25 protein-coding genes, 1 tRNA gene and 3 pseudogenes are annotated in these 40,816 nt (G+C 62.6%); 17 read left to right on the forward strand and 12 right to left on the reverse strand.

The features are described 5' to 3' along the window. The 3 genes and pseudogenes from VGH68_RS17170 to VGH68_RS17180 form a co-directional block, all read left to right on the forward strand. Positions 1 to 808 (forward strand): alpha/beta hydrolase family protein (locus tag VGH68_RS17170; protein WP_331604857.1); only part of this gene is annotated, 808 nt, incomplete at its 5' end. Positions 809 to 1,098: 290 nt separating this feature from the next. Beyond that, positions 1,099 to 2,055: a D-alanine--D-alanine ligase gene (locus VGH68_RS17175; protein ID WP_331604883.1), complete on the forward strand. Its 957-nt coding sequence runs from the start codon at positions 1,099 to 1,101 to the stop codon at positions 2,053 to 2,055. A 122-nt stretch (positions 2,056 to 2,177) separates the two neighbouring features. After that, positions 2,178 to 2,482, forward strand: a pseudogene (locus tag VGH68_RS17180) (IS3 family transposase); the annotation flags it as partial. 111 nt (positions 2,483 to 2,593) lie between these two features. Here VGH68_RS17180 and VGH68_RS17185 read toward each other — a convergent pair. The 4 genes from VGH68_RS17185 to VGH68_RS17200 all read right to left on the reverse strand — a co-directional run bounded on the left by VGH68_RS17185 (position 2,594) and on the right by VGH68_RS17200 (position 10,696). Beyond that, positions 2,594 to 2,670, reverse strand: a tRNA-Asp gene (locus VGH68_RS17185). Positions 2,671 to 3,122: 452 nt separating this feature from the next. Next, a complete protein-coding gene (locus VGH68_RS17190) occupies positions 3,123 to 5,828 on the reverse strand; it encodes a YadA-like family protein (RefSeq protein ID WP_331604858.1) in 2,706 nt (901 codons plus the stop codon). Positions 5,829 to 7,061: 1,233 nt separating this feature from the next. Then, the gene (locus VGH68_RS17195) at positions 7,062 to 8,306 is read right to left on the reverse strand and encodes an HlyD family type I secretion periplasmic adaptor subunit (RefSeq protein ID WP_331604859.1); all 1,245 of its coding nucleotides are present in this window, start codon (positions 8,304 to 8,306) and stop codon (positions 7,062 to 7,064) included. Next, positions 8,303 to 10,696: a type I secretion system permease/ATPase gene (locus tag VGH68_RS17200; RefSeq protein ID WP_331604860.1), complete on the reverse strand. Its 2,394-nt coding sequence runs from the start codon at positions 10,694 to 10,696 to the stop codon at positions 8,303 to 8,305. Before VGH68_RS17200 ends, VGH68_RS17195 begins: the two co-directional genes overlap by 4 nt. A 524-nt stretch (positions 10,697 to 11,220) precedes the next feature. On the opposite strand from VGH68_RS17200, the gene VGH68_RS17205 reads away from it, so the two are divergent. Continuing rightward, positions 11,221 to 11,925 carry a response regulator gene (locus VGH68_RS17205; protein WP_331604861.1) on the forward strand — a complete coding sequence of 235 codons (705 nt, stop codon included), beginning with the start codon at positions 11,221 to 11,223 and terminating at the stop codon, positions 11,923 to 11,925. Between the two features lie 213 nt (positions 11,926 to 12,138). Here VGH68_RS17205 and VGH68_RS17210 read toward each other — a convergent pair whose 3' ends face one another. Both VGH68_RS17210 and VGH68_RS17215 read right to left on the reverse strand, forming a co-directional pair. After that, complete coding sequence (locus tag VGH68_RS17210) at positions 12,139 to 15,462, reverse strand: ATP-binding protein (protein ID WP_331604862.1); 3,324 nt, start codon at positions 15,460 to 15,462, stop codon at positions 12,139 to 12,141. A 178-nt stretch (positions 15,463 to 15,640) separates the two neighbouring features. Then, positions 15,641 to 16,075, reverse strand: coding sequence for a PaaI family thioesterase (locus VGH68_RS17215; RefSeq protein ID WP_331604863.1), 435 nt, complete (start codon positions 16,073 to 16,075; stop codon positions 15,641 to 15,643). Between the two features lie 282 nt (positions 16,076 to 16,357). On the opposite strand from VGH68_RS17215, the gene VGH68_RS17220 reads away from it, so the two are divergent. Beyond that, complete coding sequence (locus VGH68_RS17220; RefSeq protein WP_331604864.1) at positions 16,358 to 17,980, forward strand: methyl-accepting chemotaxis protein; 1,623 nt, start codon at positions 16,358 to 16,360, stop codon at positions 17,978 to 17,980. 133 nt (positions 17,981 to 18,113) lie between these two features. Here the strand turns inward: VGH68_RS17220 and VGH68_RS17225 are convergent, their stop codons facing one another. After that, positions 18,114 to 18,317: a cold-shock protein gene (locus VGH68_RS17225; protein WP_062128144.1), complete on the reverse strand. Its 204-nt coding sequence runs from the start codon at positions 18,315 to 18,317 to the stop codon at positions 18,114 to 18,116. A 299-nt stretch (positions 18,318 to 18,616) separates the two neighbouring features. Continuing rightward, positions 18,617 to 19,750 carry an AGE family epimerase/isomerase gene (locus tag VGH68_RS17230; RefSeq protein WP_331604865.1) on the reverse strand — a complete coding sequence of 378 codons (1,134 nt, stop codon included), beginning with the start codon at positions 19,748 to 19,750 and terminating at the stop codon, positions 18,617 to 18,619. 217 nt (positions 19,751 to 19,967) lie between these two features. Between VGH68_RS17230 and VGH68_RS17235 the strand changes: the two genes are divergently transcribed. The 6 genes from VGH68_RS17235 to VGH68_RS17260 all read left to right on the forward strand — a co-directional run bounded on the left by VGH68_RS17235 (position 19,968) and on the right by VGH68_RS17260 (position 25,317). Further along, positions 19,968 to 20,657, forward strand: coding sequence for an MgtC/SapB family protein (locus VGH68_RS17235; RefSeq protein WP_331604866.1), 690 nt, complete (start codon positions 19,968 to 19,970; stop codon positions 20,655 to 20,657). Positions 20,658 to 20,799: 142 nt separating this feature from the next. Further along, positions 20,800 to 22,197 (forward strand): hypothetical protein, encoded by a 1,398-nt coding sequence (locus VGH68_RS17240; RefSeq protein WP_331604867.1) that lies wholly within the window; start codon positions 20,800 to 20,802, stop codon positions 22,195 to 22,197. A 343-nt stretch (positions 22,198 to 22,540) separates the two neighbouring features. After that, positions 22,541 to 22,699, forward strand: coding sequence for a hypothetical protein (locus tag VGH68_RS17245; protein WP_331604868.1), 159 nt, complete (start codon positions 22,541 to 22,543; stop codon positions 22,697 to 22,699). A gap of 490 nt (positions 22,700 to 23,189) precedes the next feature. After that, positions 23,190 to 23,492, forward strand: a complete 303-nt coding sequence (locus VGH68_RS17250) for a hypothetical protein (protein WP_331604869.1) — start codon at positions 23,190 to 23,192, stop codon at positions 23,490 to 23,492. A 157-nt stretch (positions 23,493 to 23,649) separates the two neighbouring features. Next, complete coding sequence (locus tag VGH68_RS17255) at positions 23,650 to 24,594, forward strand: 3-hydroxyacyl-CoA dehydrogenase family protein (RefSeq protein ID WP_331604870.1); 945 nt, start codon at positions 23,650 to 23,652, stop codon at positions 24,592 to 24,594. Positions 24,595 to 24,705: 111 nt separating this feature from the next. Further along, positions 24,706 to 25,317, forward strand: a complete 612-nt coding sequence (locus VGH68_RS17260) for a flavin reductase family protein (protein WP_331604871.1) — start codon at positions 24,706 to 24,708, stop codon at positions 25,315 to 25,317. Between the two features lie 75 nt (positions 25,318 to 25,392). On the opposite strand, the gene VGH68_RS17265 is transcribed toward VGH68_RS17260, so the two are convergent. Both VGH68_RS17265 and VGH68_RS17270 read right to left on the reverse strand, forming a co-directional pair. Continuing rightward, entirely contained in the window at positions 25,393 to 28,056 is a 2,664-nt protein-coding gene (locus VGH68_RS17265) for a heavy metal translocating P-type ATPase (RefSeq protein WP_331604873.1), read from the reverse strand. 137 nt (positions 28,057 to 28,193) lie between these two features. Further along, entirely contained in the window at positions 28,194 to 28,868 is a 675-nt protein-coding gene (locus tag VGH68_RS17270) for an FMN-binding negative transcriptional regulator (protein ID WP_331604875.1), read from the reverse strand. A 331-nt stretch (positions 28,869 to 29,199) separates the two neighbouring features. On the opposite strand from VGH68_RS17270, the gene VGH68_RS17275 reads away from it, so the two are divergent. Both VGH68_RS17275 and VGH68_RS17280 read left to right on the forward strand, forming a co-directional pair. Continuing rightward, complete coding sequence (locus VGH68_RS17275) at positions 29,200 to 30,609, forward strand: DUF1254 domain-containing protein (RefSeq protein ID WP_331604876.1); 1,410 nt, start codon at positions 29,200 to 29,202, stop codon at positions 30,607 to 30,609. Between the two features lie 320 nt (positions 30,610 to 30,929). Then, the gene (locus VGH68_RS17280) at positions 30,930 to 34,742 is read left to right on the forward strand and encodes a DUF748 domain-containing protein (protein WP_331604877.1); all 3,813 of its coding nucleotides are present in this window, start codon (positions 30,930 to 30,932) and stop codon (positions 34,740 to 34,742) included. 18 nt (positions 34,743 to 34,760) lie between these two features. Here VGH68_RS17280 and VGH68_RS17285 read toward each other — a convergent pair. Together VGH68_RS17285 and VGH68_RS30125 are read right to left on the reverse strand one after the other, a co-directional pair. Next, a pseudogene (locus VGH68_RS17285) lies at positions 34,761 to 35,933 on the reverse strand (PLP-dependent aminotransferase family protein); the annotation flags it as partial. Between the two features lie 71 nt (positions 35,934 to 36,004). Next, positions 36,005 to 36,302: pseudogene (locus VGH68_RS30125) on the reverse strand (GntR family transcriptional regulator); the annotation flags it as partial. 119 nt (positions 36,303 to 36,421) lie between these two features. On the opposite strand from VGH68_RS30125, the gene VGH68_RS17290 reads away from it, so the two are divergent. The 4 genes from VGH68_RS17290 to VGH68_RS17305 all read left to right on the forward strand — a co-directional run. Further along, on the forward strand, positions 36,422 to 37,519 hold the full coding sequence (locus VGH68_RS17290) for an ABC transporter ATP-binding protein (RefSeq protein ID WP_331604879.1): 1,098 nt from the start codon (positions 36,422 to 36,424) through the stop codon (positions 37,517 to 37,519). A gap of 154 nt (positions 37,520 to 37,673) precedes the next feature. Beyond that, complete coding sequence (locus tag VGH68_RS17295; RefSeq protein WP_331604880.1) at positions 37,674 to 38,723, forward strand: ABC transporter substrate-binding protein; 1,050 nt, start codon at positions 37,674 to 37,676, stop codon at positions 38,721 to 38,723. 103 nt (positions 38,724 to 38,826) lie between these two features. After that, a complete protein-coding gene (locus VGH68_RS17300) occupies positions 38,827 to 40,104 on the forward strand; it encodes an ABC transporter permease (protein WP_331604881.1) in 1,278 nt (425 codons plus the stop codon). Positions 40,105 to 40,142: 38 nt separating this feature from the next. Next, positions 40,143 to 40,816 (forward strand): ABC transporter permease (locus tag VGH68_RS17305; RefSeq protein WP_331604882.1); only part of this gene is annotated, 674 nt, incomplete at its 3' end.

Consider the following 40,816-nt stretch of genomic DNA (forward strand, 5'->3'; position numbering starts at 1 on the left):
GGTCGAAGTCAACGGAAACGGAGAGTGCATCCGTTACTATGCGCACGGACTTTCCGGTGGTGAAAACCCCACCGCGCTTGTTTATCTCAGCGGCGATGTGATGCTGAGAACGACGAGGGGAGTCAGGTACATCACGCAATCCTACCGGTCCGCTTCGCCTATGCAGATCGAGAAGGAGATGGCTGACTGGTCTGCCGACGCCGGCCTCCCTGCGCTGTATCTTGCCCGGCCAGGTATCTATGGCTCCTCTGGCGACCATAACATGCGGCGCACTCACCGCGAGATTGAACTGATGGAGCGCGCACTGGACATGCTCAAGGAGCGTTACGACATCAGGTCATTCATCCTCACCGGCCATTCCGCTGGAGGCCAGATCGCCGCCGCGCTCCTTAACAGGCGACAGGACATCGCGGCATCGGTGCTTTCTTCCGGACTTGTTTCCGTGAAACAGGTTACGGCGTACTGGGAATTCAGGCGTGAGATTCCCGGCCGACTGCTTTATGACGCCCAGACCTATTACGATCCTATCGACGAAATCGGGCGTATTCGCCGGGATCCACTGCCCGAAATCTATCTGATTTCAGATCCGGAAGATCGTATTGTTCCTTTTTACAGTCAGCTTTATTACGTCCGCCGGCTGCGCGGCGCCGGCCTCCGGCCTCATCACATCTACGCCTACGCTGCCGGGCCGCAACGTCACCTGCTTGCCGGACACGCTAAAAGAGCAGCGGCGTTGCTGGCCCGGCAAAAGTCCGCGGAGGATATCCGCATGGCGCTTGCGAAACTTGATGCGCAGCAGGGTCGATAAATCGCTGAAGGAGGTTGAATGCGGACCCCTATTGGACACTCGATGGCTTTTTTCGTAATCTCATTCTGTGGTGGGTGGTTTGTTGTTCGCTGCGTTTCGGGCTTCCGCAGGCCGGCTTCCGGCTGAACGTCACCGCCTCAATTCTCGCCCCGACTTGCCGTACGGCAGTGCGGAACGGTGTCAATTTACGGGCGCTCGTGGTAGTGGTGCGCGCCCAAGCGCGGCGGTTCCAATGCTCGTCGATTTGCCGTCGACGGCTGGGCACCTCGCGCAGAAGCAGGGAGTTCAAAATGCGTGGTATCGATCCAAAGCGATTCGGCAAGGTGGCGGTGCTGTGTGGCGGCGTTTCCGCCGAGCGCGAGGTGTCGATTAACTCCGGCCGTCTCGTGTTGAAGGCTTTGCGCGATGGAGGTGTCGACGCACACCTTTTTGATCCGTCTGTGCGGCCGCTGTCAGCTCTGAAGGACGAGGGCTTTACGCGCGCGTTCAACGCCCTGCACGGCGGCTATGGCGAGAACGGGCAAATTCAGGGCGCACTCGATTTCTACGGCATTCGTTATACGGGTAGCGGCGTGCTCGGTTCGGCACTCGGGCTCGATAAGTTTCGCGCAAAACTCGTATGGCAGCAGTTGGGCATTCCAACGCCACCGTTCGAGGCTGTAATGCGCGGCGATGATTACGATGCGCGCGCACTGGCGATCGTCACGCAACTCGGCCTGCCGCTTTTTGTCAAGCCGGCGAGCGAAGGCTCGAGCGTGGCGGTAATCAAAGTGAAGGCGGCTCAGGAGCTGTCAGCGGCGATGGCCGAAGCGGCAAGATTCGACACAATAGTCCTGGTCGAGAAAAGCATCGAAGGCGGCGGCGAATACACGGCATGCATTGCGGGTGATCTCGATTTGCCCGTGATACTCATCGTACCGGCAGGCGAGTTCTATGACTATGACGCCAAGTACATCTCCGACACGACGCAATATGTGATTCCGTGCGGACTGGCATTGTCAGAGGAGATGCGACTGAAAGCGCTCGCGCGCCGCGCGTTCGAAGTGCTTGGCTGCACCGACTGGGGTCGCGCCGACTTCATGCTGGACGGTGACGGCAATCCGTACTTCCTCGAAGTAAATACCGCGCCCGGAATGACCGATCACTCGCTACCGCCGAAGGCCGCCCGCGCGGTTGGCATCAGCTATGAGCAACTCGTCTTGAAGGTATTGTCATTCACGTTAAAAGACGACAGAGTCGACAGCTGAAGCAACATTCATCAGCGCGTCGTCGCAGCCCGTGACCATGGTACCTGTGCCGTCGTCTGCGTGGCTGAGCGCATGGTCGCTTGCACTGCCAACGCATGCGTGATGGCCCGGAATGTTGAACCGCCCAATACGTCGCTATTCGCTACAGCGAGCGGCTGGTTGAAGCGGACATCGAGCCTCTGCCGCCACGTTCTAGATGACCGTTCGACAATGCACTCACTGAAACGATCAATGGCCTGTATAAGGCGTCACTGATCCATCGGCGGCTGTTTGGAAACACCTGCATGTGTTGAATTGGCTACGCTGGAATGGGGGCGTGGTTCAATCAGCATCGACTGATGTAACTGAAGCTGCGGCGAGCCACTATCTGCAACCCAGCAATGCTGCTGTCGCGCCGGCATCAATTCAAACCAACGAGTCTCCATAGTGCCCACAGCGGTTCAGCACGGAATTACAGCCAATTTCAACGCGCCAAGGGACGGCTGTGCGGCAAAGCGCTTAAAGAAAAAGGCGAACATCGGTTCGCCTTTGATAATGTTGGCGGAGTGGACGGGACTCGAACCCGCGACCCCCGGCGTGACAGGCCGGTATTCTAACCAACTGAACTACCACTCCTTAATCGGTGAAGTCAGTTTAGCGTATCTCAACGCGTTTTGCGAGCCAGATTTATCTTCAGCCGCAGGGCTATGTGATTCGTCAAACAGCAACTGACCTTTTCTATAGCAGCGTCGCCGGGCAAGAAGCGATGAGCGCCCCTCTGTAGTGCTCTTACCTCGCTGCCGGTGGAGCTTTCGTTTGCGAAGCGGATTCTCCTCGGGTGCGTGTTTGCCTTGCAAACAAATTACCGACAAGCTGGTACTTCCTATCCGCGCTGAATCTAGAACTCCATTCCCCGCGACTATTATGTTTTGCGCATACCGTTGCAAAAGATTTGAGCTGCTTGGAACTCGCTAACGGAGAAGCTCATTGCCAGTTGTCTTTCTGTCCCAGCTTGACTACTTGTTAGATTGAGCTCCAGCGAAGGCGCATCAAGCGACGGGAAAGGGGGCACCCCCTCCCGCAACCGCTTACCACTGATACGAGGCGCCAATCCCGGCAGTCGTGCCGCCGGCGGACATGCCAACACCCGCTTTCAGCTTGATGTTTTCTTTGATACGAGCCGTACCGCCCAGTGCAACCGCTTGATAACCGTTGTAAGTCGCCGCCGCGATACCGAACGACAGTTTCTTGCCCTGATCGACTTCCGGAATCATCGTCAGCGCGGTGGCTGCGGCGATGCCCGAGTAGGCGTTCCTGGCGAGATTGTTGACCGCCTGATTGGTGGCATTGATACTCTGGTCGGTGTAGTTGTTGGCCTGCTGAATGCCTTGTGCCACAGAGCTGTTCATCTGACCGACATTGACTGCGTCCGTGTCGGCCGTACCCGCTGCAACATGGGTGATCTGACGCTGCTGGCCCGCCGAGCCCACCGAAACCGAGTTGTCGCGGTCCGTCACGGAACCCTGACCCAACGCGACCGAGTTCGAATTGCCAGCCTGTGAGTCCGTCCCAATCGCCGTCGAGTTGGTGCCGGTTGCTACCGCGCCGGCTCCGACCGCGGTGCTGCCCGCGCCGGTACCTGGCATCGCCGCATCGACCACTGCACCGTTGCCGCTGCCCGACGACGAACCATCCGGGATATTGCCCGGCTGGATGTTCGATACCTGCCCACCAAGGTCCTTCACTTGCCCGCCGAGATCGGTCACCTGATCCTGCAACGCCGACAGTTGACCGAAATTCACTGCGTCGTACTGGCTCTTGCCATTCGCTACATTGGTCAGGACGACCGGCCCCGCGCTCTGGCTTCCGCCGAGCGTCACTGAACCGAAGTTCACCGAACCGTCGGCATGACGGTCGTACTGCACCGCGCCTGAAAGTTGCGTCCCGACATCGTCCACCTGTGTCTGCAGCTTCGTGATGTCCGTGGTGTTTCGCGTGACACGGTCATCGAGGTTGGTGACGGCATCGCCTACACTGTGTACGGTCGCGCCGTCCACGCTGTAGGTCGGCGCGCTGATCGTGCCGTCCGTGTTCACGGTCGAACCGCCGCCCAGACCTTGAGCGATGCTGGATGCCGTGCCGTACAGCTGACCGCCGTTGATCGCGTCCACGCTCGAGGCGTTTACCGCGCCCGCCGCGACGCCCGTCACCGTGCGATTTCCTGCCGTGCCCGCCACGTTCATCACCGTGCCGTCCGTCTCGTTGGCCACGGTGATGTCGCGGGTGGTCGCGTCCTGCTGCACCAGACCTACCGTGCCATCGGCCAACTGGTTCTGCACGCTGTTGATATGCGCGGTGTTCTGCGCGATGTCACTCGTGTTCTGCGCCGTCCGACCGTCGATGTTGATGACGGCGTCGCCCATGCTATGGACCGTCGTGCCGCCCACTTTGTAGCTCGGCGCAGTGACCGTGCCGTCCGCGTTCACCGTCGAACCCCCACCCAGTGCCTGAGCCATGCTCGACGCCGTGCCATACAGCTGGCCGCCGTTGACCGCGTCCGTGCTGCTCGCGCTCACCGTGCCTGCAGCCACGTTGACCAGCTTCATGTCCTGCACGTTTGCATTACCGCCCTGTGTCGCATCGAACTGCACCGCATTTCCCGCGGCCGCTGCTGCTGCTTCGGCGGCGTTCTGCGCATTCAGCACGTTCTGGTTGGTCGCGTACAGTTGCGAGCCATTGACGGCGGCAGTGCTCGTCGCTGAGAGATTGCCTGCTGCCACGTTATGCAATGCCACGGGCGCGCCTGCTCCCGCACCGCCCAGCGTCACGCTGTCGTGTGCCGACGAATCGTAAGAGACCGTATCGGCCATTTGGCCCTGCAGGCCTGCGATGCCTGCTGCGTATTGCGCGATGTCGCTCGTGTTTTGCGTCGTGCGACCGTCGATGTTGGCAACTGCATCACCGACGTTGTTGACCGTCGTGCCACCTACGCTGTAGCTCGGTGCAGTGATGGCACCGTTGATCGAGCTATAGCTCGATCCACCCCCCAATGCCGCCGCCGCGCTCGCCCCAATGGCATTCGACTTCGCGCTTTCGGACTGCAACTGGCTGACATTTACCGCATCCGTCGCGGCGGAACCGGCCGCCACATTCGTGAGGCGCCGCTCGTTGCCTGCGGAGCCCACCGACACCTCGCCTGCCGGCGCCGTGCCGGACAAGGTCGACGATGCCGGATTGTAAGCCGCTGCACTCAGGTCGGCCGTCGTTGTCGAGTTGGCACCCAAAGCGACCGAATTGTTCGCCGTTGCACTCGCCGACTCGCCCAGTGCCATGGAGGAGGTGCCGCTTGCCGTGGAATTGGCACCAATGGCAGTCGAATTGGCTCCGGATGCCAGGGAAGATGCTCCAACGGCAGTCGAATGGCTGCCGGATGTCTCAGCAGCATCGCCAATCGCCGTACTCCATCCGCCGTTCGCGACTGCGATGGTTCCGACTGCGACGTTAGCGTTGGTACCATCCTCCCCCGCAGTCGTCGTCAGGCCATTAGAGGTACTTTGAGTTGCAGTGCCCAATGGGACGTTCGTCACACCTGTGCTCACGACCACGTTATTCGCGAATGCGGTTCCGGATGAGCCAAGACATGCGACACCGACTACGGCCGCCAAGGCATGTGCGACTGCCGTCCCCATCGCCCGGGAGGATTTATTTGGCTTTCCGCGTGCAGTCGCAATCTCTGACACGGCCACCCACGAACCACTTGCTTCATTCCAGACGCTGATATACGACTTGTTCATGATATCGTTCCTTTTAATGTTTAAAAAAGCAGCTATAGGGATGGTTTTCTAATGACTGGGGCAACAATTTTAAAAAGACTCGTGACATTAATAACGCCGGCCAGATTCTGATGAGTTAATGCGGCGGTTTCTGATAAATCTTTGTACTAGGTTCAGTTTAATTTTTTGAGATAGTAAGAAAATAGGACGAGTTCTAATTAAGGTCGGCTGAAATTGAGGCGCCCACACTCCCCGTTATTCACAGAGCCAGCGCGACGACATAGATCCTAGGAGGGAATAGGACAAATTCGAATTGAGGTCGTCTGCTATTAGGACGCTGGGGGTCCTAAGATAGCGGCTCTCCCCGTTATTGCGGAAAGCGCGGGCCCATCGGAAATTGCGACAGGACGACGGGCGAAAGGAACTCCTGAGCAAGATTCGTCGATGTGCGACAGGCCACAAAGAAATCTCCGGATCTTTGTCCTCAGAGATCGTTGTGTGCTGCGTCCTGCGTTAGGCAACGCGGCTGATGTTCGCCATGCAGCAAAATCAGCATGTCAGAACCGGGAGTTCATTAGAGCGCTAAAGAAGACCGGTTATCGTGGATAACCGCATCAGCAGGATAGCGGTCGGCATTAGCACTATGTATCCGACTATGTCTTGGCGTCGATGGAAACGGAAAAAGGCGGTTACGCGCGGCACCTTGTTCGACACTGGTAGTGTTAGCAATACCGGGTTTCATCGCGGCGAAGAGAGTAGTGGTCAAATAGCCCGACACGCTTCTCAAGGGGATATTCTCCTATTGAGGTGAGGGATGAGTAGACCTCTGAAGCGCTGGTGCGTGGATACGTCGCTACGACGCAAGAGGGCGAAATGGCGTCCCATTCACAGCGAAAACCGATCGAGTTACGGCGGTCGTAGGATGGCGCAGGCTCCGCAGCAGGGCTACCCGATCGGACGTCACAGCGCCCGGTCGCTGACGCGCGAGGCGCAATCGGTGGCGGCACGGCGTCGGACACATCGATACCGTAAAGCCCAAGGTGAGGCACTCGTCGTGCCCACTCTGCTCGAGCGCAGGTTTGTAGCCGGAGGCGCCATCAACCGTGTGCGTCAGGCGATGTCAGAGGCGTGGCCACCACAGTGTGACGGTGCGGACGATCAGGCCCGCCGGCGAAGTACATGACTTTATGCGTTGGGCATTGCGACTATCGCGCTATAGATCCGAATCCTGAGGCCAGCCCCTTCGACTGACGACTAACGCTCCCGAAATGCTTCACGAGCCTTGAAAATCGGCTTCAGTAGATAGTCAAGAATGGTTTTTTCACCGGTCCGAATGTCGGCCGTCGCAACCATGCCGGGCAGAATCGGCAAGCTTTTTCCGCCAGCATGCAACTCACTTGAGTCCGTCAGCACAAGCACGCGGTAATAGGTCGCATCAGCCCTGCCGGCTGCGGCTTTCTGGTCGTCCTTGAGGGTGTCGGGGCTAATGTGCTCGACCGTTCCCTTCAGGCCGCCATAAATGCCGTAGTCGTAGGCGGTGATCTTCACTGTAGCCGGTTGACCTGGGTGCAGGAAGGCGACGTCTGAAGGCTTGATGCGTGCCTCGACGAGCAGTTGATCTTCCAGCGGGACGATTTCCATGATGTGCTCGCCTGGCTGAATGACCCCCCCAATCGTATTGACGCGCACGTTCTTCACCGTACCGTACACTGGTGCGACCACCGTCGTACGCTGCAGGACATCCGCGCGACCCACCACGGTTTCGCTGGTCTGCGCCAACTCGAGTTCGAGCTTCGTTAGTTCCGAGTTGGCATCAGCCTGAAACTTGTTGCGCCGCTCGACGATCTGCGAGCGCAGATCGTTTGCTTGGCGGCGCATGCGCAGCAACTCGACCTCAGACACCAGACCCTTGGCCGCCAGCGGCTCGGCCAGGCCGATTTCCTTGCTTGAAAGCGAAAAGCTCTTTTCCAGCGCAGCCACGCTATCGTCGAGAGCCCGCCGGCGCGCATTGTAGGCGAGCGTCTCCTGCTTTACGACCGCAGGCACGGCTTTCACCTCGTCCGGGAACGTCAGCGGTTGCCCATATGCTTCGGCGCGCAGACGCGCGATTGTCGCCTTCAGTCCAACTAATTTGGACCACGATTCCCGATAGCTCGTCTCGGCACGCGTCGGATCTATTTTCGCTAGCACCTGACCCTTCTTGACGATATCGCCCTCGCGCACATCCAGTTGTTCGAGAATCCCTCCCTCGAGACTCTGGATGACCTGTTCGCGGCTCTTCGAAATGATGGTCCCCTCGCCGTGCGTAATCTCTTCCACGCGCGCAAAGTGCGCCCACGTCAGAGCACCTGTCAGGACCGCGAGAATGAGGTACAGCACGATCATCGAGCCAGGGGTCGACTGCGTGAGCAGCGATTCCCGAATGTCGCTCATGAAAGCGGCATCGCCTGCGGTGAGCGTGGACTTTTCCGCGCCGCGTCTGAAGATATTGAATCTCATTGCATTTGCTCCTTGTTCGGCGAACCTGCCGGCGTGTTGCCAGTTTGCGCAGCGGCTGCAGGAACGACCTTTTTGCCGGCCACAATCCTGATACCGGTAGGGGCGGCTTTAGCCGCCGCGGGCGTATCGGCCGGGCGGGAAGCGGTTGCGGCCACGACTTCCGGCGCGGCGCGCTGATGACCATGCGTCTGCGATCCATCCGCGGTAGCCGCGCCGCTCGTGCCCGACAGCGCCGCGAGGATCCTATCCTTCGGACCGTCGGCCACGACCTTGCCTTCCTCGACCACCACAATCCGGTCAACCAACGCCAGCAACGAAGGTCGATGGGTCACGACAACAATCGCCTGCCCAGCGGTTGCACGCGCGAGGTGCTCCAGGAAGACCGCCTCGGTCTGGCTATCCATTGCGCTGGTCGGCTCATCGAGCAACAGCAGTTGCGGCCTTGCAAGTAGGCTGCGGGCCAACGACACGAGTTGACGCTGACCGCCGGAGATACCCAAGCCACCTTCCCCGATCGGCAGGTTGATACCCTTGGGATGACGGCTTGCGACGTGGTCAAGCCCGGTCAGACGCATCACACGCAGAAACTCGTCAGCGCTCGCTTCGGGTCGACCGATCATCACGTTTTCGCGCAGGCTGCCGTGAAAAAGACGCGCGTCCTGGCCCACGTAACCTACCGCCTTGCGCCAATCAGCCAGATCGATCTGCTCGACATCCAGACCGTCCGTAAACATCTGGCCTCCGACCGGCGCGTAAAGGCGCGCCATGATGCGCAGCAGGGTTGATTTACCGCTACCGATGCGGCCCAGAATGGCAACTCGCTCGCCCGCCTCGATGCTCAGATTGACGTCCTTCAAAACCGGCGGATTGGGTTGCATCGCCGGTGCGGGGTAGGAGAAGCAAACGTCTTTCAGCGTGACTTGCCCCGAGAGCGTCGGCTTGGGCAGATAAGTGCGTGATGAATCGCGATCGACGGGCATCGCCATCAGGCTGTTCAACGAATGCAGCGCGGCCTTCGCTTGCTGGAAGCGCAACGCGAGTCCCATCACTTGGCCCAGCGGCGCGGTAATCCGGCCGGCCAGCATCACGGTACCGACCAGCGCGCCCTGCGTCAGTTCGCCCGCGTCAATCAGATATACGCCCAACACGATGAGCACCACGGTCTGTAACTGCTGCAACAGGGTGATGAAACTCGTCGCCTTGCTGGAAATCTGGCGCGATCTCATCGACGACGATGCGGCCATCGCGCTGCAGGTCTCCCAGCGCTTCTGCATATGGCCTTCGCCACCCACCGCCTTGAGCGTTTCCAGACCCTCGACCGACTCGATCAGCACGCCCTGCTTGAGCGACGCTTCCTTGAGATTCTCTTTCATGAGGCGGGCAAGCGGCCATTGCACGAACAGACTCGCCCCGATGATCAACGGGATCATCAGCAAGGGCACCCAGCCGAGCGAGCCGCCGACCGCGAACAGCACCCCGACGAAGACAAATACGAACGGCAGGTCGGAGATCGCCGAGAGCGTCGCCGAAGTCGCGAAGTCCCGCACCGACTCGAACTCGCGCAACTGGTTGGCGAATGACCCCGCCGACGCCGGCTTATGCTCCATGCGGATGGAGAGCGCTCGGCGAAACAGGAGCGTCCCCATCACTAGGTCGGCCTTCTTGCCAGCGACATCCAGCAAATGGCTGCGAACATGGCGCGAGATCGCTTCAAATAGCATCGCAACGCCGACCCCGATCGCGAGCGACCAGAGGGTGACATACGCCTGGTTCGGTACCACGCGGTCGTACACGTTCATCGTGAAAAAGACGCTGGCGAGACTGAGCACATTGATCAGCAATGCGCCGAGCGCCGCGCTTGCGTAATAGCGCCGATAGCGCCACAGCGTGCCGACCAGCCAGTGCCCGGCCGGCTCGACGCTGTCCTCTCCGCGCAACTCAATTTTGGCCGTCGGCTTGACCAGAATGGCGTATCCCGCATAGAACTCATCCATTTCCTCCTGGGTGTACTCCACAGGCTCGGGGCCGAGTTCAGGCAGCATCACCTGATACACAACGCGGCTTTTAGCCTCCTTGTCCGGATTTGCACGCCGCCCCAGCAGCACGCAGCCACCCATTCGGCGATGCAACAAAATGACCGGCAGCACGTGCCCCGGCAGCAGTTGCAGCCGGCGCTCCACCAAGCCCGCCGTGAGGCCCGCATTGGACAGTGCATCAAGCGCGAGTGATGGCGAAAGCATGCCACTCTTTGGCAACCCGGCGGTCAGCGCCTCGGCCGTTTTGCCGCACCCGTAGCGCTCGCAGATCCACATCACCGAACCTAGGAGGCCATCCTCGTTGGTAAAGGACTGCGCCGCAACCTGGACGTCAGGGAGAATGTCTTGACTCATGATAGGAACCGGTTAGCTTGATCGTTGTGGCGTCACCGATACACCGAAATCGAACTAGGAGAACGAGCAATGTTCGTCGTTCAACGTGGCCATATTCGGCTGTTTCGCGTGACTTGATGAACGAAAGATAAATTTTCGTACCGGTTCCAATTGTCAAAAAATCAGTCTCGGGGCGAAATCAGACAATCGCACCGACCTACCGGGATCAGTACGAATTTCAATTTCGCGAGCCTTTCATCCTGTCGGTTCCCGGGCTCGACGATGTGGCCAAATGGGCACGGTCGGCATCAACAGTTGTCCGCTTGCTATTCACCTGTTACTTTCGTACAAGTACTAATATGTGCCGTAGGTTCTGCTATTTTTAGTAATGCGTTCTCGCGTGATGTAAAGAAGCGGCACCGATGGAGTCGGCGTCCGCGGACAGGCTGATCAACCTCCGGAAACGGGGCCTCTCATCGTCGAAATGCTTATGCGGCAAGTCGTAATGCATGCCATCGTTGCCCTCAGATAAAGGACGCCCCTAAATGGACAACTTCACCATCCAAGTCATACTTGCGGATGATCACCCCGCGGTCGTCGCTGGTCTGCTTCATATGCTTCAGGAACATCGCACCATCAGGGTCGTCAGCACATGTGCGAACTCGACGGAACTTGTCGCAGCGCTCGGGACGCAGCCATGCGACGTGCTGGTGTCAGACTACGCGATGCCGGGTGGCAACTATGGTGACGGTATTACACTGTTTTCGTTCTTGCGGCGCCGATATCCGACTATGCGCATTGTCGTGCTGACAATGATCGACAATCCAGGCATCATTCGCTCGCTGCTCAAGCTCGACATCCAGTGCATTCTCAGTAAGGCCGACGCGGTGGGCCATCTGGTCGCCGCCATTCACGGTGCATACGCGCGTGGCCGTTATTTTTCGCCGAGCATTTCGAAGATTGTGTGGCAAATCGACGTTGAAACGCCGATGTCCAGTACCCGAGCACTCACTACACGCGAATCGGAAGTGATCCGACTCTTCGTATCGGGATACTCCGTCAACGAGATCGCAGCGCAGCTCAAGCGCAGCAAACAGACCATCAGCTCTCAGAAAGCCAATGCGATGCGCAAGCTCGGGGTGGACAGCGACACCGATCTGATCAAGTACTCGATTGGCGCGGCGCTTGCCGTCGTACCGGAAGACGGCGGTCGCGATACATCAGATGCAGTGCCTCCGGGCGAACGCTAGCGCCGGCACCGATTGCTTCGATTGCGGTGTCAGGTTGATCGACAGGCCACGGTAAAACGAGGCAATCGAGACAACGGAATGGCATCATCGCGGTCGCTGCTTGCACTGCTGTCGTCACGGCGTCCGCGGTTCACCGGTAGAGGCGCCGCTGTCGCGATACGCGCCGCAAGCACCGGTGTCTCTGATGCGTCGGCTCAAAGCCAATGCACTGCCTTATTGCAACAGAAGCCGCAAATGATCGGCGAGTGTATCGATCGTGACCTGCGCCGCCCGCACACCGTCCTTCGATATCGCGATTCGCGCTTGACCGCACTGATCGGCAAGTGCCTCGTAGCCGAACACGGCCAGCGCCCCGCGCAACGAATGCAATTCCGCGAGTATCCGTTCCGCATCACCGGCATCGTACGCTTCATGCAGCTCGGCCAGCGACGCCTCGCACGATTTCAGGAACGTCGCTTGTACTTCGTCCGGCATGGACCGCCCACCCAGCAGACCGTCGTGCTTTTTTTCGTCTTCTTCGGCTTGCACTGGCATACCCGGCACACCGGTCACCTCCGACAACGTCACCGACAACTGATCCAATTGCATCGGCTTGAAGACCACCCGCGATATCCCCGCTGCCTCGCAGCGCCTTCGCTCTTCCAGCGTCGCGCTCGCCGTCGCCGCCACGATCGGCATCGCCGGCCAGCGCGCCCGAGCCTCGCGCGCGAGTGCATAGCCGTCCATTACCGGCATCGCCAGGTCCGTCACCAGCACGTCGAAGCGCTCCCGCGATAAACACGCCAGCGCTGCCTGTCCGTCTTTCGCCACCTGCGCGTCGCATCCGAGGAGTTTCAGTTGTTCTTCGAAGAGCTGCCGGTTCACCGCGTTGTCTTCGGCCACCAGCACCTTCAGCCGGCGCGATAGCACCCGCTGCGTCGCTTTGTTCACTTCCAGCGGCTCGCCTTGCAACGTGTAACGCAGCGCAGCCGCCAAGCCCTTCAGACCGCAACTCGACACCCGCACCACCTGCCCCGTCGCGACCGGATGCGCCGGGCCGTCCGTACTGCAGTCGACCACCCAGATCGACTCGTCCGCGACGTCGTGCTCATTGTCCGCATGCCACGTCTCGCGTTCGCCGCAGATGATCACTGTGTCCGCTTCTTGCAGCGCCGCCGCGTCGAGTTGCGCCGGGTGGCGGTACCTCCGCACCGACAGCCCCCATGCCTCCAGCGCTGGGACCGCATAGGCATGCCATGCGTCCGCATGCGCGACGAACAGCACCTGTTCACCAAGGAAGTGCGGCCGGTCCGGCTCCGGCGCGTCTTCACAGTTCGCCAGTGGCAACTGCACGGTAAAGATGCTCCCTGTCCCGAGCTGGCTGCGCACGTCGATGGTTCCGCCCATCGCACTCATGAGCCGCGCGCACAACGCGAGCCCCAGCCCCGTGCCACCGAAGCGGCGGCTGATCGTTGCGTCCGCCTGGCTGAATGCCCGAAAAAGTATGGCCTGCTGCTCCGGCGACATCCCGATCCCGCTGTCTTCCACCTCGATTAGCAGCCGGCCGTCCTGATCGTTCTTGCGCTCCTGCACCGACAGCCGCAACGTCACCTCGCCCTGCTCGGTGAACTTGATCGCATTCGACAGCAGGTTGTTCATCACCTGGCCGACGCGCGTCGCATCGCCTACCATTGGCTGGGTTGCGGTAGTGCCAAACTGGCCCGACAGCCTCACACCTTTCGCGTGAGCCACTGGTCCGAACATCGCCAGGGCGCGCGACGCCACCTCCTGCACGTCGAACACGATCTGCTCCAGCGTCATTTCTCCGGCTTCGATCTTCGAGAAATCCAGCACGTCGCTGACGATCGCAAGCAAGCCATCGGACGAACTGCGAATGGTCTTCAGCCGGTCGCGCTCCAACGCGTCGAGCGGCGAGTGCGACAGCAATTCCAGATTCCCCAGAATCGCATTCAGTGGCGTACGGATCTCATGGCTCGTCGCCGCAAGGAATGCCGATTTCGCCGCGTTGGCCGAGTCGGCTGCTTGCTTCGCCTCTCGTAGTTGCCGCTGCAGATTCTTCTCCGCTGTGACATCCGTGAACGCCGTCACCAGCACGTCCTGCCCCTCGTAGCGGGCCGGCACGATGCTTACCGACAGGTCCATCGTCCCGCCTTCGCGCGTGGGCAACGTCAGTTCCTCACGAGTTACATTTTTTGTCTTTGTTAGTTCACGTCGCTGCCTATGGCGGCGAATCAGTTCCGCCGACAGCGTTGGCGTCGGCACGACCATCTGCGTCGTAGTGTCAACCATCGTCGGACTGCTCAACAGCACTTGCCCGCTCTCCAGCGCAATCAGTTCGAGTCCGACTGGCGCGGTCTCGACCAGCATACGGCTCAGGTGCTCGCTTTCGAAGACCCGTTGCGATCGCGCCAGAACCGGCTGCAAAACGCGTCGATTGAACAGCAGGATCAGTGTCCATACCACCAGAATGATCGCGCCCGTCATCGCCGCCGACACGCCGACTGGACCACTGACGTCCTGCGCGATCGCGCGCCACGATTCGACAAAAACGAGCGTTGCACCGGACCTACCGATTGGCCAGCCATACAGCAGACGGCCATCTCGAAAGATTGCCCCTGTCGCCCTGGTGATGCCCTCTGTACCAAGAGAGCGCGCGACCGCTAATGTCTTCGGATCCATCCGCTCCGCTGGCGTCGATGCAATCACCCGTCCCTCACGCGCGATAAACAAAAGCGACGCATCGAAGCCAGTGTTTCCCAAAGCAGCCTTGATGGCGGCCACGGGCAACTCGGCAACGATGACGCCAAACGGCTCTTGCTTGTCATCGAACACGGTCGCTGCAACCCGGATCGCGGGGCTGCCACTCAACGGGCTGTCGTACGTGGGTAGCCAGCGGAGCAAACTGAGCCCGGTATGCGGATCGCGTAATGGAACGTCCCGAGGGTTAAGAAGATTGCCACTCGATTGAGTCAGCGCGGCCACAAGCGCTGCATGATCGGAAAGCAGCGCTGCCATCCGCGCGTCGCCGGGCCACGGCGCCGCGACAACGCCCACCAGCGCGAAGTCGGGACTGTAGAACGCTAAACTCGAAATACCGCCGTTGCGCTCTGCGGAGCCCGTTAGTGCACGACTCATCTGTTGGGCAAGCCGGATATACCGGCTAACCTCGACAGCCGGCGGGACTTTCGAATATGCGCCGACCAACATCACGGGAACATGATCCGGTGCCTGCTGTAGGCGAAGCGTCTGACCGTCGTTGGTGAATTGATCGACCAGCGCCGGCTCGGCTCGTTCACCTGCCCTCCAGGCGATTTCGACGAGCCGTATGTTGCTTTGGAAAATCGCAACCTTCCGCGTGTACAGGTCCAAAACCTGGTTTGCATTGAGCGAGACTTCCTGATGCAGGAGTCCGATGTACGCGCGCACGATGGACACCGCGTTGATGACGAACGCGACCAGCACTACCACCGTTATCGCAACGCCGCCACCGAACATCAACAGACGTTGATAGCGGCTAAAGCGGGCCAGCACTTTCACTTGCGCGGCTCGGGTCATTAGATTTCACGCGTTGATGCGTTGGCGGGGTACCCCGTAGGTCGGCTTACGCAATAGATAATAATATTTTCTTTGACCTATCACGACGAAGGAACGACCAAGGGATTACCCGTTCTTGCCGCTGTTGTCGGAGCTCGTGTGCGGCGATAATGGACAAGTATCAATTCCCCCCCGCCTCGTCTCCATTCTCGCCAATCCGACTGACCGTGCCTTGCGCAACTGCCACGAGCTTTTCGCGATTCCCATCCATCACATACACGCTGCACTGACAGGTCGCCTGATGCCGTCCGGCATACACCACGCTCGCGCGCGCGATCAGCGTGCCGTTCACCGCCGGACGCAGATAGTTGATCTTGTATTCGCCGGTCACGACTCTCGGTCCGAGCGACAGCGCACCCGCAAACGTCAACGCGTTGTCGGCGAGATAGCTGATCACGCCGCCATGCACGAAGCCATGCTGTTGCCTGAGTTCATCGCGAATCGGCAGACAGAGCGTGAGCTCGTTGCTGCCGGTGTGCATCAACTCCGCGCCTAGCAGCATGCTGAACGGCTGGGCGTGCAGTGCGCCGCGTGCCCGGTCGAGAAGATCAGTCATTGTGATTCCTTCGTGCAACGCCCTGTCGCGTGTGAGTACGTCCGCGGCCGACGGCGTGCGCCGCGCGGTCCTACCCACTGTAGGAAGCGGGGCTGCGCTGCGCAAGGTGATTCGGCACCGCGCGTCCCACGTGGTTGCGCGAAAAGGATGCAAACGCGGCGATCGGCAATGAAACCAGCACGTAGGCCGTTTTTTGATGGCATTGACCTCAAGCCGTACGCCGACCTGCCGTTAACCCTGGGGTATCGCTTCCGTCATTCCTTTGCGTTTCAGGTGTTCACGATGTTCAGCAAGATCAAGGTCGCATCCGGCCTGCTATGTGTTCTGGCCGCGTTCTGCGTTTTTCAACTCATCACGGTGGGCCTCGGCTTCTGGTCGCTGACGCGCACGCACGACGATGTCGACGATCTGTCGCGTATCGCGCTCAAGCAGGTCGACGCGGTCAACCAGACGACGCAGCGCCTGATGGACGCGCGCATCAACCTGTCGCGCGCCGGCACGCGGATGGTGCGCGGCGGCGCGGAGCCCGCGGATATCGTGCAGCACGCGCGCGAACAGCTCTCCGCCGCCGATCAATCGTTCGCGGCCTTCCTCAGCGCGGACAAAACGAGCGAGGAAAATAGCGCGCGCGCCGCCGCACTCGCCGAGCGCTACAAGAAGCTGCACGGGGCACTGACCGAGCTTGCGCAGTTTCTCGACTCGAACAATATCCAGGCGTTCCTCGACCAGCCGACCCAGTCGTTCCAAGATGCCTATCTGACCGAATCGAACAACTTCGCGCAATTCGCCAACACCGCGAGCCGCGCGTCGCTCGATTCGATCGATGCACGCATGGCGGCGTTTCGCATCGTCAGCGTGGTGATCCTGCTCATGCTGGTGGCGGGCACGATCGCGGTGTACGCGGGCCTGCGCCATGGCGTGGTCGCGCCGCTCGACGAGGCGGGGCGCCACTTTGAGCGCATCGCGCAAGGGCGCCTCGATCAGCCGATCGCTCCGCGCGGGACCAACGAAATCGGCCGCCTGTTCTCCGGACTCTCGACGATGCAGGCGAGTATCGCGCGCACCGTGCAAGCGGTGCGCGAATCGGCGGACTCCATCCATATCGGCGCCGACGAGATCGCGACCGGCAACGCCGATCTGTCGGCGCGCACCGAAAACCAGGCGGCGTCGCTCGAAGAAACCGCCTCGAGCATGGAAGAACTGACGGCGACCGTGCGTCAGAACGCCGATCACGCGCGCGAAGCGAACCAACTGGCCGGGACCGCGCTCGACGCAACGTCGCGCGGCAGCGACGTCGTCAACCAGGTGGTCGACAAGATGCGCGGCATCGCGCAAAGCTCGGACAAGATCGCGGAGATCATCTCGGTGATCGACGGCATCGCTTTCCAGACCAACATCCTCGCGCTGAACGCTGCGGTCGAGGCGGCGCGCGCGGGGGAGCAGGGCCGCGGCTTCGCGGTCGTCGCGGGGGAGGTGCGCGGGCTCGCGCAGCGCAGCGCGCAGTCGGCGAAAGAGATCAAGACGTTGATCAGCGAGTCGGTTGCGGAGATTCAGGGCGGCTCGACGCTCGTCGAGCGTGCCGGCGAAGCGATGAGCCACGTGTCCACGGCGATTTCGCGCGTCACGCAGATGATGGCGGAAATCAGCGCGTCGTCGCTCGAGCAGAGCACTGGCATCGAGCAGGTGAATCAGGCGGTGGTCCAGATGGACGAGATGACGCAACAGAACGCGGCGCTCGTCGAACAGGCCGCGGCGGCCGCCGCTTCGCTGCATCAGCAGACGGAGCAATTGAAGCGGGCCGTTTCCGTTTTCGAAATTTCTGAAACTGTGTTGCGCACGCAACAGCCCGGCGCAATGCCGACGCCAAATGCGCAATTCGGATTAGCTGGAGCGCATGCGGTTTAAAGCGGCAACGCTTAAAAAGAAGGCACTGAAAAAGAAAATGGCTCGCGAAAAGCGAGCCATTTTGCATTCGACGCAGGGGCCTTAAAAGGCGCCTATCGTGAAGTCCAAGTCTGGGGCAAAGTGCCCGGAGTACTTAGACCGGCTGGATGTTCGCAGCCTGCTTGCCCTTCGGGCCTTGCTTCACTTCGAACGACACTTTCTGGTTTTCCTGCAAGGACTTAAAGCCCGATGCCTGGATTTCCGAGAAGTGTGCGAACAGGTCTTCGCCGCCGTCGTCCGGCGTGATGAAACCAAAACCCTTTGCATCGTTAAACCACTTAACAGTACCTGTTGCCATTTTTGATCCAATAAATGTTGTGTGTTGCATTCGCGTTCGCTATTTCTCGACATGAGAACGAGCGCGAGGGGAGAGTTGTATCACGTCTTTATGACGGATGCCAATCAACCTGCATCCGGGAATTCCCCCGGGTCGAGCTTTTTTATCGACCGGACCGGCTCGGCGAGACTTTTCGGGGGCCAGGGTAAACCACTGGTACAGCCTTTGCTAGACCTGATACGGGCTGTCTGTGGCCGAAGCGCGCGGCTTTATCGAATCGTGCGACTCGCTAACGGCTTTCCGTTGTCGTCTCAGGTCGCTTAGGACGGCATGCCCGAGTCCGCCCTGTCCGGCAGCGCCGCATACGCGGTGGCCAGGTGATACGGCGTGGTCGAAGGCATCTCCGCGCGGACGATCTGGCCGTCCGCCGTCTTGCATTCGACCCAACCGCGCGGATGAAGAAAGCGTTGCTCGAAAAGTTCGATTTGGCGCGGCAGCCGCGCACGCACGGACGGGTCGTCGTGGCAAGCGAGCGCACGCAGATATTCCGTTTGCGCCCACATTCGCTGCGTTGCGTCCTTGACGTTGCCGGCTTCGTCCAGCGACGCGCATACACCGCCGCTGACCGGGTCCACGCCATGCTGTGCCGCGAAGGTAAAAGCGCGCCCGAGCGCTTCGGCGAGCCCGCTGCCGTCGAACAGCGCGCCTGCCTGCTGGACGAGCCAATACCATTCGAACTGGTGCCCCGGCTCGAGACGGTTGTCGCTCGCGCCGACCGGTAGTTCGGCGATGCAGCCGCTCGGCGCATGCACGAAGTGCCGCTCGATCGCGACGGCGAGTCGGCGCAACGCTGCGCCGAAGACGTTATCGCGCGTCGCTTCGCAGGCGGCGAGCCAAGCCTCGGTCAGGTGCATCAGCGGGTTTTGCAGCGGCGCGACCGTGACTTTCGAAAAGTCGACGCTCAGCGCGGCGTTGAACAGATCGCCATCGGCCGCGAAGTTCGACTGGATCAGCGCCGTCGTGTTGTGCACGAGCTTCAGCGCGTCGTGGTCGTCGGAGCGGCGCGCGTATTCCGCACACGCGAATACGACGAACGCGTGCGTGTAGAGGTCCTTGGTCGTGTCGAGCGGCACGCCCAGCGCGTCGACGCTATAGAACCATCCACCGTGGTCGGTGTCGTGAAAGGTGTGCGTCAGCGAATCGAACAGCACCCGCGCATGCTCGAGGTCGCCCGCCTGCGCGAACGTGAACAACTGCCGCGCGCACGCCATGGCCCGGTAGCGTTGCACGGGCGGCGGCTGATGATCGTCGGCGCCGAGCGCTTCGTACGGCAGCTTCAACGCGCTGTTGAAGCCGGGTCCGCGCCACATGGGCAGCACCACGGTCGCGAAATGCTCGCGCAGCGAACTCGCGGTGGTCGTCGTTGAAGCGGAGGGCAGGGTCGTGCTTGGCATGATCGGATGGGGTGGAGCGGTGTGTCGAAGCGGCGTTCGCGGCGGCGGTTGAAGTCGTGACTCAGAGCCGCGATTCGATCCCGCGACGGTGTGCGGCTTAGCATAAAGCAAACGCTTCTCGCTGACTCGAACATGTGAAACTCAAGACGCACGTCAGGCGCGGCCGACGCGGACGATGGGACCGTCTCCTGCATCATTCAAATACGGAGCAACAACAATGTTGGGCAACCTGGAACTCATCTCCCGCCTCGTGCTGGCCGCGGCGCTCGGCAGTGTGATCGGCTTCGAGCGCGAGCGGCTTTCATGGGCGGCGGGCTTGCGCACGCATATGCTGGTCTGCGTCGGCTCGACGCTCATCATGATCGTGTCGGCGTACGGTTTCGCCGAAGTGCTGAAGGACGAGCACGTCGTGCTCGATCCGTCGCGGATGGCCGCCCAGGTCGTATCCGGCATCGGTTTTCTGGGGGCGGGCTCGATCCTGCTACGGGGCGAAATCGTGCGCGGCCTCACGACCGCGGCGAGCCTGTGGTCGGTCGCGGCGGTCGGGCTTGCCGTGGGCGGCGGGCTGTACACGGCGTCGATCGCGGCCACCATCATCATTCTGATCATCCTCGCCGGCATCAAGCCGCTCGAGCGGCGCTTCATCACGGTCAAGCAGCGGCGTCAAGTGACGATGGTCATTGAGCGCGGCACGCTGACGTTTCACACGCTGCACGACGAACTCGGCGCCGCGAGTCCGCGCGTCAAGCAGTTCGTGATGCAGCAGAGCGACGACGTGCCCGAATGTGACGAGGTGATGATCACGCTGCATCGCGTGTCGAATCTCGAGTACGAGTCGATCTGCGCACGCTTGCGACAACTGCCCGGTGTCAAGCAGTTCCGTCAGGACGACACGTCTTCGTCGTGACAGGCGAAATCGTCGCAAATCGTTGGGCAATGGCTTCGGCGCGGGCGGACCGCCATGCGACAATGCGAACTCTAAAAATTCCAACGGCAACGACGAGCGGTGTCCGGCGCTTGCGTTTGCGGCGACGACCGCTTTTTTCTCCATGACAGATTCCGTAGCATCCCCGCAGTCCAGGCCCCGGCGCGCCGCTTCGAAGAAGCAGCGCGAGGGCGACGTCTCTACAGAAACTGAAAACAAGCTGGCGCGCGCGGCGCGCTCGGCACAGCGCCTCGCGCAACTGAGCGGTGTCTCGGGCGACGACAGCACGCTCGACATGTTCCCCGACGATCCCACCCGCGCGACGCTCGAAGCGATGAACATCGACGTCCGCCAAGGCACGCTGGACGGCTTCGAACTGCCCGAAGTGGTGCTCCAGGCGGTCGGCGCACTGGAGGACGGCGCGTCGCTCGACAAGGGGGCGCGCCGTGCACCGCGCGCGGTGAAGGTCGATGCGCCAACGCCGGTGCATGGGCAACTGAGCGGATTCGATGTCGAGCCGGCGACGCTGGCTGGTGGACACGCCAATGCGCGTGCGCGCGTGAGCGAGCCAGCTATGGAGGGCGCCATGAACGGCGCCAGCGCAACGGAACCGAAGCTCGAGGCAGCCGCCAACGACAAGCCCACGGCCCCCGCGCGCGATCAGTCGGCGCCGCTTACCTCCGCGATGGCGGCGGCGACCGTCGCGCGCAGCGTGACCGCATTGCGCGAGGCCGCCGAAGCAAATTCGGACGGCGCTGCGGCCGCGTCCGGCGGCAAGCTGCCGCAGCGTTTCGCCGCGACCTTCGCGAAAGCCACCACGGCTTCGCGTGGCGCGGCATCGGTTGCGACAGCGGCCAACGCCGGAGTCGCCGACAAGTTCACCGACAGCCCCTCTGTTCAAACGCGCGCGGCATCCACGACCCCAGCCGCGGCGGCAGCGGCAGCGGCATTGGCATCGGCAGAGCTCGCCAACGCGAAGCAGAACAACGGGTCTTCAGCCGCGGCATCCGCATTTCCTGACACCCACGCGTCATTCGCCGCGCCGCGCGAAGCGCGTCGTGCTGAAGCGGCCGCCGCGTTGCGGGCCGAACCGGAACTCGACCGCGCGCGGGCCACCGCGTTTGCGGATACCGTCGACGCGCTCTACGGCGTGATCGCGGATCAACGCCGCGCCGCAAGCGATCACTCGCGCCGCATGAAGTGGATGTTGTCGATCGTGGTCGCGGCGCTACTGGTCACGGTGGCGATTGGCGTCGCGCAGACCTACCTGCTAATGCGTCTGACGCGCGAGACGGCCGCGCAGCAGCAGCGCACGGACCAAATGATGCAGAACCAGCAGGCAGCGATGGTTAGTCTGCTCGATACGCACACGGCGATGGTCGCCGCGGCGGCCAACCCCGCGCCGGCACCGGCCGCGACCACGCCTGCCGCCGTTGCGCAAACAGTGCCGACACCGGGTCATGGCCGGCACGCCGGCCGCGTGCCGCAGGGACACAAGGTGAAAGCGTCCGGCCAACACTGACGGCTCCTCGCGCGCCAGCCACACGCCGCGGCACCGACGCGTCCGAGGGCGCTCAGCGCACCTTCCATCCACAGCACGGCGCGACCGGACCGGCTGCGATCGATCGGGATAGGTAGGCCGACGCGCAGCGGCAGTCTCCCGTCGACGACTCTCAGATGTGTTGCCCGCGCTGAGCCGCGATAAGAGGGACATGATCATGACGCAGCGCATCACGGCCGTCTCCTGCGGTTGTACGGCACCGTCCAAGAAAAATGCTGCATCGCACTAGTTTTTTGCTAGGGAAAACCCTATAATTTCAACCAAGGGAAAACCCTAGCAATGCAGTTACTAACCGGGAGTCGCCATGAGCTACATCTTTGCACTGTTCCAAAAGGTCAGCGACCTCTTTGCGTCGCCCCATCTGCCGCTGGATTCGGATTATTCGTATGCAGCGCGTAGCCGCGAAGCAAACCGTGTCCGCCGCGCACAAGCCACGCTGTTTGGCATCAAGTTGACCGACTGAGACCAGCCTCACCGTCCCGAGCGCGAAACGATGCGCCCGGGCCCGCGCTTCCATGCGCATCGGTCCCCTGAAGCCGCTGTTCGCAGATGCGAATCGCGGCTTTTTGTTTGTGGGCTGCCTGTACGGTCAGCGCGTCGCGTCGAGCTTACGTTCCGCTGACATTGTTGATACGGTCCCGTGCGCAATATTTCATAGCCGAAATGAATGTAACGGGTCCTGCATTCGGAAGACGGCAGCCGCACCGCGGGGCCGCGCTGCAACGCCTGCACAACGGGGCTCGAAAGCTAAAGCGGGCCTCATCATCCGTCCCCATCTATGAAATTCTCTCTTACAAGCCGTCACGTCTTCGCACGATGTGCGCCGCTAAAGTGGCTTTCAAGCGTACGGCGTCTCGTTGGGCCCGCGGCGAAGCGAATGGAATGGATTGGATCGCGAAGCTCGAACGACCACGGACGCGGCCTGGAATAAAACTTTGACGGGAGGGTTCATCATGAAAACCTTTAGCAACGCATCACGCTCGGTTATCGCAAGTCTGCTCGCTGGCGGCGCACTGCTCGCTGCCGGCAGCGCATTCGCCCAGGAGCGGGTCATCATCCAGAACGGGCCGGCGCCGGTCGTGTACGGTCAGCCGCATATGATGCCGGTGGGCTTGTCGGTCAACATCGGCTGGCATGGCGATCGTTACTGGGACGGCCATCGTTATTGGGCGCATGACGACTGGATGCGCCACCATCCGCACGACTACGATCCGCATCACCACGACGACCATCGTGGGCCCCAGCACCACGATTAATGCGTGACAGACGGCGCCGCGCACAGCGGCGTGAGTCGCGAGGCCGGTCTCTCCTTTGCGGGAAGACCGGCTTCGTCACGTCTGGGGCATGCGTTCCGGACGTGCGAGCCCCGATGTGCCCGCGTCGCGCGCTGCGCTATGCTTTTGAGCTTCATCGATGGCAACAGGAGCGGGCGTGGACGAGGCAGCGCAATACATCGCGATAGGCGTGGTAGGCACTGGACTAATGGGCGTCGGCATTGCGACGCAAGCTGCGTTGCATGGCTACCGGACGATCGTGCACGACATCGACCCGGCGCGGCTTGCGAGCGTCATGCCGAAAGCCGAAGCGGTGCTCGACGAGTTGATCGATGCGGGCCGCATCGATCAGGCGGCCAAACACGCGGCGCTTGCGCGCATCGAAACGCACGGGGAACTCGACGCGGTCGCTTCGGCGCATTTCGTGATCGAGGCCATTCCCGAAGTGCTCGAACTGAAGCATCGTCTGTATGCGACGCTGACCGGTCTGCTTGCCGACGACGCCATTCTCGCCAGCAACACCAGCAGCTTTCCGCCCGATCAGCTCGTCACGCCGCTGCGCGCAAAAGAGCGCTTCGTGATCGCGCATTTCTGGAACCCGCCGCATATGATCCCGCTCGTCGAAGTCGTGCCAGGCAGCGCGACCACGCCGGAAGCCACGCAGCGGACCGCCGCGCTGATGTCCTCGATCGGCATGGAGCCGGTGGTGCTCGCGAAGGCGATTCCGGGGTTCGTCGGTAACCGGTTGCAGTTCGCGGTGCTGCGTGAGGCGCTGAATATCGTGCGTTCCGGTGCGGCGACGCCCGAGGTCATCGATACGGTGATGAAGGCGTCGCTGGGACGCCGCTGGGGCATTGTCGGGCCGTTCGAGGGGGCGGATATGGGCGGGCTCGATACATTCGTCGATATCGCCACGCATCTGATGCCGCAACTCGCGAAGGACGAGGACGTGCTCGACCTGCTCCGCGACAAGGTCGCCGCGGGACGAGTCGGCGTGCGCAGCGGCGCCGGCTTTCACGAATGGGACGACGCCCGGCTCGAGCGCGTCAGGCAAGGGCGCAAGCGTGTGATCGGGCGCGGCTAGTGCGGTATAAGCAGTTCTGTAGATCTTTTTCGCCGCCCTTTTTCGCTGCTTTTTTCACCACCCGTCACCCGTCAATCAAACGTCAATCATCCGTCAACAGGACGCTACGTCATGTCCCATTACTTCTACGATCCCGCCGCCGGTCACGGTCTGCCGCACGATCCGTTCAAGGCGATCGTCGCGCCGCGGCTGATCGGCTGGATTTCGTCGCGCGATGCGCAAGGCACGCTCAATCTCGCGCCGTATAGTTTCTTCGGCGCGTTCGCGACGTTTCCGCCGATCATCGGTTTTTCGAGCGAGGGCCGCAAGGACAGCCTCGCGAACATCGAGGCGACCGGCGAATTCGTCTGGAATCTGTCGAGCCGGCCGCTCGCCGAGCAGATGAACCGTTCTTCGGCGCCGGTCGAATCGCACGTCGATGAATTCGAATTGGCCGGACTCACGCCCGCGCCGGGCCGCAACGTCGCGGTGCCCCACGTCGCCGAATCGCCGGCCGCGCTCGAATGCAAGCTGTTGAAGATCGTGCGTCTGAACGACCTCGACGGCAAGCCGATGGACAACTATCTGTCGCTCGGGCAGGTGGTCGGCGTGCATATCAACGACGCGTATCTGAAGGACGGCCTGTTCGACACCCAGGCCGCGCAGCCGATCATGCGCGCCGGTTATCGCGCCGACTATGCGCAGATTGGCGAGATGTTTCAGATGGTCAGGCCGAAGGCGTAAGCGTTGGGTCCGTGAGCGGCGGTTGGCGTGTCGGACGCGCTGGTCGGGTTCGCCGCATTCAGACCGCTTGCCGCACTAGCGCGCCCGATCTTCCGCGCGGCGCGTCGCGCCGCGCCACGTACGCAGCAGCAACGCATTAGTCACGACACTCACGCTCGAAAATGCCATGGCCGCGCCCGCGAGCATCGGATTCAGCAGACCGAACGCGGCGAGCGGAATGCCGATCAGGTTGTAGACGAACGCCCAGAACAGATTCTGCTGGATCTTCCGCCACGTTTTGCGTGAGATGTCGATCGCATCGGCGACGAGCGCCGGATCGCCGCGCATCAGCGTGACGCCCGCCGCGTGCATCGCGACGTCGCTACCGGTCGCCATCGCGATACCGATGTCGGCGGCGGCGAGCGCCGGCGCGTCGTTGATGCCGTCGCCCGCCATTGCGATGATGCCGGCGTGGCGGATCTTCAGGTCGCGAATTACACGGGCCTTGTCGTCGGGCAGCACTTCGGCGTGGAATTCGTCGATGCCGAGCGCGCGCGCGACGCTCGCCGCGCTGCCGCGGTTGTCGCCCGTGACGAGCACACTGCGGATGCCCAAGCGCGTAAGCCGTTCGATGGCCGCGCGCGCGGTGGGCTTGACCGTGTCGCCGAACGCGATCAGCGCAAGCGCTGCCGGTGCTTGCGGAGCGCGCGCCATCAGCCACGAAATCGAGTTGCCCGCTGCTTCGAGTTCTTGAGCGCGCGCCGCGAGCGACGCCGGCAGCGTGATACCGAGTTCATGCAGCCAGCGCGTGCTGCCGAGCGCGAGCGTGCGGCCGTCGACGTCGGCTTCGACGCCCCGTCCCGCTACCGCGCGGGAGGCGGTTGCATGCGGGGGCTCGGTTCGAGCGGCCGCGTCGGCACCCGCGACGGCGATCTCGTCGTGCGCGGCGCGCTGATACGCATCGACCACGGCCCGCGCCAACGGATGGTCGCTATGCCGCTGTACCGCGGCGGCGAGTGCAAGCGCGTCGTCGCGGCCGATGGCGCCGACCGGCTCGAAGGCTGTCACCGACGGCTGACCCAGCGTCAGCGTGCCGGTTTTGTCGAACGCGACGATCGACACCCGGTGCGCGATTTCCAGCGCTTCCGCGTCCTTGATCAGCACGCCGTGGCGCGCCGCGACACCGGTGCCGGCCATGATCGCCGCCGGCGTCGCGAGCCCGAGCGCGCATGGACAGGCGATTACCAGGACCGCGACCGCGTTCAGGATCGCGGTTTCGCCGCCGGCGCCGGCGATCAGCCAGCCGATCAGCGTGAGCGCGGCGATCGCCAGAATCGCCGGCACGAAAATTTCGCTGACCCGGTCGACGAGGCGCTGGATCGGCGCCTTCTCCGCCTGCGCGCTCTCGACCAGCCGGATGATGCGTGCGAGCGTCGTCTCCGCGCCAATCGCGGTGGTCGTCACCGTCAGCGCGCCTTCGCCGTTGATCGAGCCGGCCGTGACCGTATCGCCGGTCTGTTTCGGCACCGGCAGGCTTTCGCCGGTGATCAGCGATTCGTCGATATGCGTGCGGCCTTCGCGCACCGCGCCATCTACCGGCACCCGTTCACCCGGCCGCACGATCACGACGGTGCCGACCCGCACCTGCGCGAGCGGCACTTCGCGCTCGCCCGCGCTGTCGCGGATGCGCGCGCGCTCCGGGCGCAGCGCGTTGAGCGCGCGGATCGCGTCGGTGGTTTGGCGCTTTGCGCGTGCTTCCAGCCACTTGCCGAATCGCACCAGCGTGATAACGACCGCCGACGCCTCGAAGTACAGATGCATCGCGTCGCCAGGATGCGCGACGAGTTCATAGACGCTGATGCCGTACGCGGCCGACGTGCCGAGCGCGACCAGCAGGTCCATGTTGCCCGCGCCGGCGCGCACCGCGCGATAGGCGGCGCGATAGAAACGCGCGCCGAACGCGAACTGCACGATCGACGCGAGTACGAACTGCAGCCAAGGCGGCAGCATCGCGTGGATGCCGAACCATTCGGCGGCCATCGGCGTGACGAGCGGCAACGTCAGCAGCGCGGCGGCGACGACGATCGCGAGTTCGCGGCGAGCCTGCGCCTGTTTGCGATCGGCGGGGGTAGTTGGGGGCGCGTCGCTGGTGGTGCCGGACGCGCTTGCGTCGAGCGCGTCGGGCGGCGCTGGCGGCGCGATCGGCGCGGCTTCGTAGCCCGCTTTGCTGACGGCGGCGATCAGCGCATGGGCGTCCGCGGACTCAGCGGATGAATGAACAGTGGCGGTTTCGGTCGCAAGATTCACCGATGCCCGCGCAACGCCCGGCACTTTCGACAGCGCTTTTTCGACGCGCATCGCGCACGACGCACAAGTCATCCCGCCGATCGCGAGCTCCAATTCGGTTGTCCGCGGCGCTGCCACAGATGCTTCCGCCCGCGCCGCGACATCGATATCGGCACCAGCACCAGCACCAGCACCAGCACCAGCGACCAGCGCCGCTTCATACCCCGCCTTGCGCACCGCATCGGCAAGCTGCGCCGGTTCGACCGTGGCACCGCTTTCGACGCGAGCGCGCTCAGTCGCGAGATTCACCGACGCCCGGGCGACGCCAGGCACCTTCGACAGCGCTCTTTCGACCCGTGTGGCGCAGGCCGCGCAAGTCATCCCGTCGATGTCGAATTCGACGACGCGCGCAGGCGAGGAAGGGGAAGGGATGGCAGCGCCGGCGGGGCGCTGCGGATTGGCAAGTCCGGTCATGGCAGGCGAGGTTCATGGCGGCGTTGGGCCGCATCGTGAATCCAGTATTGACCTTCCCATCATGGGAAGGTCAAGGACCGATTATGCGGCCGAAGCGTCAAGCACGCCGGGAAGCCCCCGCCTTATAAAGCCCAGCTTCAAAACGCCGGCGGCGCATCCAGCATCGCCTGCCCGACCGCCTTCTGCTGATCGCTTTCACGCGCAAGCAGCGTTTCAGCTGCGCCGCGCCGGTCTGCGGCTTCCTTGTTCTGCCCCAGTTTCCATTTACCGACGAGCCGCGTCACCTCGATCTCGATACCGACGATTGCGCCGAGCATCTGCGAGATGAAGTCAGCGGGCGCGTCGCCCATCTTCCATGGCACCGCTTCACCCGATTCCATTTTGCGAGTCAGTCGCGCGACGAGCCCGCGCAGGAACGTTTCGTCGTCGTGCACCACGATCCTGCCATGTGCATGCACGACCATGTAGTTGTAGGTCGGCACCTGCTTGTGAGCCTCGTGCTTGCTCGGATACCAGCTCGGCGATATATAGGCAGCCGGTCCCTGGAAGATCACGAGCGCGTCGGGATGCGTGGCGGCTTCCTGCCAGACCGGATTGGCGCGGGCGACGTGCGCACGCAGCACGAGGCGCGCCGGGTCATGGCCGGCGGCGGCCGCGTCGCCTTGCGCGTTGACGAGTTGCGCTTCGAACGGCACGTGATTTGCATCGAGCCCGTGCGGACCGTTGGTGATCAGCGCGCCGAACGGCTGCTCGGCGATCAGACGGTGGAGAACCTCTGGACGGTTCTCTTCGAAATGGGTGGGCATATACATTGAAGCGCTCCCGTTACGGTCGACGAAACAGTGTGGGTGAATTGAAAATGAAAAGGATCGTTTGTGAACGATGGGGAGCTCAGCCGCGAGCCGCCGATGCCCGCACCGCAAGCACGCGTCTTGTACTTTTGCGCCGTTTGTGAACCGCGTGCGCGCTAGCGGGCGCATTTCCCTGCTTTGTGCTTGCCTGGTTAGCAAGGATACGATACAACGCGATGTTGTCGGAATCGCAATCCGCGGATTGGCAGCGCAGGGCTTCGGGAGGCCTCGCATTTGCCTGGCGTTGCGCACCGGCATCTCCTATAGGACTGCACGTTCCGCACTCTGAAGAATGATAAAAAATCGCCAAGCGCTCTTTTCGCTTCACCGGACCTGCGCGTCGTTCGCCGGTGTCGCATTTCTGGCCGGCTGCGCGTCGACCCCCTACGTCACACAACAAAGCACCGGCTGGATCAAGGATGAAGTCGCCGATTCCTACGTGTTCGGCTATCCGCTCGTGCTGATGAGCACCGCGCGCGATGCGGCGGTCGGCACCGACCTTGGCCAGGCTCCGTTCAACACGCTGCGTCACGCGCAGGCGCTGCCGCCGATCGGCGCAGCCAACCCGCCACAGCCGAGCCTCGATACGCTCGACTCGACCGGCTGGCTCGATCTCGGCGACGAACCGGTCATCCTGTCGCTGCCGGATTCGCATGGCCGTTATGTCGACGCCCGCGTGCTCGACATGTGGACCAACGTCGTGTGGTCGACCGGTCCGCAGTTCGTGACCGGCGCGAAAGGCCGGCGCGCGCAGACGATCGCGTTCGTCGGACCCGGCTGGCAGGGCGAGTTGCCGCAGGGCGTGAAACGCGTCGACGTGCCGACCCGCAACGCATGGATGAGCGTGCGCATCCAGTCGAACGCCGCGCGCGATCTGACGGCGGTGCGCAAGCTGCAACGCGCTATCCGTCTAGCTCCGCTGAGCGTCTATCAGGGTGACGCGGCGCCGGCCGTGCCGCCGCGTAGCAATCCAAACCTCATCGCGGGCGCCAACGGCACGCCGGGTCAACAGGTTGCCGCGCTCGACGCGAGCGCTTTCTTCAGCCGTCTCGCCGATGCGCTGCCTGACAATCCGCCGACACCGGCCGACCCGCATGCGCTGAAATTCCTGGCGGACCTCGGCGTCACGCCCGGCGATCCGGTCAAGCTGCCGAAGGCGACCGACGCGCTCGCGGCGGGTCTCGCGGACGGCCGCGAGCGCGTTGCCACACCGCCTTCGAATCTGCTGAGCGCGAACGGCTGGAACTGGTTTGGCGACGGCGTCGGCAGTTACGGTCCTGACTACGCGCTGCGTGCATACGCGGCGAGCACGCAGCTAGGCGTCGGCACCAAGGACGACGAAGTACGCGCAGTCGTCACGCAAGATAGCGACGGCAATACGCTGAACGGCGCGAACCGCTACGTGGTCCACTTCGCGGCGAACCAGTTGCCGCCGGTACGCGGTTTCTGGTCGATTACCGCATACACGAAGGATGGCGCGTTGAGCGACAACGCGCCGGCGCGGCTCGCGGTCGGCGATCGCAACGGCGCGCACCGCAATCGCGACGGTTCGCTCGACGTGGTCGTGTCGTCGACGCGCAGCAAGGGCGGCAACTGGTTGCCGGCGCCCCGCGCCGACATGCAACTGGTGCTGCGGCTATATGCGCCGAAGCCACAAGCAACCGACGGCAGCTGGCAGCCGCCGCCGGTCGTGCGGCAGTAACGTCGCAGTCTGGTGATCCGATGCGGCGCGCGAGCAAAGCGCGCGCCGTTAACAACCGCTAACACAAAAAAAAGCCGGCGCAACGCATCGACGAAAGCGCGTCAGCGACAAGACGCTAACGCGCGTCCAGCGCGTTCATCGACGCCTGTGTGCGGTCGCGCCGCGACCGAAAGCCGCCATCGAGATGCGCTGAAACCTCAGCGCGAACTTGAAACCGCGCCTGACATTACTGTTTCGTAGCGGATTCACGACTTATACTGCCGCTTGCAGGATTCATGTTTTCCGCGGCGGGCTTGCCGCCGCATTCATTCCCATCGAGCATGGCAAGCCTCAATAAAGCATCGTTATCTTCCTCCATGCAGACCGTCCGCGACGTCGCGCGGTCGCACCGTACCCGTCGCGTCCTGATAGGCCTGCTGATTTTCGTCGTCGTGTTCGGCCTGCTCGGCTTTTTCGCGGCGCCGCCGCTGATTCGCCACATCGCGAGCCAACAGTTGAGCAAGCAGCTCGACCGCCCGGCATCGATCGGCCGCATTGCGCTCAATCCCTATACGCTGAGATTCGAAGCCGATAACGTGCATATCGGCGAGCGCGGCGGCGCGGGGGATTTCATCGATATTTCGCGGCTCATCGTTCAACCGTCGTGGAGTTCGCTGTTTCGCGGTGCGCCGATCGTCGACGAAGTGCAGGTCGATTCGCCGCGCTTTCACATCGTTCGCTATGACGCGCAGCATTTCAATTTCACCGACCTGATCCAGAAGTTCGCAAACCAGCCGGCCAAACCGAACAGCAAGCCGACGCAGTTTTCCGTCTCCAATATTCGCGTCGAAAACGGCCAGATCACATTCGACGACCGGCTGCTCGGCACGAGCCATGTGATCGATCAATGGAAGCTCGGCATTCCGTTCATCGCGACGCTGCCGTCCAAAACCGATATCTTCGTCCAGCCGGTGCTGCGCGCGCGCATCGATGGCAATAGTGAACTCGCGATCGACGGCAAGACCAAGCCGTTCGCCGCGTCGCGCGAGTCGGAGGTGTCGCTGCGCTTCGACGCGCTCGACGTGCCGAAGCTGATTTCCTATGTGCCGGCCAAGCTGCCCCTGATCGTACAGTCGGGCAAGCTCTCTACCGACCTGAAGCTCAATTTCGCGGTGTCGAACGACACGCCGTCGCTGCGCGTTGCAGGCACCGTCGATATCAACGACGTCGACGTGCAGGATCAAAGCAAGGCGCCGTTCTTCGCGGCGCGCGCGGTGCACGTGGCGGCGTCGTCGCTGGAGCCGCTAAAGAGCGTCTATCACTTCGACGACATCCGCATCGATGCGCCGAGCGCGAGTCTCGCGCGCGACAAGGACGGCGTGCTCAGTGTCGAGAAGATGTTCGCGTCGGCTCCCGCCGGGCCCGCCGCGTCTGCAAAGGCATCCGCGTCCACTACCACGGCGGCGAGCGCGCCGGCCGCGGCATCCGGCGCAAGCGCCCAATCAGACGCGAAAACCGCCGCTGCGGAAAAAGCAGCGCCGCCATTCGACCTCGCGATCAAACGTTTCACACTCGACGACGGCACGCTGAACCTCCACGATGAAGCAGTGTCGCATCCGGTCGACGCCGGTCTGCAAAACCTCGCGGTTACGCTGACCGATTTTTCGACACTTGCGTCGGCACCCGCGCACTACACGCTGAACACCCATTTGAAGAACGACGCCGGCTCGCTTGCCGCTGACGGCACGGTTGGCCTTGCGGCCAAGACCGCGAGCGTGAAGCTCGATGTCAAATCGCTGAAGCTGCCGCAATGGCAGCCGTATCTCGACGCCGCGACGTCCGCGCAGGTGGTCGACGGCGCGCTGTCCGCAACCACGCATATCGACGCGAACTGGTCGAAGTCGCCTGCGGCGGTGACGGTCGCCGATAGCCAGCTTGGTTTGCAGTCGCTGAAGCTGGCCGCGCGCGGCGATAAAGCGCCCGTGATCTCGGTTGCTCAGGGCAACGTGCTGGTCAAGCAGGTCGACCTGGCGGCGCGCACGGCCGACGTAACGAGCGTCGACGCTACCGGGCTCGCGGTCGACGCCCAGCGCCTGAAGGACGGCAGCATCAATCTGAGTTCGCTGGCCGGCGCGCACCAGGAGGCGCAGCAGCGCACCGCGATCCATGCGGCGAAGAAAGCGCAGGCCGAAGGGCCCGCGTGGCACTACAAGATCGGCGCATTGACGCTGAAAGACGCGACCGCCAATTTCACGGATAACACGACGCCGCAGCCGGTCAAGCTGAGCATCACGCCGCTGCAACTGAAAGTGCAGCAGATCAGCGACGACCTCAGTCGTCCGCTGCCGGTCGATCTGCAAGCCACGCTGAACAAGAAGGGCACGCTGGATCTGAAAGGCGACGTGACCGCGACGCCGCTCAAGCTCGCGGTCAAGATCAACGCGAACCGGCTCGATGCGGCGGCGTTCGAGCCGTACTTCGGCAGCAAGCTGAATGCGGCGATCGCGAGCGCGCTGCTCAACGCGAACGGCGATCTCGCGGTGACGCAGGCGAAGTCGTTGAAGGCGAATTATCAGGGCGACGTTGCACTCGTCGACGTGCGTATGCTCGACAAGGCGACCTCCGACCCGTTCGCCGGCTGGGGCTCACTCGCGCTGTCGAACCTGAAGGCCGACTACGACGAGCACGGCACCGTGGTCGACGCGGGACGTGTCACGTTCTCCAAGTTCTATGGGCGCGTGCTGCTCGACGCGCAAGGCAAGCTGAATCTGAAGGACGTGGTCGCGCATGAAAACGCCGACGCCCCATCGCTCACGCGCGACAAGAGCGGCGCGAGGCCGGTCCCGCTGACGCCGCAGGCGGTCTCTGAAGCGGTGGCCGCGTCCGCGCCGGTGGCGGCCTCGGCTGTGCCCGGCAACGCGGCGGTACCGGCAACTGCGACGGCCACGGCGCCGCCGCAAAACCCGGTCAAGCTGCACTTCGGGCAACTGGTGCTGCAACAGGGCCGCGTCACTTATACCGACAACTTCGTCAAACCGAATTACACGGCGAATCTGGTCAACATTCAGGGCACTGTCGGTGCATTCGGCACGCAATCGACGACGCCCGCACCGGTCGACGTCGCCGCGAAGCTCGCCGCCAATGGTCCGTTGACGATCCGCGGCACCGTCAATCCGCTGATCGCGAAACCGGCGCTCGATCTGACCGCGTCCGCGCATGACATCGAGCTGACCAACCTCACCCCGTATTCGGCGAAATACGCCGGCTATCCGATCACCAAGGGCAAGCTCAACGTCGATCTGCATTACAAGCTCGACAACGACCAGCTGAACGCGAATAACCATCTGTTCATCGATCAGCTCACGTTCGGCGATCACGTCGACAACGACACAGCGACCAAACTGCCGGTCCGTCTGGCGATCTCGCTGCTGAAGAATTCGCGCGGCGAAATCGACGTGAATCTGCCGGTGTCGGGTTCGCTGTCGAACCCCGAGTTCAGCGTCGGCGGCCTGATCTGGCATGCGGTGCTCAACCTGATCGAAAAGGCGGTCACCGCGCCGTTCTCGCTGATCGCGAATGCGTTCGGCGGCAACGGCCAGGAACTCGGCTATGTCGAATTCGACGCGGGCTCGGCGAAGCTCACCGACGCCGACAAGCAGAAGCTCGATACGATCGTGAAGGCGCTCACCGACAAGCCGTCGATCCGCATGGACCTGATCGGCCGGGTCGATCCGAAGGTCGACGAACCGGCGCTGCGCACCCAGTACGTCGATCGGCTGGTCAAGCAGCAGAAGGTCAAGGACGTGGTGGGCAACGGCGAGAGCGTCGATCTGTCGCAGGTGACGGTCGATCCGAAGGATTACGACAAGTACCTGACCAAGGCCTACAAGTCCGCCGACTTCAAGAAGCCGCGCAACTTCATCGGCATGACCAAGGCGCTGCCCGACGACGACATGAAAGGCGCACTGGAAGCCAACGCACCGATCGACGAAGCCAGCCTGCGACAGCTTGCGCAGCAGCGCGCGCAAAGCGTGCAGCAGTATCTGGCCGGCAAGATCGACAGCAGCCGCGTGTTTATCGTCGCGCCGAAGCTGAATGCCGACGGCATCAAGGACAACGGCGCGACGACTCGGGTGGACTTTGGCTTGAAGTGAGCGAGGCGGCGCGAGTCTTCACGCCACCGCCCGTTCGAGCGCGGTGCGCTCGATGACCCGCGCGAGCGTATCGAACGCCGGGCCGATCTTCTCGTTCGGCACGCACGCATAACCGAGCAGCAGCCCGCGGCGAGGCTGCGCCGGGTCGCTGTAATAGCTGGTGAGCGGACGCACGATCACGCCGGCATCGTAGGCGGCGGCCGTCACCGCGCGATCGTCCGAGTAGTCGGGCAGGCCGAGCACGAGGTGCAGACCGGCTTCGTCGCCCATTACCGGCAGCTCGCTGCCAAAGCGCGCGTTGATGGCATCGATCAGAATCTGCCGCCGCTCGCCGTATAACGCGCGCATGCGGCGCACGTGCGACGTCAGGTGGCCATCCATGATGAAGTCGGTCATCACCGCCTGCTGCATCAACTGACCCTCGCGGTAGAGCTCCGCGACACCCGTCCTGAACGTATCCACCAGGTGCTCCGGCGCGATCATGTAGCCGATCCTCAGGCCCGGAAACAGCATCTTGCCGAGACTGCCCACGTAGATCACCCGGCCCGCTTCGTCGAGTCCTTGCAGCGACGCGAGCGGGCGGCTGCCGTAGCGGAATTCGCTGTCGTAGTCGTCCTCGATGATCCAGACGTTGTGCTGGCGCGCATATTCGAGCAGCGTGCGGCGGCGCGCGAGGCTCATCACCATACCGAGCGGATACTGGTGCGACGGCGTGACCAGCGCGAGCCGCGGCGGCTGTTGCAGGTCTTCGTCGCGCGGGTCGAGGCCTTCGCTGTCGACCGGCACCGGCGCGAGCGTCACGCCCGACGACTGCAGTACGCTGCGCAGCCCCCAATAGCACGGTTCCTCGACCCATGCGCGGTCGCCGACATCGGTCAGCAAACGCACCGCGAGATCGATCGACTGATGGATGCCGGTCGTGATGATGATCTGATCCGGCGTGCAAGTCACCGAACGCGCGACGCGCAGGTAATCTGACAGCGCGCGCCGCAGTGGCCGGTAGCCGCCGCCGGGCGCGTAGGTGAGCAGATCGGGATTGGCTTCCTTCCACAGCCGCGCCTGCAGCCGGCTCCACGTGCGCGCCGGGAACTCCGAGACGTCGGGCACGCCCGGCATAAACGCGCCCCATTGCTTCGCTGACACCCCCGCCTGAGCGATCAGGCGGCGCCCGCGGGCGGACAGGTCGCATCGGTCCACCGGTGCTGGCTGCGGGTTATCACTGACGGACTGGCTTGCCGGCTCCGGCGCCGCCGCCGTGGGCCTGGGGCGCCCATTCACGGTGGCGGCATCCGGGCGGGTATCGGCGACATAAGTGCCGCTACCGGTGGTCGAGATCACGTACCCTTCAGCTGTCAGTTGGTCGTACACATGCAGCACCGTATTGCGCGCGATGCCGAGGTCTTCGGCAAGCGTGCGCGAACTCGGCAGCTTGGTGCCTGGCGGCAGTTGACCAGTCAGAATGGCCTGCTGCGCGAGCCTTAGGGTTTGCCGGTAGAGCGGTTCGGCGGCGCTGCGATCGAGCCGCGTGGCGAGCCAGTCCGACAGGATCACAGTATCCAAGTGGTTCTATCCGGAATAATGAAATGGTTCCATATTGTAGAACCGTGACGGTCTATAGTGAGCCACGCGATCGATGCAATTTCGCCCGCCACGGCCGTGAGACAGAGGGAGACCCAGCGATGAAAACCGATGACGTGATCGTCAGCTTTCGAGGCGTGCGCAAGACCTACGACGGCGAAACACTGGTCGTCAAACAGCTCGATCTCGATATCTACCAGGGCGAATTCCTGACGCTGCTCGGGCCGTCCGGCTCCGGCAAAACCACCTGTCTGATGATGCTGGCGGGCTTCGAATTCCCGACCGGCGGCGAGATCTGGCTCGACGGTCAGCTGCTCAACAACGTGCCGCCGCACAAGCGCAACATCGGCATGGTGTTTCAGAACTACGCGCTGTTCCCGCATCTGACGGTCGAACAGAACGTCGCGTATCCGTTGACCGTGCGCAAGCTTCCCGCCGACGAACGCGCGCAGCGCGTGAACAACGCGCTAAAGATGGTGCGCATGGAAAGCTTCGCGAAGCGTTATCCGGCGCAACTTTCCGGCGGCCAGCAACAGCGCATCGCGCTTGCGCGGGCGCTCGTGTTCGAGCCGAAGCTCGTGCTGATGGACGAGCCGCTCGGCGCGCTCGATAAACAGCTGCGCGAGCACATGCAGTACGAACTCAAATCACTGCACGAAAAGCTCGGCGTCACCTTCGTCTACGTCACGCACGACCAGGGCGAGGCGCTGACGATGTCCGACCGCGTCGCGGTATTCGACAAGGGCATCGTGCAGCAGCTCGACACCGTGGACAGACTGTACGAGTCGCCGTGCAACGAGTTCGTCGCGAACTTCATCGGCGACAGCAACCGGCTGCGCGGCACGATCGCGAACGTGGACGGCGACTACTGCGAAGTCCATCTGAGCGACGGCACGCGTGTGACCGGCCGCAATATCGGCGGCGCGCGCGCGGGCTCGCCGGCGGTCGCGTGTATCCGCCCGGAGCGGATGAAGCTCGCGAACGGCGTCGCGCGGGCGGGCGCGAATGCGCTCGCCGGCGAGGCGCGCGGGCTCATCTATTTCGGCGATCACGTGCGCATGCGCTGCGGCGTGCGGCAGCAGGACGAGTGCTTCGTCAAGGTGCCGCTCGGCACCGATGCGCTCGCTACGTTCGCGCCCGGCGCACCGGTCGCGTTGGAGTTCGCACCCGAGCATTTGCGCGTCTTCGCAGGGGCTTGACGCAGGCAGGGCAGTGAAGCGCCGCACAGGGGAGACGTCGGCGCGGTAGTTCAGCAGCATTACAAAGCCGGCAACGGGCGGTACGTCATGAACCGCATCGTCCCCGGCGCTACATACATCGCGACATCAGACATCACCCAAGGAGAGCCACACCATGAACAAGATCGGGAAAACGCGCTGCGCCATCGCCGTTGCTGCTGCCACGCTCGCGCTGGGCGCCGCGCAGGTCTACGCGAGTGAAATAACGGTCGTCAATTTCGGCGGCGCGAATGGCGACGCGCAAAAGGCTGCCTTCAATCGGCCGTTCGAATCGTCTACCGGCAACAAGGTAACGGCCGTCGAATACAACGGCGAGCAGGCCAAAGTGAAGGCGATGGTCGAGGCGAAGCACGTGAACTGGGACGTGGTGGAGGTCGAATCTGGCGACATCGGCCGTGGCTGCGACGAAGGGCTGTACGAGAAACTCGACTGGTCGAAGATCGGCAAGAAGTCGGATCTGATTCCCGAAGCGCCGCAAACGTGCGGCGTCGGTTTCTTCGTGTGGTCGACGGCCCTCGCGTATGACGGCGACAAGCTGAAAACCGCGCCGACCGGCTGGGCCGATTTCTGGGACACGAAGAAATTCCCCGGCAAGCGCGCGATGCGCAAGGGCGCGCGCTACAACCTCGAATTCGCGCTGATGGCCGACGGCGTGCCGCCGAAGGATGTCTACAAGGTGCTGGCCACCAAGCAAGGTCAGGACCGCGCGTTCAAGAAGCTCGACGAGCTGAAGCCGAATATCCAGTGGTGGGAAGCAGGCGCGCAGCCGCCGCAGTTTCTGGTGGCGGGCGACGTCGTGATGTCGACCGCGTATAACGGGCGCATCGACGCCGCGCAGCGCGAGGGCAAGAACCTGAAGGTCGTGTGGAACGGCAGCATCTACGACTTGGACTATTGGGCGATTCCGAAGGGCTCGCCGAACAAGGCGGTCGCCGAGCAGTACATCGCCTATTCGCTGACATCGAAGCCGCAGCAGGAGTACGCACACCACATCGCGTACGGTCCGGTGAACGTGGTGGCAATCAAGTCGCTCGATGCGAAGACGCTGGCCGATTTGCCGAACTCGCCGGCGAATGGCAAGAACGCGGTGCTGCAGAACCTGTCGTTCTGGACGGATCACGGCGATGAGCTGGAGCAGCGCTTTGCGTCGTGGGCGTCGAGGTGATTCGAGTCGGGGCCTGTGGAGTCTGCCAATAGGCTCATAGGCGTCTGGTGACAGCGCGCGGCTTCGCGATCACGCGGGCCGCGCAGTATCGAGGAACACCACCGTGACTACGATAACGATCGCCGCCGATCCAACACCGGAATCAACCGGCCGGCTCAAGCGCGAACTGAAGGCCGCCGAGGCGAAAAAGCGCGCGACGGCGCTGCTGCTGGTCGCGCCACTCGCGATTTTCCTGCTGCTCATTTTCGTCGTGCCGATCGGCGCGCTGCTTAGCCGCGCCGCGCAGAATCCCGAGGTCGCCAATGCGCTGCCGCATACATTGCGTGCGCTAAACGGCTGGGATCGCAAGACGCCGCCGTCCGACGACGCGTTCGTCGCGCTCGCCACCGACCTCACCGCGATCGCCGACAGCGACGGCATGGGCGCGCTCGGGCGGCGCCTGAACGTCGAGATTCCGGGCTACCGGTCGCTGGTCGCGAAGTCCGCGCGCGCGATGCCGTTCGCTGACGACAACAACCAGCCGCTGCATCTGTCGCCGCACGACACCCGCGCGAAATTTGTCGAACTCGACGAGCGCTGGAACGACCTCGCTTACTGGCAGGCGATCGCGAAAAATTCGGGGACGCTGTCGCCGTTCTATCTGCTGGCCGCGCTCGATCACAAGCAGGACGCGTTCGGCCGCATCGTGCCGACCGATCCTGAGCAACAGATCTATCTGAAGGTATTCAGCCGCACGTTCGTGATCGGCGCGGCCGTCACGCTGTTCGCGCTGCTGCTCGGCTATCCGCTCGCGTACTGGATTTCGACGCTGTCCGAGCGCCGCGCGAATCTGGTGATGATTCTTGTGTTGATTCCGTTCTGGACATCGATCCTCGTGCGGGTGGCCGCGTGGATCGTGATTCTGCAAAGCGAGGGACTCGTGAACAAGGCACTAATCGCGAGCGGCTTGCTGCATGATCCGCTGGCGCTGCTGTTCAACCGCACCGGCGTCTATATCTCGATGACGCATATCCTGCTGCCGTTCATGATCCTGCCGCTCTATAGCGTGATGAAGTCGATCCCGCCTACGTATCAGCGCGCGGCGATTTCGCTCGGCAGCCATCCATTCGCCGCATTCTGGCGCGTGTACGTGCCGCAGACGTATCCCGGCGTCGGCGCGGGTGCGTTGCTCGTGTTCATCCTCGCGATCGGCTACTACATCACGCCCGCACTGCTGGGCGGACCGAACGACCAGATGGTCAGCTACTACGTTGCCTATTTCACCAACGTGACGATCAACTGGGGGATGGCGTGCGCGCTCGGCGGGCTGCTGCTGGCGGCGACGCTCGTGCTGTACGTAATCTACGGACGCTTTACGCGTTCTTCGCTGAGCCTCGGTTGAGCGGCTGAAACGAACCGAACCGGACGGAGCATACCGCGATGAAACTTGCCAGGCCCCTGTTCGCACCGCATACGTCGCTGGGCGAGCGCGTGTGGTATTTCGCGTTGCGCGCGCTGGTCGTGCTGACGCTGCTGTATCTGATCCTGCCGGTGCTCGCGATCGTGCCGCTGTCGTTTTCGTCGAGCACGTTTCTCGTGTATCCGATTCCGGGGTGGTCGTTGCGGTGGTATCAGAACCTTGTCGCATCCGATGAATGGCGGATGGCTGCGAAAAACAGTTTTATCGTTGCGCCATCGGCGACGGTGGTCGCGACCGTGCTCGGCACGCTTGCGGCGATTGGGCTGACCAAGGCGAATTTTCGCGGCAAGGGTCTGCTGATGGCGGTGCTGATTTCACCGATGATCGTGCCGGTCGTGGTGATCGGTGTCGGCATGTATCTGTTTTTCGCGCCGCTTGGGCTTGCGAATACGTATATCGGGTTGATTCTCGCGCATGCGTCGCTCGGGGTGCCGTTTGTTGTGACGACGGTCGCGGCTACGTTGCAGGGCTTTAATTACAACCTCGTGCGCGCGAGCCTGTCGCTTGGGGCGGATCCGGTGAAGACGTTTTTTCGCATCACTTTGCCGGTGATTGCGCCGGGGGTGATCTCGGGTGCGCTGTTTGCGTTTGCGACTTCGTTTGATGAAGTTGTGGTTACGCTGTTTCTTGCGGG

This window comes from Paraburkholderia sp. (assembly GCF_036488505.1).
Lineage (GTDB): Bacteria > Pseudomonadota > Gammaproteobacteria > Burkholderiales > Burkholderiaceae > Paraburkholderia.

Bases quoted from the DNA above. Each gene is read 5' to 3' on its own strand.
- VGH68_RS17270 (WP_331604875.1), bottom strand. From the start codon at position 28,868: ATGTATATGCCCACCCATTTCGAAGAGAACCGTCCAGAGGTTCTCCAC.
- VGH68_RS17280 (WP_331604877.1), top strand. From the start codon at position 30,930: ATGGCAAGCCTCAATAAAGCATCGTTATCTTCCTCCATGCAGACCGTC.
- VGH68_RS17250 (WP_331604869.1), top strand. From the start codon at position 23,190: ATGAAAACCTTTAGCAACGCATCACGCTCGGTTATCGCAAGTCTGCTC.
- VGH68_RS17295 (WP_331604880.1), top strand. From the start codon at position 37,674: ATGAACAAGATCGGGAAAACGCGCTGCGCCATCGCCGTTGCTGCTGCC.
- VGH68_RS17275 (WP_331604876.1), top strand. From the start codon at position 29,200: ATGATAAAAAATCGCCAAGCGCTCTTTTCGCTTCACCGGACCTGCGCG.
- VGH68_RS17175 (WP_331604883.1), top strand. From the start codon at position 1,099: ATGCGTGGTATCGATCCAAAGCGATTCGGCAAGGTGGCGGTGCTGTGT.
- VGH68_RS17200 (WP_331604860.1), bottom strand. From the start codon at position 10,696: ATGAGTCAAGACATTCTCCCTGACGTCCAGGTTGCGGCGCAGTCCTTT.
- VGH68_RS17225 (WP_062128144.1), bottom strand. From the start codon at position 18,317: ATGGCAACAGGTACTGTTAAGTGGTTTAACGATGCAAAGGGTTTTGGT.
- VGH68_RS17255 (WP_331604870.1), top strand. From the start codon at position 23,650: ATGGCAACAGGAGCGGGCGTGGACGAGGCAGCGCAATACATCGCGATA.
- VGH68_RS17230 (WP_331604865.1), bottom strand. From the start codon at position 19,750: ATGCCAAGCACGACCCTGCCCTCCGCTTCAACGACGACCACCGCGAGT.
- VGH68_RS17215 (WP_331604863.1), bottom strand. From the start codon at position 16,075: ATGACTGATCTTCTCGACCGGGCACGCGGCGCACTGCACGCCCAGCCG.
- VGH68_RS17245 (WP_331604868.1), top strand. From the start codon at position 22,541: ATGAGCTACATCTTTGCACTGTTCCAAAAGGTCAGCGACCTCTTTGCG.
- VGH68_RS17220 (WP_331604864.1), top strand. From the start codon at position 16,358: ATGTTCAGCAAGATCAAGGTCGCATCCGGCCTGCTATGTGTTCTGGCC.
- VGH68_RS17290 (WP_331604879.1), top strand. From the start codon at position 36,422: ATGAAAACCGATGACGTGATCGTCAGCTTTCGAGGCGTGCGCAAGACC.
- VGH68_RS17190 (WP_331604858.1), bottom strand. From the start codon at position 5,828: ATGAACAAGTCGTATATCAGCGTCTGGAATGAAGCAAGTGGTTCGTGG.
- VGH68_RS17260 (WP_331604871.1), top strand. From the start codon at position 24,706: ATGTCCCATTACTTCTACGATCCCGCCGCCGGTCACGGTCTGCCGCAC.
- VGH68_RS17235 (WP_331604866.1), top strand. From the start codon at position 19,968: ATGTTGGGCAACCTGGAACTCATCTCCCGCCTCGTGCTGGCCGCGGCG.
- VGH68_RS17265 (WP_331604873.1), bottom strand. From the start codon at position 28,056: ATGACCGGACTTGCCAATCCGCAGCGCCCCGCCGGCGCTGCCATCCCT.
- VGH68_RS17240 (WP_331604867.1), top strand. From the start codon at position 20,800: ATGACAGATTCCGTAGCATCCCCGCAGTCCAGGCCCCGGCGCGCCGCT.
- VGH68_RS17195 (WP_331604859.1), bottom strand. From the start codon at position 8,306: ATGAGATTCAATATCTTCAGACGCGGCGCGGAAAAGTCCACGCTCACC.
- VGH68_RS17205 (WP_331604861.1), top strand. From the start codon at position 11,221: ATGGACAACTTCACCATCCAAGTCATACTTGCGGATGATCACCCCGCG.